General features: G+C 64.2%; 58 protein-coding genes (1 of these 58 running past the window's edge). 34 read left to right on the top strand and 24 right to left on the bottom strand.

Annotated features, from left to right (window positions below; all coding sequences use genetic code 11):
- The 10 genes from AC0L3B_RS12395 to AC0L3B_RS12350 form a co-directional block, all read right to left on the bottom strand.
- Window positions 1-174, bottom strand: the beginning of a protein-coding gene (locus AC0L3B_RS12395; protein ID WP_473380435.1) for a type II secretion system F family protein. It extends 801 nt beyond the left edge of the window; the window shows 174 of its 975 coding nt (coding positions 1-174); the start codon lies at window positions 172-174; its stop codon lies beyond the left edge, outside the window.
- Between the two features lie 9 nt (window positions 175-183).
- The gene (locus AC0L3B_RS12390) at window positions 184-1,161 is read right to left on the bottom strand and encodes a type II secretion system F family protein (protein ID WP_026232794.1); all 978 of its coding nucleotides are present in this window, start codon (window positions 1,159-1,161) and stop codon (window positions 184-186) included.
- A gap of 16 nt (window positions 1,162-1,177) precedes the next feature.
- Entirely contained in the window at window positions 1,178-2,641 is a 1,464-nt protein-coding gene (locus tag AC0L3B_RS12385) for a CpaF family protein (RefSeq protein WP_026232793.1), read from the bottom strand.
- Between the two features lie 21 nt (window positions 2,642-2,662).
- Window positions 2,663-3,931 carry a CpaE/TadZ family protein gene (locus tag AC0L3B_RS12380; RefSeq protein WP_204513279.1) on the bottom strand — a complete coding sequence of 423 codons (1,269 nt, stop codon included), beginning with the start codon at window positions 3,929-3,931 and terminating at the stop codon, window positions 2,663-2,665.
- Complete coding sequence (locus AC0L3B_RS12375; protein ID WP_018454682.1) at window positions 3,928-4,665, bottom strand: CpaD family pilus assembly protein; 738 nt, start codon at window positions 4,663-4,665, stop codon at window positions 3,928-3,930. Before AC0L3B_RS12375 ends, AC0L3B_RS12380 begins: the two co-directional genes overlap by 4 nt.
- A 17-nt stretch (window positions 4,666-4,682) precedes the next feature.
- Complete coding sequence (locus AC0L3B_RS12370; RefSeq protein WP_473380492.1) at window positions 4,683-6,158, bottom strand: type II and III secretion system protein family protein; 1,476 nt, start codon at window positions 6,156-6,158, stop codon at window positions 4,683-4,685.
- Between the two features lie 11 nt (window positions 6,159-6,169).
- A complete protein-coding gene (gene cpaB, locus AC0L3B_RS12365) occupies window positions 6,170-6,967 on the bottom strand; it encodes a Flp pilus assembly protein CpaB (RefSeq protein WP_018454680.1) in 798 nt (265 codons plus the stop codon).
- 127 nt (window positions 6,968-7,094) lie between these two features.
- A complete protein-coding gene (locus AC0L3B_RS12360; protein WP_018454679.1) occupies window positions 7,095-7,619 on the bottom strand; it encodes an A24 family peptidase in 525 nt (174 codons plus the stop codon).
- A 122-nt stretch (window positions 7,620-7,741) separates the two neighbouring features.
- Window positions 7,742-7,882, bottom strand: a complete 141-nt coding sequence (locus AC0L3B_RS12355) for a hypothetical protein (protein ID WP_162496356.1) — start codon at window positions 7,880-7,882, stop codon at window positions 7,742-7,744.
- A gap of 73 nt (window positions 7,883-7,955) precedes the next feature.
- Window positions 7,956-8,120, bottom strand: a complete 165-nt coding sequence (locus tag AC0L3B_RS12350) for a Flp family type IVb pilin (RefSeq protein ID WP_007599783.1) — start codon at window positions 8,118-8,120, stop codon at window positions 7,956-7,958.
- Window positions 8,121-8,381: 261 nt separating this feature from the next.
- On the opposite strand from AC0L3B_RS12350, the gene AC0L3B_RS12345 reads away from it, so the two are divergent.
- The 4 genes from AC0L3B_RS12345 (at window position 8,382) to AC0L3B_RS12330 (ending at window position 11,329) form a co-directional block, all read left to right on the top strand.
- A complete protein-coding gene (locus tag AC0L3B_RS12345) occupies window positions 8,382-9,209 on the top strand; it encodes a sterol desaturase family protein (RefSeq protein WP_085351734.1) in 828 nt (275 codons plus the stop codon).
- Between the two features lie 152 nt (window positions 9,210-9,361).
- Entirely contained in the window at window positions 9,362-9,856 is a 495-nt protein-coding gene (locus AC0L3B_RS12340) for a pilus assembly protein N-terminal domain-containing protein (RefSeq protein ID WP_204513280.1), read from the top strand.
- A 256-nt stretch (window positions 9,857-10,112) separates the two neighbouring features.
- The gene (locus AC0L3B_RS12335) at window positions 10,113-10,685 is read left to right on the top strand and encodes a TadE/TadG family type IV pilus assembly protein (protein WP_085351837.1); all 573 of its coding nucleotides are present in this window, start codon (window positions 10,113-10,115) and stop codon (window positions 10,683-10,685) included.
- Window positions 10,686-10,708: 23 nt separating this feature from the next.
- A complete protein-coding gene (locus AC0L3B_RS12330) occupies window positions 10,709-11,329 on the top strand; it encodes a TadE/TadG family type IV pilus assembly protein (RefSeq protein WP_240550528.1) in 621 nt (206 codons plus the stop codon).
- Between the two features lie 101 nt (window positions 11,330-11,430).
- On the opposite strand, the gene AC0L3B_RS12325 is transcribed toward AC0L3B_RS12330, so the two are convergent.
- The 3 genes from AC0L3B_RS12325 to AC0L3B_RS12315 form a co-directional block, all read right to left on the bottom strand.
- A complete protein-coding gene (locus AC0L3B_RS12325) occupies window positions 11,431-11,643 on the bottom strand; it encodes a cold-shock protein (protein ID WP_007599788.1) in 213 nt (70 codons plus the stop codon).
- A gap of 269 nt (window positions 11,644-11,912) precedes the next feature.
- Window positions 11,913-12,200, bottom strand: coding sequence for a translation initiation factor IF-1 (infA, locus tag AC0L3B_RS12320; protein ID WP_007599789.1), 288 nt, complete (start codon window positions 12,198-12,200; stop codon window positions 11,913-11,915).
- 23 nt (window positions 12,201-12,223) lie between these two features.
- The gene (locus AC0L3B_RS12315) at window positions 12,224-13,765 is read right to left on the bottom strand and encodes a DEAD/DEAH box helicase (protein WP_204513281.1); all 1,542 of its coding nucleotides are present in this window, start codon (window positions 13,763-13,765) and stop codon (window positions 12,224-12,226) included.
- 478 nt (window positions 13,766-14,243) lie between these two features.
- Here AC0L3B_RS12315 and urtA point away from each other — a divergent pair, with 478 nt between their 5' ends.
- The 15 genes from urtA to AC0L3B_RS12240 all read left to right on the top strand — a co-directional run bounded on the left by urtA (window position 14,244) and on the right by AC0L3B_RS12240 (window position 28,262).
- Window positions 14,244-15,566, top strand: coding sequence for an urea ABC transporter substrate-binding protein (gene urtA / locus AC0L3B_RS12310; RefSeq protein WP_204513282.1), 1,323 nt, complete (start codon window positions 14,244-14,246; stop codon window positions 15,564-15,566).
- A gap of 84 nt (window positions 15,567-15,650) precedes the next feature.
- A complete protein-coding gene (urtB, locus tag AC0L3B_RS12305) occupies window positions 15,651-17,258 on the top strand; it encodes an urea ABC transporter permease subunit UrtB (RefSeq protein WP_204513283.1) in 1,608 nt (535 codons plus the stop codon).
- Window positions 17,255-18,433 (top strand): urea ABC transporter permease subunit UrtC, encoded by a 1,179-nt coding sequence (gene urtC / locus AC0L3B_RS12300; RefSeq protein ID WP_204513284.1) that lies wholly within the window; start codon window positions 17,255-17,257, stop codon window positions 18,431-18,433. The genes urtB and urtC overlap by 4 nt, the downstream gene beginning before the upstream one ends.
- Window positions 18,430-19,191 carry an urea ABC transporter ATP-binding protein UrtD gene (gene urtD, locus AC0L3B_RS12295; protein ID WP_204513285.1) on the top strand — a complete coding sequence of 254 codons (762 nt, stop codon included), beginning with the start codon at window positions 18,430-18,432 and terminating at the stop codon, window positions 19,189-19,191. Before urtC ends, urtD begins: the two co-directional genes overlap by 4 nt.
- Before the next feature lie 3 nt (window positions 19,192-19,194).
- Window positions 19,195-19,890 carry an urea ABC transporter ATP-binding subunit UrtE gene (urtE, locus tag AC0L3B_RS12290; protein ID WP_007599806.1) on the top strand — a complete coding sequence of 232 codons (696 nt, stop codon included), beginning with the start codon at window positions 19,195-19,197 and terminating at the stop codon, window positions 19,888-19,890.
- Between the two features lie 30 nt (window positions 19,891-19,920).
- Window positions 19,921-20,751, top strand: coding sequence for an urease accessory protein UreD (locus AC0L3B_RS12285; protein WP_473380434.1), 831 nt, complete (start codon window positions 19,921-19,923; stop codon window positions 20,749-20,751).
- Window positions 20,752-20,775: 24 nt separating this feature from the next.
- On the top strand, window positions 20,776-21,078 hold the full coding sequence (locus AC0L3B_RS12280) for an urease subunit gamma (RefSeq protein ID WP_018454667.1): 303 nt from the start codon (window positions 20,776-20,778) through the stop codon (window positions 21,076-21,078).
- A 9-nt stretch (window positions 21,079-21,087) separates the two neighbouring features.
- A complete protein-coding gene (locus AC0L3B_RS12275; RefSeq protein ID WP_007599812.1) occupies window positions 21,088-21,393 on the top strand; it encodes an urease subunit beta in 306 nt (101 codons plus the stop codon).
- 57 nt (window positions 21,394-21,450) lie between these two features.
- The gene (locus tag AC0L3B_RS12270; RefSeq protein ID WP_473380433.1) at window positions 21,451-21,990 is read left to right on the top strand and encodes an HD domain-containing protein; all 540 of its coding nucleotides are present in this window, start codon (window positions 21,451-21,453) and stop codon (window positions 21,988-21,990) included.
- Window positions 21,991-22,027: 37 nt separating this feature from the next.
- Window positions 22,028-23,743 carry an urease subunit alpha gene (gene ureC, locus AC0L3B_RS12265; protein WP_473380432.1) on the top strand — a complete coding sequence of 572 codons (1,716 nt, stop codon included), beginning with the start codon at window positions 22,028-22,030 and terminating at the stop codon, window positions 23,741-23,743.
- 142 nt (window positions 23,744-23,885) lie between these two features.
- A complete protein-coding gene (locus tag AC0L3B_RS12260) occupies window positions 23,886-24,185 on the top strand; it encodes a putative quinol monooxygenase (protein WP_007599815.1) in 300 nt (99 codons plus the stop codon).
- Between the two features lie 14 nt (window positions 24,186-24,199).
- A complete protein-coding gene (locus AC0L3B_RS12255) occupies window positions 24,200-24,817 on the top strand; it encodes an urease accessory protein UreE (RefSeq protein WP_473380431.1) in 618 nt (205 codons plus the stop codon).
- On the top strand, window positions 24,798-25,526 hold the full coding sequence (locus tag AC0L3B_RS12250; RefSeq protein WP_446481669.1) for an urease accessory protein UreF: 729 nt from the start codon (window positions 24,798-24,800) through the stop codon (window positions 25,524-25,526). Before AC0L3B_RS12255 ends, AC0L3B_RS12250 begins: the two co-directional genes overlap by 20 nt.
- Window positions 25,527-25,683: 157 nt before the next feature.
- The gene (gene ureG / locus AC0L3B_RS12245; RefSeq protein ID WP_026232785.1) at window positions 25,684-26,307 is read left to right on the top strand and encodes an urease accessory protein UreG; all 624 of its coding nucleotides are present in this window, start codon (window positions 25,684-25,686) and stop codon (window positions 26,305-26,307) included.
- A 296-nt stretch (window positions 26,308-26,603) separates the two neighbouring features.
- Complete coding sequence (locus tag AC0L3B_RS12240) at window positions 26,604-28,262, top strand: CHASE domain-containing protein (protein WP_473380430.1); 1,659 nt, start codon at window positions 26,604-26,606, stop codon at window positions 28,260-28,262.
- 7 nt (window positions 28,263-28,269) lie between these two features.
- On the opposite strand, the gene AC0L3B_RS12235 is transcribed toward AC0L3B_RS12240, so the two are convergent.
- The 5 genes from AC0L3B_RS12235 to AC0L3B_RS12215 form a co-directional block, all read right to left on the bottom strand.
- The gene (locus AC0L3B_RS12235) at window positions 28,270-28,899 is read right to left on the bottom strand and encodes a TetR/AcrR family transcriptional regulator (RefSeq protein ID WP_473380429.1); all 630 of its coding nucleotides are present in this window, start codon (window positions 28,897-28,899) and stop codon (window positions 28,270-28,272) included.
- Window positions 28,900-28,966: 67 nt separating this feature from the next.
- On the bottom strand, window positions 28,967-30,109 hold the full coding sequence (locus tag AC0L3B_RS12230; protein ID WP_377791441.1) for an OpgC domain-containing protein: 1,143 nt from the start codon (window positions 30,107-30,109) through the stop codon (window positions 28,967-28,969).
- Between the two features lie 176 nt (window positions 30,110-30,285).
- Window positions 30,286-30,741 carry a hypothetical protein gene (locus AC0L3B_RS12225; protein ID WP_018454658.1) on the bottom strand — a complete coding sequence of 152 codons (456 nt, stop codon included), beginning with the start codon at window positions 30,739-30,741 and terminating at the stop codon, window positions 30,286-30,288.
- A 76-nt stretch (window positions 30,742-30,817) separates the two neighbouring features.
- A complete protein-coding gene (locus tag AC0L3B_RS12220) occupies window positions 30,818-31,189 on the bottom strand; it encodes an ElaB/YgaM/YqjD family protein (protein ID WP_026232783.1) in 372 nt (123 codons plus the stop codon).
- A gap of 78 nt (window positions 31,190-31,267) precedes the next feature.
- Window positions 31,268-32,380: an AI-2E family transporter gene (locus AC0L3B_RS12215; protein ID WP_473380428.1), complete on the bottom strand. Its 1,113-nt coding sequence runs from the start codon at window positions 32,378-32,380 to the stop codon at window positions 31,268-31,270.
- A 208-nt stretch (window positions 32,381-32,588) separates the two neighbouring features.
- On the opposite strand from AC0L3B_RS12215, the gene AC0L3B_RS12210 reads away from it, so the two are divergent.
- Window positions 32,589-33,407, top strand: coding sequence for a L,D-transpeptidase (locus tag AC0L3B_RS12210; RefSeq protein WP_473380427.1), 819 nt, complete (start codon window positions 32,589-32,591; stop codon window positions 33,405-33,407).
- A gap of 17 nt (window positions 33,408-33,424) precedes the next feature.
- Window positions 33,425-34,078, top strand: coding sequence for a DUF2865 domain-containing protein (locus AC0L3B_RS12205; RefSeq protein WP_473380426.1), 654 nt, complete (start codon window positions 33,425-33,427; stop codon window positions 34,076-34,078).
- A 48-nt stretch (window positions 34,079-34,126) separates the two neighbouring features.
- Here the strand turns inward: AC0L3B_RS12205 and AC0L3B_RS12200 are convergent, their stop codons facing one another.
- A complete protein-coding gene (locus AC0L3B_RS12200; RefSeq protein WP_473380425.1) occupies window positions 34,127-36,220 on the bottom strand; it encodes a methyl-accepting chemotaxis protein in 2,094 nt (697 codons plus the stop codon).
- 272 nt (window positions 36,221-36,492) lie between these two features.
- On the opposite strand from AC0L3B_RS12200, the gene AC0L3B_RS12195 reads away from it, so the two are divergent.
- Window positions 36,493-36,648 carry a Thivi_2564 family membrane protein gene (locus AC0L3B_RS12195; RefSeq protein WP_007599832.1) on the top strand — a complete coding sequence of 52 codons (156 nt, stop codon included), beginning with the start codon at window positions 36,493-36,495 and terminating at the stop codon, window positions 36,646-36,648.
- Between the two features lie 97 nt (window positions 36,649-36,745).
- On the opposite strand, the gene AC0L3B_RS12190 is transcribed toward AC0L3B_RS12195, so the two are convergent.
- The 3 genes from AC0L3B_RS12190 to cysD form a co-directional block, all read right to left on the bottom strand.
- Window positions 36,746-38,911 (bottom strand): malate synthase G, encoded by a 2,166-nt coding sequence (locus tag AC0L3B_RS12190; protein WP_085351744.1) that lies wholly within the window; start codon window positions 38,909-38,911, stop codon window positions 36,746-36,748.
- 294 nt (window positions 38,912-39,205) lie between these two features.
- Window positions 39,206-41,122, bottom strand: a complete 1,917-nt coding sequence (gene cysC / locus AC0L3B_RS12185; RefSeq protein ID WP_085351745.1) for an adenylyl-sulfate kinase — start codon at window positions 41,120-41,122, stop codon at window positions 39,206-39,208.
- A 19-nt stretch (window positions 41,123-41,141) separates the two neighbouring features.
- Window positions 41,142-41,936 carry a sulfate adenylyltransferase subunit CysD gene (cysD, locus tag AC0L3B_RS12180; RefSeq protein ID WP_026232781.1) on the bottom strand — a complete coding sequence of 265 codons (795 nt, stop codon included), beginning with the start codon at window positions 41,934-41,936 and terminating at the stop codon, window positions 41,142-41,144.
- Between the two features lie 245 nt (window positions 41,937-42,181).
- Between cysD and cysG the strand changes: the two genes are divergently transcribed.
- The 12 genes from cysG to AC0L3B_RS12120 all read left to right on the top strand — a co-directional run bounded on the left by cysG (window position 42,182) and on the right by AC0L3B_RS12120 (window position 53,399).
- On the top strand, window positions 42,182-43,606 hold the full coding sequence (gene cysG, locus AC0L3B_RS12175; protein WP_377791435.1) for a siroheme synthase CysG: 1,425 nt from the start codon (window positions 42,182-42,184) through the stop codon (window positions 43,604-43,606).
- A complete protein-coding gene (locus AC0L3B_RS12170) occupies window positions 43,603-43,920 on the top strand; it encodes a DUF2849 domain-containing protein (protein ID WP_085351747.1) in 318 nt (105 codons plus the stop codon). The genes cysG and AC0L3B_RS12170 overlap by 4 nt, the downstream gene beginning before the upstream one ends.
- Before the next feature lie 11 nt (window positions 43,921-43,931).
- Window positions 43,932-45,587: a nitrite/sulfite reductase gene (locus tag AC0L3B_RS12165; RefSeq protein WP_085351748.1), complete on the top strand. Its 1,656-nt coding sequence runs from the start codon at window positions 43,932-43,934 to the stop codon at window positions 45,585-45,587.
- On the top strand, window positions 45,574-46,089 hold the full coding sequence (locus tag AC0L3B_RS12160) for a DUF934 domain-containing protein (RefSeq protein WP_018454648.1): 516 nt from the start codon (window positions 45,574-45,576) through the stop codon (window positions 46,087-46,089). The genes AC0L3B_RS12165 and AC0L3B_RS12160 overlap by 14 nt, the downstream gene beginning before the upstream one ends.
- Complete coding sequence (locus AC0L3B_RS12155; protein ID WP_473380424.1) at window positions 46,086-46,817, top strand: phosphoadenylyl-sulfate reductase; 732 nt, start codon at window positions 46,086-46,088, stop codon at window positions 46,815-46,817. The genes AC0L3B_RS12160 and AC0L3B_RS12155 overlap by 4 nt, the downstream gene beginning before the upstream one ends.
- Before the next feature lie 108 nt (window positions 46,818-46,925).
- Window positions 46,926-47,939, top strand: a complete 1,014-nt coding sequence (locus tag AC0L3B_RS12150; RefSeq protein WP_018454646.1) for a sulfate ABC transporter substrate-binding protein — start codon at window positions 46,926-46,928, stop codon at window positions 47,937-47,939.
- 87 nt (window positions 47,940-48,026) lie between these two features.
- A complete protein-coding gene (gene cysT / locus AC0L3B_RS12145) occupies window positions 48,027-48,812 on the top strand; it encodes a sulfate ABC transporter permease subunit CysT (protein WP_231190982.1) in 786 nt (261 codons plus the stop codon).
- 10 nt (window positions 48,813-48,822) lie between these two features.
- Window positions 48,823-49,734: a sulfate ABC transporter permease subunit CysW gene (cysW, locus tag AC0L3B_RS12140; protein ID WP_473380423.1), complete on the top strand. Its 912-nt coding sequence runs from the start codon at window positions 48,823-48,825 to the stop codon at window positions 49,732-49,734.
- Entirely contained in the window at window positions 49,724-50,761 is a 1,038-nt protein-coding gene (locus tag AC0L3B_RS12135) for a sulfate/molybdate ABC transporter ATP-binding protein (RefSeq protein WP_377828351.1), read from the top strand. Before cysW ends, AC0L3B_RS12135 begins: the two co-directional genes overlap by 11 nt.
- Window positions 50,762-50,851: 90 nt before the next feature.
- Window positions 50,852-51,355 (top strand): CAP domain-containing protein, encoded by a 504-nt coding sequence (locus AC0L3B_RS12130; RefSeq protein WP_473380422.1) that lies wholly within the window; start codon window positions 50,852-50,854, stop codon window positions 51,353-51,355.
- Between the two features lie 78 nt (window positions 51,356-51,433).
- Entirely contained in the window at window positions 51,434-52,609 is a 1,176-nt protein-coding gene (locus AC0L3B_RS12125; RefSeq protein ID WP_473380421.1) for a DUF3734 domain-containing protein, read from the top strand.
- Between the two features lies 1 nt (window position 52,610).
- Window positions 52,611-53,399: a 3-hydroxybutyrate dehydrogenase gene (locus tag AC0L3B_RS12120; RefSeq protein WP_247359524.1), complete on the top strand. Its 789-nt coding sequence runs from the start codon at window positions 52,611-52,613 to the stop codon at window positions 53,397-53,399.
- 47 nt (window positions 53,400-53,446) lie between these two features.
- On the opposite strand, the gene AC0L3B_RS12115 is transcribed toward AC0L3B_RS12120, so the two are convergent.
- Together AC0L3B_RS12115 and AC0L3B_RS12110 are read right to left on the bottom strand one after the other, a co-directional pair.
- Complete coding sequence (locus AC0L3B_RS12115; protein WP_018454639.1) at window positions 53,447-54,271, bottom strand: sulfite exporter TauE/SafE family protein; 825 nt, start codon at window positions 54,269-54,271, stop codon at window positions 53,447-53,449.
- Between the two features lie 195 nt (window positions 54,272-54,466).
- Window positions 54,467-55,825 carry a flippase gene (locus AC0L3B_RS12110; RefSeq protein WP_018454638.1) on the bottom strand — a complete coding sequence of 453 codons (1,359 nt, stop codon included), beginning with the start codon at window positions 55,823-55,825 and terminating at the stop codon, window positions 54,467-54,469.
- Window positions 55,826-55,950 lie beyond the last annotated feature (125 nt).

Below are 55,950 nucleotides of genomic sequence, written 5' to 3'. Positions count from 1 at the left end.
GCGCTGCCGGATGCGCTCACGTTCGTTCGCCACCGCCTTCATGCGCTTGGAAAGGCCCTCGCCGGCGAACAGCGGCATCACCAGCGTATACACGGTGGCGCTGGCGGCAATGGCCGCCAGCAGCATCGTCATGAAGTGGACGTCGTGAAGTTTCGCAACGAGGAACTCTACCATAAGACACCATCAGAAGTCGAAATTGATCATCTTCTTCATCACCATGATGCCGATCGACATCCAGACGACGCAGCCGACCAGCATGAGCTGGCCGGTGGGATGAGTCCAAAGCATCGAGATGTATCCTGGCGTTGTGAGGTAAACGAGGAACATCACGATCGGCGGCAGCGAGCCGATGATGCCGGCCGAGGCCTTGGCTTCCATCGACATCGCCTGGATCTTCTCTTTCATCTTCTTGCGGTCGCGCAGCACCTTGGAGAGGTTGCCGAGCGCTTCGGAGAGGTTGCCGCCCGATTTCTGCTGGATCGAGATGACGATGCCGAAGAAATTGGCCTCGGGCAGCGGCATGCGATCGTAGAGTCGTGTGCAGGCCTCGCCGAGCGGCATGCCGATCGCCTGCGTCTCGATGATGGACAGAAACTCGGAGCGCAGCGGCTCTGGCGCGTCGGCGGCGACCACCTTGATCGATTCGAACAGCGGCAGGCCCGCCTTGATGCCGCGGACGATGACGTCGACGGCATCGGGCAAGGCGGCCAGGAACTTGTTTTCACGGCGCTTCTTCAGGAAGCCGAGCGCCCAGCGGGGCAGACCGAGGCCGCCGGCAAACGCGAAGCCGGCGGCACCGAGCAGGCCGCCGCCGATGAACAAGGCGACTGCGAACAGCACGCCCGCCACGACGGCGGACACGATCCAGAATTTCTGCGGCGCCCAATCGAGGCCGGCCTGCGACAGGCGGACACTGAGCGGTACGCTCTTCTCCTGCTGGCGCCGCGCCTCGAGATCCTTGAGCGAGGTTTCGACCTGCTCGCGGCGCGAGCGCTGCGTCTTCTCGGCGGCGCGGGCCGTGGGCGCCTCGGCCCGCGAGATCGAGGCGCGGCGGCTCTCGGCCTTCCGTTCCCCGGACAGCATTGGATAAAGGAAGACCCAGGCGAGGCCGCCGACGGTGGCGGTGGCAAGGAAGGCGAGGGCAAGGACTTGCATGTTCATGGCTGCGTTGACCTGCTCACGTCGTGGGCGCCACTTCCGCCGCGTCGAGCGCCGCGGCAAGGCGCTTCTCTTCGCCGTAATAGCGGGCGCGTTCCCAGAATTTCGGGCGGCCGATTCCGGTCGACCGGTGCCGGCCGATGATCTTGCCGTTGGCGTCCTCGCCGACCATGTCGTAGAGGAACACGTCCTGGGTGATGATGGTGTCGCCTTCCATGCCCATCACTTCGGTGATGTGGGTGATGCGGCGTGAACCGTCGCGCAGGCGCGCGGCCTGGACGATGACGTCGATCGAGGCGCAGATCATCTCGCGGATGGTGCGTGAAGGCAGGGAGAAGCCGCCCATCGTGATCATGGATTCGCAGCGCGATAGCGCCTCGCGCGGATTGTTGGCGTGCAGCGTGCCCATCGAGCCGTCATGGCCGGTGTTCATGGCCTGGAGCAGGTCGAACGCCTCGGGTCCGCGGACTTCGCCGACGATGATGCGCTCGGGACGCATACGCAGGCAGTTGCGCACCAGCTCGCGCATGGTGACCTGGCCCTCGCCCTCGATGTTGGGCGGGCGGGTTTCCAGTCGCACCACGTGCGGCTGCTGGAGCTGGAGTTCGGCGGCGTCCTCGCAGGTGATGACGCGCTCGTCGTGCTCGATGTAGTTGGTCAGGCAGTTGAGCAACGTGGTCTTGCCCGAGCCGGTACCGCCTGAGATCAGCACGTTGCAGCGGACGCGGCCGATGATCTGGAGGATTTCCGCGCCTTCCGGCGAGATTGCGCCGAACTTGACGAGCTGATCGAGCGTCAGCTTGTCCTTCTTGAACTTGCGGATCGTGAGCGTGGGGCCGTCGATTGACAGCGGGGGCACGATGGCGTTGACGCGGGAGCCGTCGGCCAGGCGGGCGTCGCAGATCGGCGAGGATTCGTCGACGCGCCGGCCGACCTGGCTGACGATACGCTGGCAGATGTTGAGGAGCTGCTGATTGTCGCGGAAGCGGATACCGGTGCGTTGGATCTTGCCGGCGACCTCGATGTAGACGGTGTCGGCGCCGTTGACCATAATGTCGGCGATGTCGTCGCGCGACAACAGCGGCTCCAGCGGACCGTAGCCGAGGACGTCGTTGCAGATGTCGTCGAGCAGCTCTTCCTGCTCGGCGATCGACATCACGATGTTCTTGATCGCGATGATCTCGTTGACGATGTCCCGGATTTCCTCGCGCGCGGACTCCGAATCGAGCTTGGCAAGCTGGGCGAGGTCGATGGCCTCGATCAGCGCGCCGAAGATGGTCGCCTTGACCTCGTAATAATTGTCCGAGCGGCGGGCTTCCATGGTCGGCGCAGGCTTCGCCGGGGCGAGCGGCGGCGAGGAGATTGCCGGCGGCGGCGGCACGCGCGACATGGCGGGCGCCGAAGCCTGGGCAGGCTCTGGCGACACGGCACCGGGCTTCGGGGCCCGGGCGTCGGCGTCTGTTCCGCTACGCTTACCGAACACTTAAAAACTCCATGCGGCGACCTATTTTCCCCGCAACTTGTCAATCAGGGGTGAAAGCAGGGACGACTTTTGCTTCTTCGTTTCGCTGCGGCCGGTCAGGCGCTGGGCGATCTGAAGGAACATCTCGATCGACTTATGGTTGGCCGAGATCTCCGCGATCATCTGGCCGTTATTGGCCGCCGAGCCGAAGATCTGCGGCTCGAACGGAATCGAGACGACCGGCTGGCTCTCGATCGCCTTGGCGAACTCCGCCGCGGCGATTTCGGGCCGTTTCGGCACGCCGACCTGGTTCAGGCAGTAGAGCGGCGGCCGGTCGTTGGGGCGCGCGGCCTTCAGGAGATCGAACAGGTTCTTGGTGTTGCGCAAATTGGCGAGGTCGGGCGCCGCCACGATCAGGATGTCGTCCGCTCCGATCAGGGCGCGTTTCGTCCAGCCCGACCATTGGTGCGGAACGTCGAGGACGATGCAGGGCATCGTGGAGCGCAACGTGTCGAACACGGAATCGAAGGCGTCGGCGCCGAAATCGTAGACCCGGTCGAGCGTCGCCGGCGCCGCCAGCAGACTGAGGTGGTCGGTGCATTTCGACAGAAGGCGGTCGATGAAGGCGGTGTCGACGCGATCGGGTGAGAATACGGCGTCGGCAATGCCCTGCGGTGGATCCTGGTTGTAGTCGAGTCCGGCCGTGCCGAAGGCGAGGTCGAGGTCGGCGACGACCGCGTCCATCGCGAGATCGCGGGCGATCGCCCAGGCGACATTGTGGGAGATGGTTGATGCGCCGACGCCGCCCTTGGCCCCGACCACGGCGATAATGCGGCCGACGGCCTTGGCTTCCGGCGCCGAGAACAGGTTGCAGATCGAGCGCACGACGTCGATCGCGCCGACCGGCGCGAGCACGTAGTCGCTGACGCCGCGGCGGACCAGCTCGCGGTAGAGCGTGACGTCGTTGATGCGGCCGATCACGACCACGCGGGTGCCGGCATCGCAGACGGTCGCGAGATGGTCGAGCCCGCCCAGGAGGTCGTTGCGGCCGTCGCTTTCGAGCACGATCACGTTCGGCGTGGGGGCCGAGCGGTAGGCTTCCACCGCAGCCGCCATTCCGCCCATCTGGATCTTCAGATGGGCCTTGCCGAGACGGCGATCTTCGCCGGCTGACTGCACGGCGGCGGCCGTTTCCACGGTCTCGCAGAAAGCCTGGACGGAAACGCGGGGCGCCGGCGCAATATGCTCCTCGACCGGTGGGAGCGATGCCTCGGACTGATCTTCTTGGGGCTGGCGAGCGTAGCTGATCATCTGCCGGTGTCGCTGAGTTTGGCCTTGTCGGCCTCAGGATAGGCGACCGCCGTCGGCATTCCCTTGCGATACTTCTCGAACGCGGCGGTCCGCCGCGGCGTGTAGGACGGCGTTTCGGGCCGCGGCTGCTCGAGATCCGACGGATTGTCGACCATCGCTGCGAGGTTGCGCTGATAGGCGCAGCCGTAATTGTAGTAGTCCTTGTTCTCGAACCAGCTCTTGTTCTTCATCGAAGGGCCGATATCTTCCGGCCACAGGCCGCAGGGACCCGCTACTGCGGCGATCTTGGAATAGGTGAGCCGGATCGGCGGCAGGAATCGCTTGTCGTCCGGCGTGTAAGAGCGGGCGTTGATGCCGCGCGGCGGAACGCCCGCCGCCGACAGCATTGCCTGGATTTCGCGCATGGTGTCCGCGACCGGACGCGCGTTGGGCGTGCCGGACGGTACGTCGATCCGGATCGCGCCGGTGCCTTCGTGCATCCAGGCCGACGCGACGCCCATCACGTCGGCGCGCTGGGCGGCGGTCAAGCCGCCGCGGGCATGGCCGACGAAGACGACGATGGAACGATTCTGCTCCTCGATCGCGATCGGATGGCGCTGCTTGTAGTCGTCGGGAATGGAGGCCGTGACCGCTTCGTCATGCTGGCAGCCGCCTAGGGCGAGCGCCATGCCGACGAGCGCGCCGCCGAGGTGGATGGCGCGCCTGCGAATCTGGGGTGGTCTAGTGATCTTCATGAAGTCCCCGTTCCGCCTCAGTCGGTGATGAAGCCGTAGGTGCCGCGGTAGTTCTTGGCCGGTTCGGTCCGGCCGGGCACGCCGTAGATGCGGTTGATGTTGCCGAGCAGTTCGGCCTGCGGATCAGCCGGTGCGGAGAAGCCATCATCCGGCCGCGACAGGTCCTTTTGCGCAACTGCGCGAACGATGTAGGGCGTCACGATCACGACCAGCTCGGTCGCGTTGTTGACGAAGTCGCGGCTACGGAACAGCGTGCCGAGGACCGGGAGCTGCATCAGACCTGGCAGTCCGCTGACCGCTTGCTTGGTCTGCTGCTGGATCAGGCCAGCCATCGCCATCGCGCCGCCTGAGGGAATTTCCAGCGAGGTTTCTGCGCGGCGGGTCTTGATCGAGGGCACCGTGAGCGAGTTGACCGAGGTCGAGGTCACGGCCTGGGACAGCGTGATCGCGTTTTCGTTCGAGAGCTCGGACACCTCGGTCATTACCCGCAGGCTGATCTTGCCCTCCGTGAGAACGACGGGGGTGAAGTTGAGCGAGATGCCGAACTTCTTGAAGCTGATCTGGGTGGTACAGACGTGCGTGGTGGGGTCGCACGCATAGCCCGCAGGCACCGGAAATTCACCGCCGGCAATGAACGTTGCCGATTCACCGGAGATCGCGGTCAGGTTCGGTTCGGCCAGCGTCCGGATCACGCCCGCGGTCTCCATCGCACGCAGCGTGGCCTGCACGGACGGGGCCGCGCCGAACTTCGTGGTCAGGTTATTGCCGTCGACGAGGTTGTGGCCAAGAGCCGTGAACGGATTGGAGTTGCTGAAGCTGACGACCGAGGTGCCGTAGCTGAGGTTGGCGGTGAGGTCGATTCCGAGCTGCTTGACGATGCTGCGCTGCACTTCCGCGACCGTCACCTTGAGCATGACCTGATCGCGGCCGCGGACCACGATCGAGTTCACGACCTTCTCGGGGCCGCCGGCGAGGCGCACGGCGAGGTCGTTGGCCTGCTGGGCTTCGGCCGGATTCGCGGCCGAGCCGGTCAAGATGATGCCGTCGCCTAGCCCGTCGATCTGGATGTCTGAGTTCGGCAGGACCTGCTTCAGCGCGGCCCGCACGCCGTTGAGGTCGCGCTTGACCGCGATGTCATAGGCCGCGATCTGCAGGCCGGCGGAATCGAAGAACACGATGTTGGTCTGCCCGATCGAGGCGCCAATGATGTAGGCACGCTGCGCCGAGCGGACGACCGCGTTGGCGATCTTCGGATCGGCGACAAGCACGTCCTTGATGTCGCGCGGAAGGTCGATCACGATCGACTTGCCGATGCCGAGCGAGAGGAATCGCGCGTTCATCTGACCGTCGGCCGCAGGCTGCGCCACAGGGCGATAGTCGGCGGCGACCACAGGGGCGAGCACCGGGTTGAGCGCGAGCGCGACGGCGGCCGAAAACGACAGGGCGCGGACCACCGGGGTTCGCATCGTCGCCAAATTCGCCCTGCATTTCATGTCGACAGTCCTCATCGTGCCTTCGCGGTCGAGCTTGGGATACCGTACCGAATGATCGAAATGCCCTCGCGCTTCTGTGCGGAGTCATCGAGCGTGATCTCGCTCAGCTTGACATCGACGATGCTGCGCAGCGCCAGCGACAGCGTGCCGCTCTGGCGTGCGGAGGAGAGCGTCGCAGTCTGCGCAGGATTGAGTTCGAGAGTGACGGTCTTGCCGACCACCGCGTTCTGGCCGTCCTTCTCCTTGGGAGCCTGGTCGATGGCCAGGACGCGGATATTGGCCAGGATGATCTCGGACGTGACGACATCGGGAGCGCCGCTGCTCTGGTCCGGGTTCTTGAGACGGCGCGTCAAAAGCACGTCGACGCGGTCGTTGGGCAGGATGAAGCCGCCTGCGCCGGTTTCCGGCGAGATCTCGGTCGAGATCGCCCGCATGCCGGTGGGCAGGATTGCCGCCATGAAGCCGGAGCCTTCGGCCTTGACCAGCTTCTGGTCCCGGATCGGCTCGCCCTGGATGAAGGGAGATCGTGCGATCGAGCCGGTGACCTGGGTTACCCCCTCGGGGCGCTCGTTGCGGCGGATGAAGGTGGCGCTGGCGGTCGCGGACGGCCAGGTCTGCCATTGCACGTCTTCCGGCTTGACGGTCTGGCCGAGGCCGATGTCGTTTTTCGCGACCAGGACGTCGACGGTGGGAAGCTGCGCGACCGGAGCCGGAGGCGGTGCAGAATTGTCCGAGCCGCTCGCCAGATACGCGGCGACACCGCCGGCGCAGATGGCGACCGTCAGGACGACAATGCGTGCCCTATTCATACGCTTCACTTTCCAACAAACGCCGCGACGCTGACGCCGCCGTAATCGGCAGTTGACCAGCTATTCGTCAAAGCATGGTTAATGAGGCGTATCTAAATCGCCTTAACGCCGGGTTTACCCGATGCGTTCAGCGCAATGCGAGGTGAGCGAGGTCGATCGCCTTCACCCATTCGGTCTCCGGGTAGACCATCAGCGCGCTCAGTGCGAGCGCGATGCCGTAGGGAATGCCGCTGTCCTTGGCGTGCAGCCGCGCGAGCCAGGTCTGGCCAGCGAGCCCGTAAGGCAGCGGCCACTGCCGGAACTGGAGCAGGAGCAGCGTCAGCGCCCCGCCGAACAGCGAGGCGTAGAGCAGGAAGTTCATCAGCTGTGCGAACCCGAACCAAAGCGCGACGGAGGCCGCCACCTTGGCATCGCCGCCACCGACCCAGCCCATCGCAAAACAGGTGAAGGCCACGACCAGGACGAGCGCGCCGGCGCCGACATGGCCCAGCATCTCGTAAGGTGCCATGCCACCGGCGAGAGCGAGCGCGAAAAAGCCGGCGACCAGCGCCAGCGATACGCGGTTGGAGATCGTCATCGTGAAGAGATCGCTTGCGGCGGCAAACGCCATCAGGGCCGGGAAGAGCAGAAGGCGCGCAAGGTCGAGGATCATGGGCTGCGTCTTGAGGCCTGGGTGTGCCGCGGAGCTGGCGTCGCCGGATTCTAGCCGGCAGTGCTAAACAAACCGAAAACGGCGGCGGCGGTCTTGAGGGGTAGAACCAGCCGAAGGCGTGCTCACCAGAGGGAGGCGATGCGTGCGGCGAGCGCGACGGTCGCAAGCAGCAGGGCCAGGCAGACCCAGTAAGCCGGCGAGCCGGTCTGCGCCGCCTCGGCCGCGTTCGCCGCGACCACGGCATCGGTTCTGTACTTGCTCAACGCCACTGGAACTCGCCGTCTGAAAAACAAAGGCCCCGGAAATCCGGGGCTTTTGCAGTCGTTGGTCGATCGCCTACTTCAGCGAGCTGCTGATCGAGGTGAACTTGGCGTTCAGCGTGGTGCCGAGATTGTTGACGACGGTGATGATGGCCAGCGCGATGCCGGCGGCAATCAGACCGTATTCGATGGCGGTGGCGCCGGATTCATCTTTCGCGAAACGCGCAATCAGGTTCTTCATGAACAAAACTCCATCTGGGGTGGGATCGCCTCGTTCGGCGGTGTGCTTGACGCAACGACCATGAGATCCGAGCTCTTTCGGGAGAGTTAATTCGATCGGGCAAACGCGCTTGCCGCTGGCCAGAGTGAATTTCGCCTTAAGGCAGCCAGCTGCAATTCGTTCCGGTTCCGGATGTGCAGCAAGCGCAGCACCGGCTTCACCCTCCCTTAAATTTGGGGGAGTACGCGTAGGCGGGACCAGCAATTCGCAAGAGAGGCGACAATGTCGAGCCTGCCCATGGAAATCGCCCTGATGCTTGGCGAGACCATCGCGAAGGTGATCCCCGCGACCTTCGCGCTCGCGGTGGTCTTCACCGTGCTCGAGCATGTCTGGGCCTGCAATCCCGGCGTGCCGTGGTGGCGCAAGCGGGAGATCGTCACGGACATCTGCTACTGGTTTATCGTTCCGGTGTTCGCACGTGTCATGCGGATCGGCCTTCTGATCGTCGGTGCGAGCTTCGTCTTCAACATCCATGATGCCGACGGGCTCATCGCCTTCTACGACAATGGCCACGGCCCGCTGGCGCTATTGCCGCTCTGGGTCCAGGCCATGCTGTTCCTGGTGCTGTCCGATTTCATGCTGTACTGGCTGCACCGGTTGTTCCACGGCGGTGGGTTCTGGAAGTACCACGCGATCCACCACTCCTCGGAGGAGATCAGCTGGATTTCTGCGGCCCGCTTCCATCCCGTCAATCTCGTGCTCGGTACCATCGCGGTCGACGTCGTGCTGCTGATGGCCGGCATTTCGCCGAACGCCATGGTCTGGCTCGCCCCGTTCACGACCTTCCATTCGGCCTTCGTGCACGCCAACCTGAACTGGACCTTCGGGCCGTTCAAATATGTGTTGGCGACGCCGGTGTTCCACCGTTGGCACCACACCGCGCTAGCAGAGGGCGGCGACACCAATTTTGCCGGCACGTTCCCGATCTGGGACTTGCTGTTCGGCACTTTCCGCATGCCCGAGGGGCAACTGCCGCAGGATTACGGCAAGGATGAAGCCACCATGCCGAAGGAAATCGGAGGGCAGCTTGCCTATCCGTTCCGCCGCTAGGTTCTCGAGAGCCGCGAACGCCAGTCCGTTCAAACAATAGTCCGCGAGTTTGCGGAACGTTCACGAATTGAGGGCAGGTTAGCCGGGTCGGGCACCGGCTCGGCTGTTATCTGATCGCTTCTGCCGGTTTGTGACGTCCCGGGGGTAAGAGTATGCGTAAACAACTGCTGCGCCGTCATGCGCGCGTCTGTCTTCTGGTTGCGACAGCGGTGCTGGCATCGCCGGCTGCCGTCATTGCCGAGTCCGCCGATACCATCGCCGTCAATGTCGACCAGGCCAAGCTGGTGCGGCTGCCTGGCAAGGTGGCAACCATCGTGGTCGGCAATCCCCTGATCGCCGACGTCACGCTCCAGCCCGGCGGCATGATCATCGTCACCGGAAAGGGCTATGGCGCCACCAATTTCATCGCGCTCGACCGCGGCGGCGAGATCCTGGTCGACCGCCAGGTCCAGGTCGAAGGTCCGAGCGACCGGCTCGTTACCGTCTATCGCGGGATCGAACGCGAGTCCTACAGCTGCGCGCCGCTTTGCCAGCGCCGCGTGACGCTCGGCGACAGCGACACCTACTTCAACAGCACGATGAGCCAGGCCGGTTCGTTGAGCAGCTCGGCGAGCGGCAGTGCCGGTGCGGGCGCCAAGACGAACTGACTAAGGCGAACTGAGCAAGACGAACCAAGTAAGACCAACCAGCAAGTTTGATTGGCGGATTTGGGGGCAAGGATCGTCCCCGCCCGCCGCACGCGCGCGAGTTTCTCTTTCCGTGTCCTCGTCTCCCTGGTCCGGGTCGTTCGCGGTTAACGCGCTCTTAACGGCCCGGGCCGCCGGGTGCGGATCGCCTGAAACACTTAAACAATCAGTTTCCGCTATTGAACATGGCAGATGATTGCTGCTGCTGGGGAATTTGATGCCTTCGCCTGCACCTACGAGATTCACGCTCCTCGCCACGTTGCGCCGGTTTCGTGGCAGCCGCCGCGGCTCCGCAGCCGTCGAGTTCGCGCTCGTTGCGCCGATGTTCTTTGCGTTGCTGTTCGCCATCATCGAGTCGGCGCTGATGTTCCTGGCGAGCCAGGTGCTCGAGAGTGCCTCGCAAAACTCTGCGCGCGTGTTGCTGACCGGGCAGGCGCAATCCGGCACGCTCACGGCCTGCGCGGTCTCCGGCGTCAGCACACCCTGCTCGCAAACGACGTTCAAGGCTTACGTCTGCAGCCAGATCCCGGCGCTGTTTGATTGCACCAAGCTCTACGTCGACGTCGTGAGTACAAACTCGTTCGGAGCGCTGAGCCTCACCAATTATGGTGATTCCTGCAGCTTCAATCCAACCGGCGTGCAGTACAGTGCCGGGGCCGCCAACCAGGTCGTCGTGGTGCGGCTGTTCTATCAGTGGCCGCTCTTCGTCACTGGCCTTGGCTTCAACATGGGCTGCAACAACAAGCGGCTGCTGATTGCGACCGCGGCCTTCAAGAATGAACCCTTCTGAGACAGATGGATCCGAGCGGACAGATGCAGGCGATTGCGAATATCTGGAGGAATGCCCGTAGCTCCGTGCGCGACTTCGTCGCCGACACGCGTGCGATCGCGGCGACCGAGTTCGCGGTCATCGTGCCGCTGATGCTGGTGATGTTCTTCGGGACCGTCGAATTTTCATCGGCCGTGGCGATCAATCGCAAAGTCACAATGATTGCACGGACTCTGTCCGATTTGACGTCGCAGTCGACATCGGTCGACGATGGCGACATGCAGGACACGTTCACGGCAAGCATATCGATGATCATGCCGTACGACGCTACGCTCGTGAACGGCACGGTCCTTCAGATCTATATCGACTCAAGCAAGGTCGCCAAGATTCAATGGAGCAAGTCCGCCACCATTGCCAACGGTGCGACGCAGGCCACGCTGACGGCTCCGCCCCCGACTCTGGTAGCTGGCACCACGGTCACCTCGATGATTCCGCCATCGCTCTTGATCGCGTCGACCTACCTTATCTTCAGTCAGGCGAGTTACGTCTACACGCCTTCTGTCAAATTCGTCCTGAAGACGGGCATCACGCTGAGCGATGTCTCCTACACGCGGCCGCGCCAGGTCACCTGCGTTCCTTACACGGGTGTAAAGTCGCCGTGCTGAAATACGAGAGCAGATCCTGGAATAAAAAAAGGCCGGGCATCGCGCCCGGCCTTTTCATTGATTGGTTCGCTCGAGCCGATCGGGGCCCGTAAGCGGTAGGCTCAGCCGGCGGAGCGGAGGTTGTCGGCTGCCGACTTGCCGGAACGGCGGTCGGCGACGATCTCGTAGGAGATCTTCTGACCTTCGCGCAGCGTGCCGAGGCCTGCACGCTCCACAGCGCTGATGTGAACGAACACGTCCTGGCCGCCATCGTCGGGCTGGATGAAGCCGAAGCCTTTGGTCGCGTTAAACCACTTCACGGTTCCCATGCTCATGGGGGTAGTCCCTTCTCAGATAACACAATGTCAGAGCCCGCTTGCGCGGACAGGTTAGATCGAATTTTTGGAAGGGTCGTCAGCGTGTCTGAACCGGCTGTACCGGTGGATGCTAATGTCGTCCGGCCGAAAATCGATTAAGTCATTTTATTGGAAACAGACACCCAAAACAATGCTGACGTGCACGATTTTTTGATCCGCCGTGATGGTCACGGCGGATCAGCATACGCATCGGAATTACAGGTCCGCGCTCGCGCGCTGGGCCCCCGCTAGCGGCGGCGGAACTGGCCGCCGCGCTGTCCGGGACGCGGAGGTCCGCCCATCCCGCTCGGACGTTCGTCCTTGTGGCGGAAAATCAGCCGGCCCTTTTCGAGGTCATAGGGCGACATCTCTACCGTCACGCGGTCGCCCGCCAGAGTCTTGATGCGGTTCTTCTTCATCTTGCCGGCGGTGTAGGCGACGATCTCGTGTCCGGCGTCGAGCTGCACGCGGTAGCGCGCGTCGGGGAGGATTTCGGTGACCAGTCCTTCGAACTGGATCAGCTCTTCCTTAGCCATGAATTTCTCCAGGTCGTGGACGGCTAGTGCGAATGGGGTTTGCGGTTCGGTTGGCCGTTCGGCCGACTCTCGCGGCGCAAAAAGGCAACGCCTTGTATCCCATCAGACGCCCCGGCGCTATGCGCGGAACGCTGTTCCGGACGGGCGTTTGGCGAAGAATGCGCCTTGCCTCCGGAGCGGCTGCGAGGAGCTGCCTTCGCGCCACTGCCCGGCCTTCCGTCGCCCTGCTTGGCGGCACTGTGGTGGCGCCCGTCCGCATGCCTTTCGTCAGCACGGCGACCGTCAGCGTGGCGTCCCTCACCATGCCTTGCGCCTTGCGGACGCTGGCCCGGGCGGCCCGGCCGACCCTGTCGTTGCTGCTGCGGGGGAGGGCCCGCATCGCGGCGGCCGGCGTCGGTGCGGCGATCCTCACGCGGCAGCGCCACTTTGATCAGCCGCTCGATGTCGCGGAGATAGGCGAGTTCCTCGCCGCCTGCGACCAGCGAGATCGCGGTGCCCTCGGCACCCGCGCGCGCGGTGCGGCCGATGCGGTGCACATAGGTCTCCGGCACGTTGGGCAGATCGAAATTGATGACGTGGGTGATGCCGTCGACATCGATGCCGCGGGCGGCGATATCGGTGGCGACCAGGGTACGGATCTCGCCGGTGCGGAACAGAGCGAGTGTCCGTTCGCGGTGGTTCTGCGACTTGTTGCCGTGGATGGCGCTGGCGGGGATGCCGGCCTTCTCGAGCGTCTTCACCACCTTGTCCGCGCCGTGTTTGGTGCGGGTGAAAACCAGCGCGCGGTTGACCTGCTCCTGCTTCAACAGCTGGGCGAGGAACGCCGGCTTGGCGGAGAAGTCGACCTGGATGATGCGCTGCTGGATGCGCTCCACGGTCGAGGAGACCGGGGTCACCGCGACGCGGGCGGGGTCGCGCAGCATGGCGTCGGCCAGCTCGGCGATGTCCTTCGGCATGGTGGCCGAGAAGAACAGCGTCTGCCGCTTGATCGGCAGCTTGGCGACGATTTTGCGGATGTCGTTGATGAAGCCCATGTCGAGCATGCGGTCGGCCTCGTCGAGCACGAGGAATTCGACGCTGCCAAGCTTCAGTCCGTTGCTCTGCACGAGGTCGAGCAAACGGCCGGGGGTGGCGACCAGCACCTCGACGCCCTGCATCAGCGAGCGGACCTGACGGCCCATCGGCACGCCGCCGATGGCGAGCGTCGAGGACAGGCGGATGTGACGGCCATAGGCGTTGAAACTGTCGAGGATCTGGCCGGACAGTTCGCGGGTCGGCGACAGCACCAGGACGCGGGTCGTCTTCGGCTGCGGCTTGATGCGATTCTCGAGCAGGCGGTGCAGGATCGGCAGCGCGAAGGACGCGGTCTTGCCGGTTCCGGTTTGGGCGATGCCGACGACGTCGCGGCCGGTCAGCGCGGTCGGAATTGTCTGGGCTTGGATGGGGGTGGGGGTGACGTAGTTCTCTTCGGTGAGAGCACGGGCGATGGGCTCGGCGAGGCCGAAATCCTGAAACGAAGTCAAAAGATGGGTTCTTTCCATGTCAAAAGCGGGCGCCCGGCGCATTCGGCGCGGCGCGCGCAAAAGGGTGTCGAGTGGGACACCTGCGTGTTTGGGGTGTCGGATGGCTTGATGGATGGGGCAAGCCAGACGCCCGTAAGGGCTTAAGAACACGCGGCTCGCAACGGTCTCCTGATTCGCAAGAGACCTCGACCTCATATGGAACATTGAGGCGGCGCTTTCAAGGCACGCCCCACAGAAACGGCGATCGCGGTGCAGAAATAGTTATGCCGGAAATTTAGCCAGAGTGACAAATTTGCTCAGAAAATAACCTGCCTGCCGCATTCGCATACATTCGAATTGCTCAATGTTTAGGCGACGCGGCATGTGCGATACTTCGTTTTATGTCAATTTCACCAGCAGAAACAACCGGTTGAAGGGTGTCTAATCCATGGCACGGTTCTTGCGAATCCGTTAATCGCAGGCGGCCGTTGGGGCCGTTTCGCAGCGTTTTTCACGTCTGCGTCAGGGAGATGAGACACTCATGCATAGCAAATCCACTCACGATATAGCGGCGCCATTTAGCCGCCGTGGCGTTCTCGCCGCGGCCGCCGGACTGATGCTTGGTCTGGCTTCCATTTCTGGTGCGAAAGCCGCGGACGACACCATCAAGGTCGGCGTGCTTCACTCCCTCTCCGGCACCATGGCCATCAGCGAAACCACGCTGAAGGACACCATCCTCTTCCTGATCGACGAGCAGAACAAGAAGGGCGGCGTCAACGGCAAGAAGCTCGAAGCCGTGGTCGTCGATCCCGCTTCGAACTGGCCGCTGTTCGCCGAGAAGGCGCGCGAGCTGATCACCAAGGACAAGGTCTCGGTCGTGTTCGGCTGCTGGACCTCGGTGTCGCGCAAGTCGGTGCTCCCGGTGTTCAAGGAGCTGAACAGCATCCTATTCTACCCCGTGCAGTACGAGGGCGAGGAGAGCGAGCGCAACGTGTTCTACACCGGCGCCGCGCCGAACCAGCAGGCAATCCCCGCCGTCGACTATCTGATGAAGGACGAGAAGGTGAAGCGCTGGGTGCTCGCGGGCACCGACTACGTCTATCCGCGCACCACCAACAAGATCCTGGAAGCCTATCTGAAGTCCAAGGGTGTCGCCCAGGAAGACATCATGATCAACTACACGCCGTTCGGTCATTCCGACTGGCAGACGATCGTGGCCGACATCAAGAAGTTCGGCTCGGCCGGCAAGAAGACCGCTGTGGTCTCGACCATCAACGGCGACGCCAACGTTCCTTTCTACAAGGAGCTCGGCAACCAGGGCATCAAGGCGAAGGACATCCCGGTCGTCGCATTCTCGGTGGGTGAGGAAGAACTCGCCGGCATCGACACCAAGCCGCTGCTCGGCCATCTCGCCGCCTGGAACTATTTCCAGTCGATCAAGTCGCCGGAGAACGAGAAGTTCATCAAGGCGTGGCAGACCTACACCAAGAATCCGAAGCGCGTGACCAACGATCCGATGGAAGCGCACGTGATCGGCTTCGACATGTGGATCAAGGCGGTCGAGAAGGTGAAGTCGACCGATCCGGACAAGGTGATCGATGCGCTCCCCGGCATCGAAGCCAAGAACCTGACCGGCGGCACCTCCAAGATGCTTCCGAACCATCACATCACCAAGCCGGTGTTCATTGGCGAAATCAAAGCCAACGGCCAGTTCGACGTGGTGTGGAAGACCCCGGGTCTTGTCGCGGGCGACGCCTGGTCGAAGGAGCTCGACGGCTCCAAGGACCTGGTCGGCGACTGGGTCGGCAAGAAGTGCGGTAACTTCAACACCAAAAGCAACAAGTGCCTCGGTTCGGGCTCCTGATCCGGATCTGACGCTCCATTGCACGATCGGAGAAGGCGGCGATCCCGCCGCCTTCTCCACCCTTTTCTGCCGGGGTCTTTCACAGTGCCAGCCAATTTGTCCGCCCGCCTCTGTTCGCTCCTGCTCTCGTTCTTCCTGATCGCGTTCGCACTGCCGGCCTTGGCCGGCCCGTTCGAGGATGCGGTCGCCAAATTCGCCAACGACGATTATTCCGACACGGAAGAGGCGATCGGCGTGGTCGCAAGCAGCGGCAATACGCTGGCCTTTCCGATCATCAGCGCGCTCCAGGACGGCCGGCTCATGGCCGACCCTGATAGCAAGAAGGTTTACGTCAGCGGCACCGACGGCAAGTCGATCGATGCCGCGACCGGTCAGGCCGTGGCCAGCGTGCCCGACAGTGCGAGCGCGGTCCGCCTCAACAACCGCCTTCGCCGCAGCGTCGATGCGGCGATCGGCAGCCTGACGCTGCAGTCACCCGACATCGGAGCGCGGCTCCAGGCCGCGCAATCCGTCTTCAAGTCGCATGAGGAGACGTCGCTCGAAGCGGTCGATGGCGCGCTCGCCAAGGAAACCAACCGATCCGTCAAGGCTGCGCTGGGCGACGCCCGCGCGGCGATCCTGTTGTTCAAGCCGGATGCCACCGAGCTCGAGAAGCTCGAAGCCGTTGCCACCATCAAGGCGCGCGGCGACCAGGAGGCGATGGCGCTGCTGACCGGCATGGGCGACCAGCCGGCCTCGGTGACCAAGGCTGCCGCGAGCGCAATCGGCTCGATCCAGAGTTCGCTCGCGGTCTGGTCGATGGTGCAGAATGCCTGGTACGGCCTCTCGCTCGGTTCGGTGCTGCTGCTTGCTGCGATCGGGCTTGCCATCACGTTCGGCGTGATGGGCGTCATCAACATGGCCCATGGCGAGATGGTGATGATCGGGGCCTACACCACCTTCGTGGTGCAGGAGGTGATCCGTACCCGCTATCCCGTCCTGTTCGACTATTCGCTGCTGATCGCCGTGCCGCTCGCCTTCCTGGTGGCCGGCGCGCTCGGCGTTGTGATCGAGCGCAGCATCATCCGCTTTCTCTATGGCCGTCCGCTGGAGACGCTGCTGGCGACCTGGGGCCTGTCGCTGGTGCTGCAGCAGGCCGTGCGCACCATGTTCGGCCCGACCAACCGCGAGGTCGGCAACCCCTCCTGGATGAGCGGCGCGTTTGAGATCGGCCAGATCACGGTCACCTATAACCGGCTCTGGATCCTTGTCTTCACGCTCGCGGTGTTCGTCATTCTGCTCGCGATGCTGCGCTACACGGCACTCGGGCTCGAGATGCGCGCGGTGACACAGAACCGGCGCATGGCGGCTTCGATGGGCATCGCCACTTCGCGGGTCGACGCGCTGACTTTTGGTCTCGGCTCGGGCATTGCGGGCATCGCCGGCGTGGCGCTGTCGCAGATCGACAATGTCAGCCCCAATCTCGGCCAGAGCTACATCATCGACAGCTTCATGGTCGTGGTGTTCGGTGGCGTCGGCAATCTCTGGGGCACGCTGGTCGGCGCCTTCACGCTCGGCATCGCCAACAAATTCCTGGAGCCGGTCGCCGGCGCCGTGCTCGGCAAGATCGCCATCCTCGTTCTCATCATCCTGTTCATTCAAAAACGGCCGCGCGGCCTGTTCGCGCTCAAGGGCCGCGCGGTGGAAGCATGACCCCTCACATGCTGACGCGATCGCTGGACCGCGGCGCGACCATCTTCCTTGCCATCGTCGTGGCCTGCGGCATCCTCATCCCGCTCTCCAACCTGCTGCTGCCCGCAGGTTCGTTCCTGCAAGTGCCGACCTATCTCGTCGCGCTCTGGGGCAAATATGTCTGCTACGCGATCCTGGCGCTCTCGATCGACCTGATCTGGGGCTATTGCGGCATCCTCTCGCTCGGTCACGGTGCCTTCTTCGCGCTCGGCGGCTACGCGATGGGCATGTACCTGATGCGGCAGATCGGCAGCCGCGGCGTCTACGGCAATCCGATCCTGCCGGACTTCATGGTGTTCCTGAACTATTCGAAGCTGCCCTGGTACTGGTACGGCTTCGACATGTTCTGGTTTGCCGCGCTGATGGTGCTGATCGTGCCGGGGCTGCTCGCCTTTTGCTTCGGCTGGCTCGCCTTCCGCTCGCGCGTCACTGGCGTGTATCTGTCAATCATCACCCAGGCGATGACCTATGCACTGCTGCTCGCCTTTTTCCGCAACGATTTCGGCTTCGGCGGCAACAACGGCATGACCGACTTCAAGGACATCTTGGGCTTCAACGTGCAGGCCGAGGGCACGCGTGCTGCGCTGTTCGCGCTGAGCTGCCTGGCGCTGATCGCCGGCTTTCTGATCTGCCGCGCCATCGTCTCGTCCAAGCTCGGCAAGGTGCTGATCGCCGTGCGCGATGCGGAATCGCGCACTCGCTTCCTCGGCTACCGGGTCGAATCCTACAAGCTGTTCGTGTTCACGGTGTCGGCCTGCATGGCCGGCGTCGCCGGCGCGCTCTATGTGCCGCAGGTCGGCATCATCAATCCGAGCGAATTCGCGCCGGGCAATTCGATCGAGGCGGTGATCTGGGTTGCGGTCGGCGGCCGCGGTACGCTGGTCGGCGCTGCGCTCGGCGCCGTCGTCGTCAACTACGCAAAGACGTTCTTCACCTCCGGTATGCTCGCGCCCTACTGGCTGTTCATGCTGGGTGCCATGTTCATCCTGGTGACGCTGCTGCTGCCTAAGGGCATCGTCGGCACCTTCAACGCCTGGTGGGACTCGTCGAGGGAAAGGCGCGACGCCGCGACCATTGCGAGCGCCGCGGCCGAAGACGGCGTCACCGAACCCAAAATGGCGGAGGAGGCGCGATGAACGTCATGGACACCCGCGCGACCTCCGCAATGCTGTATCTCGACGGCGTGCACGTCTCGTTCGACGGCTTCCAGGCCATCAACAACCTCTCGCTGACGCTCGAGCCCGGTGAGATGCGCGCCATCATCGGCCCGAACGGCGCCGGCAAGACCACGATGATGGACATCATCACCGGCAAGACCAAGCCCGACGAAGGCACCGTGCTGTTCGACGGAGTCACCGATCTGACGCGACTGGACGAGACCCGCATCGCCGAGCTCGGCATCGGCCGTAAATTCCAGAAGCCGACCGTGTTCGAGAGCCAGACCGTGCAGGACAATTTGCTGCTCGCGCTCAATGTCGACCACAGCGTCAAGGGTACGCTGTTCTGGCGCGGCAGCCGGGCGGAGGCCGAGCAGATCGACAAGGTGCTGGAGACGATCCGCCTCACCGATGCCCCCAACCGTCTCGCCGGCAGCCTCAGCCACGGCCAGAAGCAGTGGCTCGAGATCGGCATGCTGCTCGCCCAGGATCCGAAACTACTGCTCGTCGACGAGCCCGTCGCCGGCATGACCGACGTCGAGACGCATCTCACCGCCGAGCTGCTCAAGGAAATCAACAAGACCCACACCGTGATGGTGGTCGAGCACGACATGACATTCGTGCGCGAGCTCGGCGTCAAGGTCACTTGCTTGCACGAGGGTACCGTGCTCGCGGAAGGCACCATCGACCAGGTCTCGTCCAACGAGCGGGTCATCGAAGTTTATCTGGGGCGCTGAGCGATGCTTGAGGTCAAGGACATCAACCTGTTCTACGGCGCGGCGCAGGCACTACGGGGCGTGTCGATTGCGGCCGAGCCCGGCAAGGTCACCTGCGTGCTCGGGCGCAACGGCGTCGGCAAGACCTCGCTCTTGCGCGCCATGGTCGGGCAATACCCGATCTCCTCGGGCGCCATCGTGCTCGACGGCAACGATATCACGGGCCTGAAACCGTATGAGCGCGCGCGGAAGGGTATCGGCTTCGTGCCGCAGGGGCGCGAGATATTTCCGCTTCTGACGGTCGAGGAGAATCTCAAGACCGGCTTCGGGCCGCTCAGGCGCGAGGACAAGCACATTCCGGACGACGTGTACTCCCTGTTTCCGGTGCTGCAATCCATGCTCGGACGGCGTGGCGGCGATCTCTCCGGCGGCCAGCAGCAACAGCTCGCGATCGGGCGCGCGCTGGTGATGCGGCCGAAGCTGCTGCTGCTCGACGAGCCGACCGAGGGCATCCAGCCCTCGATCATCAAGGACATCGGCCGTGCCATCTCGTACCTGCGCAATCTCGGCAACATCGCCATCGTGCTGGTCGAACAATATCTCGACTTTGCCTGCGAACTCGGCGACAGTTTTGCGGTGATGGATCGCGGCGCGGTGAAGTTCACCTGCGACCGCTCCAATCTCGACGCGAGCGAAATCAGCCGCCAGATGGCGCTGTAGGCCATTCTGCCGCGACCGGCTGGGGGGCGGATGCGCAGCGACGTTCTAACGGCATCTTCGATGTTCGACGCCAACCGTGCCCGCGGCGCGGTGCGCTTCGACGTCCACGCGCGCGACGGTGTGACACGTCGCGGGATATTGCATGAGTCCGGCTCCCTGCGCGTGCGCTTCCCTTCGCCGGAGGACGAGGGGCTCTCCGGCGTGTTCGTCAACACGGCCGGTGGTGTCGCCGGCGGCGATCGCTTCGACATCGAGATCGCTGCCGCAGATGGTTCGAAGCTGACGCTGACGACGGCGGCCGCGGAAAAGGTCTATCGCGCGCCAGGGCAGGCGGCGGAGCTCAATATAGCGCTGAAGGTTGCCGCAGGCGCACATCTCGGCTGGCTGCCGCAGGAGACGATCCTGTTCGACCGCGCGCGCGTGCGTCGTCGCTTCGACATAGACCTCGATGCGACTGCCTCGCTCCTGCTGTGCGAGATCGTGGTGTTCGGCCGTACCGCGATGGGCGAACGGATGGAGCAGGGTGAGTTCGTCGATCGCTGGCGGCTGCGTCGCGGCGGCAAGCTAGTGTTCGCCGAGACCGTCAGGCTCGACGGCAATATTGGCGCAAAGCTTGCGCGATCGGCGGTGGCCAAGGGCGGCGCTGCGATTGGCACGGCGCTGATCGTGCCCGGCGACGAGGCCCTGATCGAGCGCATCCGCGAGGCCTCGAAATCCTTCGCCAGCGAGGTCGGGATATCCGCCTGGAATGGCTTTGCAATGGCGCGGTTCTGTGCCCAAGATGCGGCGCGTCTGCGCGCAGACATGATGACCGTGCTGGCGCGCACCGGCGCGGCGCTGCCGCGGCTCTGGTTGAATTGACGAAGTGAACGGAAGAGATTTCGTATGAACCTGTCTCCTCGCGAAAAGGACAAGCTTCTGATCTCGATGGCGGCGATCGTGGCCCGCCGCCGGCTGGATCGCGGCGTCAAGCTCAACCATCCGGAGGCGATCGCGCTCATCTCCGATTTCATCCTCGAAGGCGCGCGGGATGGCCGCACCGTCGCCGAGTTGATGCAATCGGGTGCGCAGGTTCTCACCCGCGACCAGGTGATGCCGGGCATTCCCGAGATGATCCACGACATCCAGGTCGAGGCGACGTTTCCGGACGGGACCAAGCTCGTCACTGTGCACGAGCCGATCAGGTAGGAGCGAAGCATGATCCCCGGCGAACTCTTCATCCAGGACGGCGAGATCGAGCTCAACGCCGGCCGCAAGACGGTGACGTTGACGGTCGCCAACACCGGCGACCGCCCGATCCAGGTCGGCTCGCACTACCATTTCTTCGAGACCAACCCGGCCCTGAAGTTCGACCGCAAGAAGGCCCGCGGCATGCGCCTCGACATCGCCGCCGGCACCGCGGTCCGCTTCGAGCCCGGCCAGACCCGCGACGTCCAGCTCGTCGCGGTGGCCGGCAAGAAGACCATCTACGGCTTCCGCGGCGACGTGATGGGGAAGCTGTGAATTCCACAGGAACGAGCGTGGCGCGGCACGGTTGAGGCGAAAACGGAGGACTTTGCCATGCTGTCACCTGTCCGCCTCGTCTCCGAAGCCGCCGAACTCGCCGCGCGCCGTCACAACGGCATGGCGCGCAAGGGCCGCGGTCATGAGCCTTACATCAACCACCTCGCCGAGGTAGCGAACCTGCTTGCGACCGCGACCGACGGCGCCGACGCCGAACTGGTTGCAGCCGGCTGGCTGCATGATGCGATCGAGGACACCGACACCACGCGCGAGGAGCTCGCGCAAAAATTCTCCGACCGTGTCGCGTCGCTTGTCGACGAGTGCACCGACGATATGAGCCTGTCGAAGCCGGAGCGGCGGCGGCGTCAGGTGCTCGACGCACCGAAAAAATCGGCTGGCGCCAGGCTGATCAAGATCGCCGACAAGATCAGCAATATCGGCGCGCGCCTACATTCGGATCCGACGGCCGAGGAACGTGACGATCTCGTCGATTATACCGACTGGGCCGAACAGGTTGTCGCTGGTTGCCGCGGCGGTAACTCTTGGCTCGATACGACCTTCGACGACATGGTGCTCACAGCGAGAACCTCTCTGTGAGCACCGATCCAGAATTCAAACGCAAACGGGGCTTGTGATGTCCGTCAAAATAAAGCGTTCCGTCTATGCCGACATGTTCGGCCCGACCACCGGCGACAAGGTGCGGCTGGCCGACACGGATCTCATCATCGAGGTCGAGAAGGACTTCACCAGCTACGGCGAGGAAGTGAAGTTCGGCGGCGGCAAGGTGATCCGCGACGGCATGGGCCAGTCGCAGGTCACCAACAAGCAGGGCGCGGCCGACACAGTCATCACCAATGCGCTGATCGTCGATCACTGCGGCATCGTGAAGGCCGACGTCGCGATCAAGGACGGCATGATCGCCGGCATCGGCAAGGCCGGCAATCCCGACATCCAGCCCGGTGTCACCATCATCATCGGCCCCGGCACGGACGTGATCGCGGGTGAAGGCAAGATCCTCACCGCGGGCGGCTTCGACAGCCACATCCATTTCATCTGTCCGCAGCAGATCGAGCACGCGCTGATGTCGGGCGTCACCTCGATGCTAGGGGGCGGCACCGGCCCCTCGCACGGCACGTTCGCCACCACCTGCACGCCGGGGCCGTGGCACATGGGGCGGATGATCCAATCGTTCGACGCATTCCCGGTCAATCTCGGCGTCTCCGGCAAGGGCAACGCCTCGCGGCCCGCCGCGCTGGTCGAGATGATCAAGGCCGGCGCCTGTGCGCTGAAGCTGCACGAAGACTGGGGCACCACGCCTGCCGCGATCGACAATTGCCTGTCGGTCGCCGACGACTACGACATCCAGGTGATGATCCACACCGACACGCTCAACGAATCCGGCTTCGTCGAGGATACGATCAAGGCGTTCAAAGGCCGCACCATCCACGCCTTCCACACCGAGGGCGCCGGCGGCGGTCACGCCCCCGATATCATCAAGGTCGCAGGGCTGAAGAACGTGCTGCCGTCCTCGACCAACCCGACGCGGCCCTTCACGCGCAACACCATCGACGAGCATCTGGACATGCTGATGGTGTGCCACCACCTCGATCCCTCGATCGCGGAAGACCTGGCGTTCGCCGAAAGCCGCATTCGCAAGGAGACCATCGCGGCCGAGGACATCCTGCATGATCTCGGCGCGCTCTCGATGATCTCCTCGGACTCCCAGGCCATGGGCCGCCTCGGCGAGGTCATCATCCGGACCTGGCAGACCGCCGACAAGATGAAGAAGCAGCGCGGTTCGCTGCCGCAGGACAAAGGCAAGGACAACGACAATTTCCGCGTCAAGCGCTACATCGCCAAATACACGATCAATCCCGCGATCGCCCATGGCGTTTCGAAGCTGATCGGCTCGGTGGAGAAGGGCAAGCTCGCCGATCTCGTGCTGTGGTCGCCGGCCTTCTTCGGCGTCAAGCCGGATTGCGTCGTCAAGGGCGGCATGATCGTCGCCGCTCCCATGGGCGATCCCAACGCCTCGATCCCGACCCCGCAACCGGTGCATTATCAGCCAATGTTCGGCGCCTTCGGCAAGGCGCGCACCGCGTCCTCGGTGGTGTTCACCTCGAAGGCCGCCATCACCGGCGGCCTCGCGCGTAAGCTCGGCATCGACAAGAAGCTCTATGCGGTCCAGAACACCCGCGGAAAAATCTCGAAGAAAAGCATGATCCACAACGACGCCACGCCCAATATCGAGGTCGATCCTGAGACCTATGAGGTCCGCGCCGACGGCGAGCTTTTGACCTGCGCCCCCGCCGAGGTGCTGCCGATGGCGCAGCGATATTTCATGTACTGAAATAGCGCCTCAACGCATGTCCCAGGACCATGTCCTGGTCGCATATCCGGGAGCGGCTTTTCCGGGTTTTGCGTTCGATCCCGCCTGGTCTAAGGTCCCGCCCGGTATCTGAAGCCCAGAAGAAAAGCCGGGAGGATTTCTCGTGATCTACGTCGTCGCCACCTTGACCATCAAGCCTGAAACGCGCGCCGAATTCATTGCAGCCGCCACCGCCTGCATCAAGGAGACGCGGAAAGAGCCCGGCAATATCGCCTATGATCTGCATGAGAGCGTCACCGATCCCGCCAAGATGGTGTTCGTCGAGCAGTGGGAGAATGCCGAGGCGCTGGTGCCGCATCGCGCCATGGAGCACATGAAGACGTTCGGCCGCGTCGCGGTGAAGTGTTTTACGGCGCCGCCGAAGATCGAAGTGATCACGCCCGAGAAGGTCGAGACACGGTAACGGGGTAAACGCGCATGATCCGGGCGACGCAGGTCAGGGGACAACACCGCTTCGCGGAAGCGCCGGCGGATGCGGTCGTGCTCGATTTCGACGATCGACACCGCCGCCGCATGGCAATGACGGGGACGCGGGGACTCGAGTTCCTGCTCGACCTGGAGAATGCCGTCGCACTGCGCGGCGGCGATGCGCTGGTGTTGGAGGACGGCCGGCTGGTCGAGGTGGTCGCTGCGCCCGAGCCGCTGCTCGAGATCCGCGGCCACGATCCGCACCACCTTATTCGTGTCGGCTGGCATCTCGGCAATCGCCATCTGCCGACGCAGATCATGGCCAAGAGCCTGCGCATCCGCCGCGACCACGTCATCGAAGCCATGGTGAAGGGCCTCGGCGCGCGCGTGATCGAGATCGAGGCGCCGTTCGATCCCGAAGGCGGCGCCTATGCGGATGCCGGACATGCGCATGGACACGACGACCACGCGCATCACGATCACGGCCACGATGATCATCACGGTCATGATCACCATCATGATCATGCCGCACATGGCGACGGTCACGATCACCATCACCACCACGACGAGCATTGCGATCACCCCGACCATCACCACGGCCACAAGCATGCTCATGACCACAAATGAGCCGGTCGCGGCCCGCGACCTCGCGGAGTGCGAGGCGGCGGCGCTGTACCGGTTGATGACCTGGCTGTCGCCGGCGTTTCCCGTCGGGGGCTTTTCCTACTCCAGCGGCATCGAATGGGCGGTCGAGGCCGGTGACATCAACGACACCGCGTCGCTGGCGGATTGGCTCGATGCGATGCTTCGCGACGGCTCTGGCTTCTGCGATGCGACGTTTCTGGTCCACGCCTATCGCGCCACTGAAGCGGGCGAGGGCGACACCTTGGGCGATATCGCCGAGCTCGCCGCGGCCTTCGTGCCGTCGCGCGAGCGGCAGCTGGAGACGACATCGCAGGGCCGTGCCTTCATCGACATCGCCCGCGCCGCGTGGGATGCAGACGGGCTGGACGGCATGGTTGCGGCATGCCGTACGCCACTGGTCTATCCCGTTGCCGTTGGCGTGGTCGCTGCGATGCACGGCGTGCCGCTGGCGCCGACGTTGCACGCCTTCCTGCATGCGCTGGTCTCGAACTGGATTTCCGCGGCCAGCCGGCTCATTCCGCTCGGCCAGACCGACAGCCAGCGCGTGCTGGTGAGGCTGGAAGCCGCGGTTGCCGCGACGGCGAATCGTGCGCTGAATGCGACATTGGACGATGTCGGCGGCGCGACGTTTCGCGCCGACCTCGCCAGCCTGCGGCACGAGACGCAATATACGCGGCTGTTCAGATCTTGAGCGGGTTCGTCGCTTTCACTGTCGTCCTGGCGAAAGCCAGGACCCATAACCACGAGTGCGCGTGGCTATGCACAGATGTGGCTGCAGCGTGCCGTGACAATCGGGTTCAGTGGTAACGGGTCCTGGCTTTCGCCAGAGCGACGAAAGGAAAGAAGCAATGGCTACATCTCACGGCCCCTTGCGTGTCGGCATCGGCGGTCCGGTCGGATCGGGCAAGACCGCGCTGATGGACCTGCTCTGCAAGACCATGCGCGAGCGCTACGACATCGCCGCGATCACCAACGACATCTACACTAAATGGGATGCGGAATTCCTGGTACGCTCGGGCTCGCTGACGCCGGATCGCATTGCCGGGGTCGAGACCGGCGGCTGCCCGCACACCGCGATCCGCGAGGACGCCTCGATGAATCTCGCCGCAGTGGCGGATATGCGCGCCAAGTTTCCCGGGCTCGATCTCGTGCTGATCGAATCCGGCGGTGATAACCTCGCTGCCACTTTTTCCCCGGAGCTCGCCGATCTCACCATTTACGTCATCGACGTGGCGGCCGGCGACAAGATCCCGTCCAAGGGCGGCCCCGGCATCACCCGGTCCGACCTCCTTGTCATCAACAAGATCGACTTGGCGCCCCATGTCGGCGCCTCCCTGGAAAAGATGGAGACGGACGCCAGGCGGATGCGCGGCGAGCGACCGTTCGTCATGACCAACCTGAAGAAGAGCCAGGGGCTGGACCGCATCATCGGCTTCATTGAGGCCAAAGGCGGCTTGAAACGGGCCGGCTGACCGGCGCGACGACCTAACGCAGGCGTTTCCCCCCGTTAACACCGTGGGCAGAGCCGTGTCCGCGGAACAAATTTCGGTCACGGCAATTGATTACCTCCGGTGCCCGGAGCAAAGCCAACTCGGCCGGACCATCGGCGGGCCGATTAAGCTTCTCAGGCGACCAAGTTGCGTACCGATGCCTCCTCCTTCATTATCTGGGCGATTGGGGTTCACCCTGTTTCGGCACGTGCCCGTTCGAGCGGCGTCCATATGCTCCGTATTTATTGCCGACCTCCTGCTTTCGCCTGAGTAGTCGCGTGGTCCGGCTGGGTTTCATCATCGGCTTCATTGCTCTTCTCGGAGCCTTGCTCTCCGGGCTTGCGGCTTATCGCGTCCACGACCAGGAGCTGGCGCTGGACCGGATCGCGCTGGCGCGCGCGATCGATGTCCATGCGAGCCTGGTCCAGGACCGGCTCACCGAGCGCGAACTGCTCGCGCGGGTTGCCTCCGGCCTGTTCCGGGCGCCGTCGGTGCTCAAGCCCAACATGCTCGAGCCGCTGCGCTCGGCCATCTACGCCTTCAAGACCGATTTCGTGGTGGCGGGCTGGGTCGCCCGCCTGAAGCCGAACGAGCTTGCCGCAGCACAAGCCGCGATCGCGAGCGCCGGCTTCCCCAATCCGCGAATCCGCAGCTATGACGACAAGCCGATCGATCCGGCAGGTGTCACCCAGCCGATCGATGTGCTGATGGATCTCGAGCCGCGCAGCAACGAGACTAAGGGGCTGCCCGGCCGCAGCTACGACCAGGATCAGGTGCGCGGCGCCATGCTGGCGCGCGCCAGAGTGGAGAAGAGGTCGGTTGCCTCAGAACCGGTTGCCCTCCTGCGTGGCGACGGGTCGATCGGCATCATTGTGGCGGCTCCCGTCATCCCCGAGGGCGCGACGGAGCCGGCGGGCTTCATCACATTTTCCTATGAGCTCTCTTCCCTGATGCTGACCAACGACGACATGTCGTTGTTCGCGGTTGCGCTGAAGGATCCGCGCCGGGAGGGTGGCGAGTTGGTCGCCAACGATCAAGGCGTGGTCTCGGCCCGCCCGACGGCGGCCGATGGGCCGGCGCCGTCGGCGACGCGCACGGTGAGCTTCGGTGGTCGCGACTGGCAGCTCGGCTATTACGCCAAGACCAATTCGGCGCGCCGCGCCGAGCAGACTGCGATCATCGTGGCGGCGATCGGCCTTGCGATCACCGCGATGGTGTGCGGCCTGTTCGGCTATGTCGCCTACAACAATTTGCGGCTCAGCCGGGAAATCCAGGTCAGAATCGGCTTCGAGCGCCGGCTGACGGCTGTCATCGACGAGCTCAACCATCGGGTCAAAAACATCCTGGCGGTGATCCAGTCGATCGTGACCCGCACGCTGCGCCATGGCTCCGACATCGATGTCGCGCGCGAGCTCCTGATCGGCCGCATCCACGCCATGTCCAACGTCGTCTCGCTGCTCAGCGAGAGCCAGTGGCAGGGTGTCAAGCTGAAGGGCCTGTTCGAGGCGCGCGCCATCCCGCATGCCGACCGCATTGCCGTCACCGGTCCTGATATCGCAGTCAGCGCGCGCGCGGCGCAGAGTCTGTCGCTGCTGTTCTTCGAGCTCGCCTCGCACTCCGACGAGGGCCTGTCGCTGGTCGGCAAGCATCCGCACATCACTGCCAATTGGACGGTGACGAACGAGGGGTCCGGCGAGGTCTTCTATTTCCGCTGGGAGGAGTTCAACACCAGCGAAGCGACGCGCCGCCCCGATTCCGACTTCGGCCTGATCCTGCTCGACCGCGTCGCGCCCGAGGCGCTCGGCGGCACCGCCAAGCGCTATTTCACCGACGTCTCCTATGTCTACGAGCTGACCGCGCCGATGGAGACGGTCGAGGACATGACCGAGCGCGACCGCACCGACAAGCTGTCAGCACCGATCCGGCCTGCGCGGTAATTCGAGGCTAGCTCTTCGGCCGCAGCACGAGGTCAACCAGGGTCCGCGCGTAGGCCGGCGTGATCGGCGCGATGCCGAAGACGTAGCGGTAGAACAGGCTGCCATAGATCGCGTCGTAGAGATCCTGGGGCGGTGCTTCCGCCAGAATGCTGCCGTCGTTCTGGCCCGCGGCGATCATCTCGATCAGCGCGTCGCGGCGGAATTGCAGGTAGCGGGCGTAGAACAGCTCCGCCGAGCCGGTCTTGGAGATGCATTCGGAGATGACGGCGAGCTGGACCTTGCCGAACTCGCCCTGGAGGGCTTCGGCATAGGCGGCGGCATGGCGGCGTGTGCGCGCGGCGGGGCTGCCCGAGCTTGCAGGCGGCAGCGGCAGCATCTGCGCGGCATGGTGAAGAAAGGCGTCGATCAGCAAGGCTTCGCGCGACGGCCACCATTTGTAGATCGTCATCTTGGAGACGCTGGAGTGGCGCGCGATCGCGTCAATGGTGGTGGCGGCAAGGCCGGTCGTGGCCATCAGCGCATAGGCGCTTTGGAGAATGGCGTTGGTGGTCTCGATCGACCTTGGCCGGCCGCGCCGGGGCGTGCCGTCGGCTCCCTCATCCCCGCCATTCGCCATCACCACGCCCGGCCTCCCCATGCAATCCGCTGCCGCTCCGCATAGCCCAGCCGTAATGGCCGGCCTAGGGGAATCGGAAGGTGCCGGGTTAGGCCTGTTGCCGCAAGGCCGCGGGCAGGTCCTGCCGCTTCGACCAGGCGATGTAATATGCGACCGCGGCCATCGCCGCGAAGCCGGCCAGGCTCACGGCAATCTGCATCACCACCAAATTGGCGCCAGTGATCAGGATGAGATGGCCGGCAAAGGACAGGAACACGCCGACGCAGAACACCGCGAGCCATTCCTCGCCGCATCTGATCACCGCCTGAAGCGGCTTCAGTCGCAGGCCGGGATGATCGGCCGGGACGAGATATGTCGCGAGGAAAGCGAGCGCGAGGAAGTGGACCACGCGATAGGGGGCGAGGTCTTCCTTGTCGGTCGGCGTGATGGTGTTGAGCACGATATCCGGCAAATAGGCCGCTAGCGTCGGCGAATGTCGCATCAGCGTGATTGCCATCGCGAATACGAGATACGCGCCTGCGAGCACGCGCAGCCAGGACAGGCCATGCAGCGCGCGGCCCGACGTGCCGGTCACGGCAAACCAGCCGCCCAGCACCATCAGCATCTGCCAGCAGAACGGGTTGAAGGTCCACTCCTGGTCCGGATAAACCCGGAAATTCCAGCCGAACCAGCGCGCCGCAACGTACAGCGCGACCGACGCCGCCAGCGTCAGGTTCGGACGCCGCAACAGCCCCCACAGCGCGAGTGGAAGGAGGGCCATCAGCGGGATCATCAGCTGAAGAAGATCGAGGTTCAGCGGCTCTTCCTGAAGCACCAGTCCGCGTATCAGGATCCGCAGCGGATGCTCGATGATCCCCGAGATGTTGTATTCGTTGATGATCTCGGGCGCCATCGATTGCGAGGCGACATAGGCGATGGCGTCGATGTAGATCACGAACAGGACGACATAGGCGGCGTAGAGCCGCCACATGCGCTGGAAGATGCGCGTCGCCGCGACGACGTAGCCGCGCTCCAGGGCGATCTTGCCGTGAATGATGGCCATGCCATAGCCGGCCACGAACACGAACAAGTCTGCGGCGCCGCTGAAGCCGAAATTGCGCAGCGTCAGCAAATTGACGACGTTGTTCGGGATGTGGTCGACGAAAACCGACCAGTTGGCGATACCGAGCGTCAAATAGAGCCGGGGGTCGTGTTGAAATGCGGCGAGGTTCGCCTGGACGGACGGTTTCATCGAAAAAATGGCTTTTGGAATCAGGGGCGCTGCTTTTAGCGGCAACCGCCTGCCTATCCGAGTAGCGTTTGCGTGATGGCGCAGGCAAACGGCGCGAAATTGGCGCGGGGCCGCCGGTGCCGATTGGATAGACGCGTTCGCGGGACCCGTGACGAAATTTTCCAACCCGGTAGCTGCTACTCGGCAGGCTCAGCCGAGGCCTCGTCGGGTACGCCAGCGCGGCTCGCCATGAGTCCGAGGGCGACGCCGCCGATCGCCAGGATCGGCAACAGCCGCTTGATCCCGATGGCGCGAACGATCTGGAGACCGGTGGCGAGCAGCATGGGGTCCGCGAGCATGCTCGAGGCCGCCGATTTCGTGGCGCGCTCGGCCGCGATATGAGCTTGCTTGCGCAGCTGCCGTTTGTAGACCCAATAGCTCACCGCCGCGGTCAGGGTCAGCAGAAAGAAAATGCCCGCACCGGCGAGGCAGGCCTGCACCGGACCATATTTGTTGAGCACCGAAATGAATGCCGCCGCGCACAGGAAGCACGTGGTGATGAAGAGTGCGAACGCCGCGCCTGCTGCCAGCGAGGTCAGCCGCACAGTGGTGCCGGTGGATGCGCTGATCCCGTCGATGATGCGCTGAAACATGGTCTTGCTCCTCAGATCCCCACAAGCCGGCACCGGCGGCGCCGCTGCGCCACCGTCTCGATACCCGTTCGCGATCTCAGCGACGCCAGACCGCGCCGATCAGGAAGCCGATGCCGAGCGCAAGCCCGACGGTCGCGAGCGGCCGCTGCGTGATCGCGTCCTCCAGCGTCTCCTCGATCGAGCCGTAGGCCTCCTGTGCCGCGCCCATCATCGCGCTGCCGCGTTCCGACATGTCGTCGATCGCGGAATCCACGTTCTCGCGCGCTTGGCTATAGCCGCGGCGGGCTTGCTTGCTGGAGGAGTTGGCAAAAGTATTGAGCGCGTCGGTGATCTGATCAGTGAGGGCGGCGATATCGCTTTTCACGGCTGCTACATCCTTCTCGAGGCGTTCTCTGGTGGCTTTGTCGGTCCAGTCTCTCATCCCGGCTTCGGCATTGGTGGTGGACATCAGGGGCTCCGAGCTGTTGACGGTTGAGACAGCCGGGAAACGTTTCGTCGTGGTGTAAGTTCCGTTCACGGAAACCGGTCAGTCCTGCGGGAGCTGCGGCGAATCCTCAGGCAACAGATGCTCCTTCAGGATCAGGGCGACGATCAGCAGCGGTGACGACAGGAACGCGCCCATCGGGCCCCACAGCCAGGTCCAGAACGCCAGCGCCAGCAGCACCGCCAGCGCATTGAGCGCCAGCCGCCGGCCGATGATGGTCGGCGTGACGAAATGTCCCTCCAGGAAGGTGATGCCGCCAAAGGCGAGCGCCGCCATCAGGCCGCCGCTGACGGTCGGGAAGGTAACCAGTCCCACCACGACCAGAATGGCGAACATGGCCACCGGTCCAATGATCGGAATGAAATTGAGGGTGGCCGCGAGCGCGCCGAGGCCAGCCGGATTGGGCATTCCGGTGAGGGCGCAGACGATTCCGGCGGCGACACCGACGCCGACATTGATCAGGGTCACAGTCAAAAGGTAGTTGCCGAGATGGACCTCGATCTCGTTGAGGATGCGAAGCGTGCGCAGCCGTGCGTCATGATCGCTGAAGGTCATGATCATTGCCCGTCGCAGGTCGCGCCAGCTGGCGATGAACAGGATCAAGGTGACGAAGAACAGCAGGAATTCGGTAAAGGTCGGTGACAGGAATTCAATCGTCGGCTGCACCCACTCGAATTTCGGCATCTGGAAGCTTGGCAATCCCTCCGAGCCGCCGAGCATCGTCTGCAGCTCTCGCCACAGCGCCAGCGGCCGGTCGAACACGTGGACCTTGTCTTTCAACTGCGCGCCGAGTTCGGGCAGGCGCGAGCTCCATTCCATCGCCGGCGAGGCGATCAGCGCGACGATGAAGCCGACCACGGCGGTCACCGCGAACACGATCAAGGCGGCGGCGAGCGCGCGCGGCACTTTCCGCTTCTCCAGGAAGGTCGCTGCCGGCGAGAGCATCGTGCCGGTGACGAACGCCATCACGACAGGCAGAAAGAACGCCTTTCCGATATAGAGCACCGCGACGATCGCGATGAGGAGCAGTCCGGCGAGCGAGAAGGCGACGAGTTCGGTGCGGCGGATCACCGGCGGGAGTTCGCCGTGGCTCTCGGGAAGCGGAGTGCCTTCGCCATTGCCGGGAGTCATACGTTCACTGGGAAGGACGCGCACAATACCTCTCCGGCACGGAGACTTCGGCCCTCGCGCCCATGACCAGAGGAGAACGTCCTCGCGCCCTGCGGGTTCCATCGCGGCTTCGTGAGAAGCGCTCGCTTGACTGTGACGTCGCTGCTGCATCCCGCCGCGGAACTGTAGCGGTTGGGCCGCGTTGAACAAACCAGCGCATCACCCTGATGCAGGCATCCACACGGGGCAGCACATGACGAGGTTCTCTGCAGTCCGACGCCGCTTATCGCCGCGCCGCATCACCGCTTTTGCCTTCGCAACCGCTTTGCTGGGAGTGCCGTTCGGCGCCGCAAGCTCACAGACGCTGGGCTACACCTATCCGCAAGATCAGGCTTACCCGCAGGACCAGGGCTATTCGCAGGGTTATGCGAGCCCAAGCTATGCGAACCAGGGCTATGCCAACCAAGGCTATGCAAGCCAGAACGCGCAGGCGCCCGACGAGGATGCCGCGCTGCCAGATCGCCTGCGCAGGCAGATCGTCAGCTTCGACCGCAGCGAGCCAGCCGGTACCATCGTCATCGATACCAACAATACTTATCTTTACTACGTGCTCGGCCAGGGCCGCGCGATCCGTTATGGCGTCGGCGTCGGGCGCGAGGGCTTCACCTGGTCGGGCGTGCAGAGCGTCAGCCGCAAGGCGGAATGGCCGGACTGGCATCCGCCGGCTGAGATGATCGCGCGCCAACCCTATCTGCCCCGCTTCGTCGCTGGCGGCCCCGGCAATCCGCTCGGCGCGCGTGCGATGTATCTGGGTTCGAGCGAATACCGCATCCATGGCACCAACGATCCCGCCACGATCGGCAAGTTCGTCTCGTCCGGCTGCATCCGCATGACCAACGAGGACGTCACCGACCTGTTTGGCCGCGTCAATGTCGGCGCCAAGGTGGTCGTGCTGCCGAAGAACGCGCCGCTGATGGCGAAAGGCAGTGATTCCGTGCGCAAGCGCCCGGCCGTGACGGCGCTGCCCTCGGGCCGGCAGGCGCTGAACATTTCGAATTCGGCCGTGAACTAAGCGTCGAGTGAGGTCACATGAAGAGACGTTCGATCGGCAAACTCGCCGGTGGCGCGGCGGCAGTCGTCGCCGTTGCCTCCTTCGGCCTCGCGCTGACGCCATCCGCCCATGCGGAGGACTTTTTCTCGGCGCTGTTCGGCGGCTTCCGCGGACGGCCGGCGCCCGAGATTCGCATGCCGTTCCAGACCGATGACACGCCGCGCTACGACCCGCCGCGCCAGCGGGCCTCCTACGGTGGCGGCACGGCCTATTGCGTGCGCGGCTGCGACGGACGTTATTTCCCGGCGCAGGGAAACGATTCCGAGAGCAAGGCGCAATCCTGCAAGAGCTTCTGCCCGGCCTCGGAGACCTCGCTGGTCTATGGCGGCAGCATCGACGACGCGACGACGGACAAGGGGAAATCCTATTCCGACCTGCCTAACGCGTTCCGCTATCGCAATGAGATTGTCGCAGGCTGCACCTGCAACGGGAAGGATCCGGTCGGGCTCGCTCAGGTCAAGGTCGACGACGATCCCACCTTGCGCAAGGGCGACATCGTTGCGGGCGCGGACGGCCTGGTGGTCGCGAGCCGCAATGCCAACGACCGCCGCGGCGTCGCGATGAATTTCTCGCCGCTGCCCGATTCGGTGCGCGCAAGATTCCGCCAGGTGCCGGTGGTGGCGAAGGAATAGGCCTCAACGTCGTCCTGGCATTCGCCAGGACGACACCGAGAGTGTGGGCTATGCCGCGCGGATCTTGCCGAGGAAGTCGCTGACCTCGTGGCCGAGCTGGCGGCTCTGGCTCTCCAGCATCTCGGAGGCGTGTTTCACGTTGTCGGCGGCAGCGGCAGCAGCGTCTGCATCGGATTTGACGCCGGTGATGTTGTCCGAGACGTTCTTGGTGCCCTGCGCCGCAAACTGGGTGCTGCGGGTGATCTCTTGCGTGGCCGCTCCCTGCTCCTGCACGGCGGCGGCGATTGCGGTCGCGACCTCGTTCACTTCGCCGATGATGCCGCCGATGGTCTGGATGGCGCTGATGGCGTCGGCCGCCACCTTCTGGATGTCGGCGATCTGCTCGGAGATCTCCTCGGTCGCCTTCGCCGTCTGGCTCGCCAGCGACTTCACCTCGGAGGCGACCACGGCAAAGCCGCGACCGGCCTCGCCGGCGCGGGCCGCCTCGATCGTGGCGTTAAGCGCGAGCAAATTAGTCTGCTGCGCAATAGTGTTGATCAGGCCGACGACCTCGCCGATGCGGCCGGCCGACTTTTGAAGTCCCTGCACCGTGCCGTCGGTCTCGCGCGCCTGGGTCACGGCGCGGCTGGCGATGCCCGCGGCATGCGCGGCCTGCTGACTGATGTCGTTGATCGAGGCGCTGAGCTCTTCGGCGGCGGCGGCGACGCTGTCGACGCTCATGGAGGCGTCATTGGAGGCCTTGCCGGCGACCTGCACGCGGTCGTTGGTCTGCCGCGACACCGTGGAGAGATCACCCGAGGTCTTGCGCATCTCGCCAGAGGCTTCGCTCAATTCGCCGAGCGTTTTGCGCACCGCGCCCTCGAACTCGCCGACATAGGTCTCGACCGCGCGCTGGCGCGCGGAGGCGCCCGCATTGCGTTCGCGCTCCTGCGCCTCGATCGTGAGCTTGTCGTTGGCCTGCTGCTTGAAGGTCTCCAGCGCGCCGGCAAGCGCGCCGATCTCGTCGTTGCGGTCGAGATAGCCGCTATCGACGGCAAGGTCGCCGCCGGCGACCTTCAGCATGGCGTCCCGGATGGTGTTGAGCGGAGTGATGACGCGGCGGCTGACCAGCATGATCGCGCCGACGGCAAGCCCCACGGCGAGCGCCAGCAGCGTAAGCTGCACGATCAGTGCGCGCTGTGCGGCGCCGCGCTGCTCCTGCGTGTGGATCTTGGCAGCATCGAGCGCACCTTCTGCCACTGTGACGGCGCTCGCCATGCGGCCGACCGTGAGCGGGCTCCATTGGTTCGCCGTCATCTCGGGCTTCTCACCCTTGACCAGCGCGTCGGCGAGACGGTCGCGCAAGGCCAGATATTGCGGCTCGAAATACGAGGTCTTGGCGGAGGCCATCGCGGAGGCGAGCCCCGCCGGCAACTGCATGCCGGACGTCGACAGCTCCAGCGCCTTCCACATCGCGCTCGTGCCGCCGACATGTTGGGTATAGGCGTAGCGGCCCTCCGTCGTGATCTTGCCGGCGGCCAGCCCGGTCGAGACGATCAGCGATGCTTCGCCTGCGGTGTTGCGGAGCAGCCAGGCGTTCTGCTTGATCGACAGCAGCTGGTCGATCGCGGCGTCCAGGTGATTGACCGTGGCGGCCAACGTGTTCGAGAGCTTGTCGAGCGTGTCGAGCAGGCCCTGCGTTGTCTCCATATATTCCTTGGGCAGACCGGCGCGGCGTTGGTCCTTCGGCTTGGCTACATCCTCCCAGAACTGCTTCTGCTCCTCGATCAGCAGCTTGTAGAGGCGCGCAAGCTCCGGTACCAGCGTGCCTGATTGCGGAAAGTCCATGGCCGGCAGCAGCTCGATCGCGCGCGCCATGGCGGGCATTTGGGCATCGCGCAGCGCGCGCAGATATTTCTCGATCTCGCCGTCCATCGGCTCGGTCGCATTCAGGAGGCGGACCGTGGTCGAGCGGTCGGTGCGCAGATTGTGCATCGCCTTGAACAGATCGGCGGACGTGTCGGCGATCTGCGAGATGCGGTTGGCGGTCTTCAGGCGATCCCAGGACTCGTAGGCGGTGAGCGAGAGCGCGATCGCCACGCAGATCGACGTGATCGCGATCACCGCCTTCAGCAGCGCGGATACGGTCAGACGATTCAGCATCGAAGTCCCCAATTCCCAATACAAAGTTCGTAAAGGCGCCCCGGCAACAGCAGAAAAAGGGGCCCGTCAGACAAGGCAATCGCATGCCGTTTGCGGCTCAGGGCCCAAACGGTTTCCGCATCTGAAAGGAAAAGGGTAAAGTTTTCAGCAGGCCGGCTGATCGTAGAAGTACGTATTTACTAGAAGTTGCAAAGGGTTGCGTCGATGGAACCAAGCCACGAGCTGCGCGTTAGGAGACTGTCAGCAATTTTGCCTAAAGGGGGGTCCTAGCGATGCTGGTTGGCGTACTCGTCACCTTTCTCGTCGTCATTCTCGTACTTTACCTCATCAACATGCTGCCGATGGACGGCCGCGCCAAGCAGATCGCGCGCGTCGTCGTCATCATCATCGGCATCGTCTCGCTGCTGAAATATCTGGCAGTGTTTTAGCCGGGCGCTTAGCTAGCGCAACGAAAAAGCCCCGGCGCGAGCCGGGGCTTTTGGTGTTCTAGTCGGGTCGGCAGGCCGCCTTGTCAGCCAGGCGTTGTCAGCCAAGTACTTTGGCCTCGCGGCGGCGGGCGGTGAGGATGTATTCGGTGTAGCCGTTCGGCTGCTCGCGTCCCTTGAAGATGAGGTCGCTGGCCGCCTTGAAGGCTGTGCCGTCGAAGGCGGGCGCCATCGGCTTGTAGATGGGATCGCCCGCATTCTGCTTGTCGACGACCACCGCCATGCGCTTGAGCGATTCCATCACCTGCGCCTCGGTGATCACGCCCTGATGCAGCCAGTTGGCGAGGTGCTGGCTGGAGATGCGCAAGGTGGCACGGTCTTCCATCAGGCCGACGTCGTGGATGTCAGGCACCTTCGAGCAGCCGACGCCCTGGTCGATCCAGCGCACGACATAGCCCAGAATGCCCTGGCAGTTGTTGTCGATCTCCTGCTTGACGTCGTCGGGCGCCCAGTTCGACTTCGACACGGGGATGGTGAGGATGTCTTCGAGCTTTGCCCGTGGGCCGCCCTTGGCGAGCTCCTGCTGGCGCGCGGTGACGTTGACCTGGTGGTAGTGCAGCGCGTGCAGCGTCGCGGCGGTCGGCGAGGGCACCCAGGCGGTGGTAGCACCGGCCTGCGGATGGGCGAGCTTCTGCGCCAGCATGTCCGCCATCTTGTCCGGCGCGGCCCACATGCCCTTGCCGATCTGGGCATGGCCGGGCAGGCCACAGGTCAGGCCCATATCGACGTTCCAGTCCTCATAGGACTTGATCCAGGGCTGCGCCTTCATCTCGTTCTTGCGGATCATCGGACCCGCCTCCATCGAGGTGTGGATCTCGTCGCCGGTGCGGTCGAGGAAGCCGGTGTTGATGAACATGATGCGCTTGGAGGCGCGCTGAATGCAGGCCTTGAGGTTGACGGTGGTGCGCCGCTCCTCGTCCATGATGCCGACCTTGAGCGTGTTCTCGGGCAGCGACAGCATCTTCTCGACGCGGTCGAAGATCTCGCAGGTCAGCGACACCTCGTCGGGGCCGTGCATCTTCGGCTTGACGATATAGGCCGAGCCGGTGCGGCTGTTCTTGACCTTGGAGTTGCCTTTCAGATCATGGACAGCAAGAAGCCCGGAGACGGCGGCGTCGAGCAAGCCTTCCGGAATCTCCTCGCCCTTGTCGTCCAGCACCGCGTCGGTGAACATGTGGTGACCGCAATTGCGCATCAGCAGCAGGCTGCGGCCGTGCAATTTCACTTCGCCTTTGCCGTCAGGCATCTTGTAGCTGCGGTCGGCATTGAGCGAGCGCGTCAGCGTTTTGCCGCCCTTCTCGAAATCGGCCGACAGCGTGCCGTTCATCAGGCCGAGCGTGTTGCGATAGACCAGCACCTTGTCCTCGGCATCGACGGCAGCGACCGAGTCTTCCATGTCGAGAATGGTTGAGACCGCGGACTCCATGACCATGTCCGCGACGCCGGCCGGATCGTCCTTGCCGATCGCGCTGGTGCGGTCGATTTTCACCTCGACATGCAGGCCGTTGTTGGCGAGCAGCACCGCGCTTGGTGCGGCTGCATCGCCCTGGAAGCCTGCGAATTGCGCGGCGTTCTTCAGCGCGGTGGCGTTGCCGCTCTTCAGCTTCACCGCGAGCTGGCCCGCGACCACGCTATAGGCGGTGACGTCGGTGTGACTGCCGGTCGCCAGCGGCACGGCGGCATCGAGGAAGGCTTTCGCTTTTGCGATCACCTTGTCGCCGCGCGCCTTGTTGTAGCCCTTGCCGCTCTCGGATGGATCGTGCGGGATCGCGTCGGTGCCGTAGAAGGCGTCATAGAGCGAGCCCCAGCGCGCATTCGCCGCGTTCAGCGCATAGCGTGCGTTGGTCAGCGGCACGACGAGCTGCGGGCCGCAGATCTTGCCGATCTCCTCGTCCACATTGGCGGTCTCGACCTTCTGCGTCGCCGGCTCCGGGAGGAGATAGCCGATCTCCTTCAGGAAGGCGGTATAGGCGTTGAGGTCGAACGCCTTGCCCTTGTTGGCCCGGTGCCAGTCGTCGATCTTGGCCTGCAACGTGTCGCGCACCGCCAGCAGCGCGCGGTTCTTCGGCCCCAGCTCCTTGATGATGGCGGCGAGCCCGGCCCAGAACGCATCCGGCGCGATCCCCGTTTTCGGGGCCGCTTCCTTGGCGATGAAATCGAACAGGACGGGAGCGATCTTCAGTCCGTGGGCGTCGACGCGTTTCATGATGGGCTTTCTTGTTGGAAATGGCTGTTTTTGGCTGCTTTTGACCCGACAGCAGCAAAATGCGCTCCAAGGAGCGGCTTTCGGGGTCTTATTAGCCCCAAAATCGGGGCCGTGAGAAGGCCCCCAAAAGTTGTCAAAATGTCAAGGCGAGGTGGGCGGCCCACGCACGGTGTCATTCCCCGCGAAGGCGGGGAAATCCAGTACGCCGCGGCCTCTCGCCTGAATCACTGCTGTCGGTGGAATGCTGGGTCGCCCGGTCAAGCCGGGCGACGACAGCGGAGCAGCAGCCCGGCTTCAAATATTCGCGGCGAGGTCCACGAGTTCGTCGAACAGCACGCCGGTCGTCTTGAGCATCTGTTCGATCTCGTCCGCCGCCTCGGCGACCGTCCGCGTCGAGGTGTCGATCACGAGCTCGGCGGCCTCGGGCCGCTCGTAGTCGGTGCCGATACCGGTGAACGACGCGAGCGTGCCGGCGCGGGCCTTCTTGTAGTGGCCCTTGGGGTCGCGCTCCTCGCAAATTTCCGCCGGCGTCGCGACGTAGATCTCGCGGAACGACGTGTCGGCGATGCGGCGCGCGGTGGCGCGGTCCTCGCGGGCGGGCGAGACGGCGGCGACAATGGCGATGTGGCCGTTACGGGCGAGATGCGTCGCGACTTCGGCGAGGCGGCGGATGTTCTCGCTGCGATCGGCGGCCGAGAAGCCGAGATCGCTGTTGAGCCCGGCACGCAGCGTGTCGCCGTCGAGCAGGATCGGTGAGCCGCCATTGCTGAACAACCGCCGCTCCAGCGCCTTGGCTAGAGTCGACTTGCCGGAGGCGGGGAGGCCGGTGAGCCAGACCACGGCGCCGTTGTGACGATAGCGCGCGGAGCGTTCGTCGGGCCGCAGCGCGGATTCCACCGGCACGATGTCGACGGGCAGGGCACGCTGCCCGGCATCGACCGACAGCACGAGACCGCCGCCGGCGATGCGCCCGGACACCTCGATCACGAGACGGCCGGTGCGGGGATTTTCCGTGTAGGGATCGGTGGCAATCGGATTCGAAAGGGAAATGTCGATCTCGCCGACATGGTTGCGGCCGATTGCCTTGTTCTCGACGCTCGACAGCTCACCGGGATCGACCGCCTTCTCGATGGCGACGACGGTGGCGCGGCTTTCCTTCGGTCCGCAGCGAACCAGGAGCTGGTCGCCCTTGGCCAGCGGCTTGTCGTGCAGCCAGAAGATCCGCGCGCGCAGCCGTCGTGTCTCGCGCGGGGCGCTGTTCGTATGCGCGATAATGTCGCCGCGCTCGAGGAACAGCTCGCGGTCGAGCGTGATGCCGACCGAGCGGCCCGCACCCTGGCGGCCTGCGACCGGCGTCACCGGCCAGCTCTCGACCGTCTTGATTCTGGCGATCTTGCCGGCGGGCATGATCACGATTTCGTCGCCGGCGATGAGGCTGCCGGATTCGATCCGGCCCGCCACGATGCGGCGGTCGTCGAACTTGTAGATCGCCTGCACCGGCAGCCGCAGCGCCAGCGCCTCCAGCGGCCGCGCCGGTTCGAGCCTGTCAAGCGCCTCGACCACGGTCGGACCCTTGTACCAGCCGATGCGGTCGGTGCGCTCAGCGACGCCGTCGCCGTCGCGGGCGGAAATCGGGATCACGGCCGTGGGCTTCACACCGAGGCCTTGCAGATGCGCCGAGATCTCGTCGCTGATCTCCTTGAAGCGCGCTGCGGAGAAGTCGACGCGGTCCATCTTGTTGACGACGACCGCGACCTGCTTCACGCCGAGCAGATGCAGGAGATAGCCGTGCCGCCTCGTCTGGTCGCGCACGCCTTCGAGCGCGTCGATGATCAGCACCGCGCCGTCGGCCTGCGAGGCGCCGGTGATCATGTTGCGCAGGAATTCGGCGTGGCCGGGCGCGTCGATCAGTACGATGTCGCGCGAATTGGTGCGGAAGCGGATCTGCGTGGTGTCGATGGTGATGCCCTGGTCGCGCTCGGTCTGGAGCGCGTCGAGCAGGAACGACCATTCGAACGGCATGCCGCGCCGCGCGCTGACGGCCTTGAGCATGTCGAGCTTGCCGTCGGGCAGGCTGCCGGTCTCGTGCAGCAGGCGGCCGACCAGCGTCGACTTGCCGTGGTCGACATGGCCGACGATGACGATGCGGACCTGCGGACGCGTGGTGCCGTTCGGGGTCGCGGGGGATGCGGGGGTGACGATCATGTTCATACGACGCTCGCGTCCTTGATCAGAGATAGCCGGCGACGCGCAGGCGCTCGAAAGCGTCCTCGGTCTCGTGGTCGAGCGCGCGGCCGGAACGTTCCGGCACCTTGGTCTGCTCGAGTTCGATCAGGATCTCGTCGATAGTCGACGCGTTTGAGGCGACCGGATTGGTGATGTCCTGATCGCCCAGCGAGCGATAGCGCTTGCCGTTTTGCGACAGATACAGCGGGATGATCGGGATGTTCTCGCGCTTGGTGTAGGCCCAGATGTCGGACTCGGTCCAATGCAGGATCGGATGGATGCGCAAATGCGCGCCCTGCGGCGGCGACGCATTGAAATGATCCCAGAACTCCGGCGGCTGGTCGCGCACGTCCCAATTACCCTCCAAGCCGCGCGGCGAGAACACGCGCTCCTTGGCGCGCGTCGCCTCCTCATCGCGGCGAATGCCGGCGATCAGACCGTCGAAACCGTATTTGGCGAGCGCCATCTTGAGGCCCTCGGTCTTGCGCGCGGCGGAACGGGCGGCGGGCGGCAGCGTTGGGTCGACGGCATCAATCGGCGGGCAGGGCTCGACGCGCAGATCGAGATCCCATTCCTTGCCGTAGTGATCGCGGAAGCGATACATCTCCGGAAACTTCTTGCCGGTGTCGACATGGAGGGCCGGGAACGGCAGACGGCCGAAGAATGCCTTGCGCGCCAGCCAGATCATGACATTGGAGTCCTTGCCGAGCGACCACAGCAGGGCGATCTTCTTGAGGCGGCCGAAGGCTTCGCGGAAGATGTAGATGCTCTGGGCCTCGAGCTGGTCGAGATGGTCCATGCTCGGGGCAAGGTCAGAAGAAAATTCTTGCGCGGGCACGCGCTCGGCGAGAGCGGGGCTGCTCAGCCCGCCAGCAGTGGAATTGTCCTTGAGAAGATGCATCTCTGCCACTTTGCGTTTGGAGGCGAAAATTCTATAGTTGCGGTGCAAGAGAGAAGAAAAAATTTTCTCTTTGCGCGCCTGAAACGACACATATATAGAAAATAATTCCAGTCAACCCCGCATGTGGGGTAAGCGAGTATCGTATGCGGTTCTTGCCCGTGTTCCTCGATCTCAAGGCCGGTCCGGTGGTCCTCATCGGTGCGGGTGAGCTTTTGCGCGCCAAGCTGCGCGTGCTGGCCGCTGCCGGTGCGCGCATTCGCGTGCATGCGATCGATGGCAATCACGACCTGGGTCTGAGCTCCGAGGACGCGGCGCGTATCGACATCTCGGCCACCGATCCGCTGACCGCCGATCTCTCGGGAATCATCGCGGTGGTTTGCGCCGGCGCTGGCGATGTCGGCGTGGCGATGTCGGTCCGCGCCAAGGCGCTCGGCCTGCCGGTCAATGTCATGGACGATCTCGAGCATTCGAGCTTCATCTTTCCGGCGATCGTCGATCGCGGCGATGTCGTGGTCGCCGTCGGCACTGGCGGCACGTCGCCGGTGGTGGCGCGGCGCGTGCGCGAGAAGATCGAGGCGCTGCTGCCGGCGCGCATCGGCGAGCTCGCCGAGTTCATCGGCGGCTTCCGCAAATCCATCAACGAACGTATTGCCGAGTTTCCGTTGCGTCGCCGCTTCTGGGAGCGCGTCATCGACGGCCCGATCGGTGCCGCCGTATTGGCCGGCCGCAAAGGCGAGGCGGACGCAGCGCTCAAGGCGATTTCAGATCCATCCGCGTTCGCGCGGGCCGACAAGCCGGAAGGATCCGTCGCGCTGGTCGGCGCCGGGCCTGGCGATCCGGATTTGCTCACCATCAAGGCGTTGCGCGCGCTCCAGGATGCCGACATCGTCTTCCATGACGAGCTGGTCTCGCCTGAAATTCTCGACCGCATCCGCCGTGACACCACGCGCGTGCCGGTCGGCCGCCGCGTCGGCAAGCCCGGCATCGGGCAGGACGCCATCAACAAGCGCATGATCGAGGCCGCGCAATCCGGCCAGCGTGTGGTGCGGCTGAAGGGCGGCGATCCCTTCGTGTTCGGCCGCGGCGGCGAAGAAGTCGAAGCACTTCGTGCCGCCGGCGTTGCCTATTCGATCGTTCCCGGCATCACCGCAGGTCTCGGCGGCGCCGCCGATTTCGAGGTGCCGCTCACCTATCGTCACGAAGCAACGCGCATCACCTTCCTCACCGCGCACAAGGCGCGCGACGCAGAAGTCGTGGACTGGTCGACGCTGACCGACGCCAGGATGACCGTCGTGGTCTACATGGGCATGACGGCTGCGCCGGCCATACGCGCCGGCCTCTTGGCCGCCGGCCGTTCGCCGGAGACGCCGGTCGGCGTATTCGCCCGCGTCACGCGTCCCGATGCGCAAGGCGAGATCGGCACGCTGCGCGATCTGCCCGAACTGGTCCGCCGGACCAACGGCGGTCCCGCCATTCTCATCATCGGCGATGTGGTCCGGCATGCCGGCTCGCTTCGCCGCCAAACCCCAAAGCAAATCATCTCTGACCTATTGGATGCAGCCGAATGACCTCCCCGCTTGAACAGAAGAAGATCAAGATCGCCGGCCCCTCGGTCGTGACCGCCAACCGCACCTGGGACGGCATCGTGGTTTACCGCACCGCCGACAAGAGCTGGTCCGCGGACCTGTCGGAAGCCGCGATCGTGCGCAACTCCGACGAGGCGAAGGCGTTGCTTGCGGAATCCGTTGCCGATGACGTCGGCGCGATCGGCCCCTATATCGCGCCGGTACAGGTCGGTGCAGACGGCAAGGTCGAACCCGGAAATCTGCGCGAACAGATCCGCCGCACCGGCGTGACCATCGGACAGCCGGTTCAGGTTTAAGGCGCTTTCTTATGTATGCTTACGATGAAATCGACCGCACGCTCGTGAACGAGCGCGTCTCGGAATTCCGCGACCAGGTGAAGCGCCGCCTCTCCGGCGAGCTCACCGAGGACGAGTTCAAGATCCTGCGGCTGCAGAACGGCGTCTATCTGCAACTGCACGCCTACATGTTCCGCGTCGCGATCCCCTACGGGACGCTGGCGTCGAACCAGCTGCGGGCGCTCGCCCACGTCGCGCGCAAATACGACCGTGGCTATGGCCATTTCACGACGCGGCAGAACATCCAGTTCAACTGGATCAAGCTCGCCGAATTGCCGGATGCGCTGGCCGATCTCGCCGAGGTCGGCATCCATGCGATGCAGACCTCCGGCAACAACATGCGCAACGTCACCTCGGATCAGTGGGCCGGCGTCGCGCCCGGCGAGATCGAGGATCCCCGCATCTGGTCGGAGCTGATCCGCCAGCACACCACGTTGCATCCGGAATTCTCGTTCCTGCCGCGCAAGTTCAAGATCGCGATCAGCGCGTCGGACCACGACCGGGCCGCGATCAAGATCCACGACATCGGGCTGAAGCTGATCAAGAACGAGAAGGGCGAGACCGGCTTTGAGGTGCTGGTCGGTGGCGGGCTCGGACGCACGCCGTTCATCGGCAAGACCATCAAGCATTTCGTCCACGGCCGCGACATTCTCAGCTACATCGAGGCGATTCTGCGCGTCTACAACCAGTACGGCCGCCGCGACAACATCTACAAGGCGCGCATCAAGATCCTGGTGCACGAGCTCGGCATCGAGAAGTTCTCGCGCGAGGTCGAGGAGGAGTGGCAGCACATCCGCAACTCCTCGCTCCAGATCGACGACGAGGTGGTCGAGGACATCCGCTCGCGCTTCACCTATCCTGCCTACGAGAAGCTGCCGCACATGCCGGACGAGCTGCGCCAGGCCGCGGCCGATCCCGATTTCGAGGCATGGCGCAAGAACTCGGTGGCCCCGCACAAGGCCCAGGGCTATTCCATCGTCACGATCTCGCTGAAGCCGATCGGCGCGCCTCCGGGCGATGCCACCGCCGAGCAGATGGATGCGCTCGCCGATCTCGCCGACGAATACTCCTTCGGTGAGATCCGCGTCGGCCACGAGCAGAACCTCGCTCTGCCGCATGTCGCCAAGCGTGACTTGCCGGCGCTGTGGAAGGCGCTCGACAAGCTCGGGCTGGCGACGCCGAACGTCAATCTGATCACTGACATCATCGCCTGCCCGGGTCTCGACTATTGCTCGCTGGCCAATGCGCGCTCGATCCCGATCGCGCAGGAACTGACGCGGCGCTTCGCCAATCATGAGCTGGCCAATCTGATCGGCCGGTTGCACATCAACATCTCCGGCTGCATCAACGCCTGCGGCCATCACCATGTCGGTCATATCGGCATTCTCGGCGTCGAGAAGAACGGCGAGGAGGTCTACCAGATCACCATCGGCGGGCGCGCCGACGAGAGTGCCGCACTCGGCAATCTGATCGGCCCCGGCGTCAAGTTCGACGAGGTCGCCGACGTCGTCGAGGACATCGTGGAAGCCTATCTGGCGCTGCGCGAGCGGCCCGAAGAGCTGTTCATGGACACCGTAAAACGCCTCGGCGTCGAACCCTTCAAGGAGCGCGTTTATGCCACTCGTTAACGGCGGAAAGATCGCCGACGACAGCTTCGTCAAGCTCGCCGTCGACACGCCGCTGCCCGAGGGCGGCGACATTCTGGTGCCGGCCGAGCGTTTCGTCGGCGAGGCGGATGCGTTGCTCAAGCGGACCGGCAAGGTCGGTGTGATCTGGCCGAACAATCGCGACATCGCCGAGCTGGTGCCCTATCTCGGCAAGATTGCCGTCGTCGCGCTGGTGTTCCCAACCTTCCGCGACGGACGCGCCTACAGCCAGGCGCGGCTGCTGCGCGAGCGTTACAATTACCGCGGCGAGTTGCGTGCGACGGGCCAGATCCTGCGGGACCAGTTCGTGTTCATGCTGCGCGCTGGCTTCGATTCCTTCGACGTCAAGAAGCAGGCCGACGCGGAAGCGTTCATGCAGACCGCGAAGCGCTATTCGGTCTTCTACCAGCCCACCGGCGATGGCCGCATCACGGCGCTGCACCGGCGCATGCAGCTGCGTCATTCCGAGGGTGTCGGCACGTGAACGCAATCGCGTCTCCAATTTCGGCAATCTCCGCCTCGGCGCTGCCCTCGGCGGAGGACCTCGATCGCGCCTTGCGCGATGCCTCGCCCGCCGAAATCATCGCCGCTGCGCTGAAGACGGTCGGGCGCGACAAGCTTGCGCTGGTGTCGTCCTTCGGTACGGAATCGGCGACGCTGCTCAAGGTGATGGCGGATGTCGATCCGGCGATCCCGGTGATGTTCCTCGACACCGGCTGGCTGTTCGAGGAGACGCTGGCCTATCGTGATACGCTGATCGCGACGCTGGGCCTGAAGGACGTCCGCTCGATCAAGCCTGCCGAGGAGACGCTGTCGCGCGAAGATCCCGACCGCGACCTCTGGTTTTCCGATCCCGACGCTTGCTGCCGTATCCGCAAGGTCGAGCCGCTGGCGCGGGCGCTGAAACCGTTCGATGCATGGCTCAACGGCCGCAAGCGCTTCCAGGGCAACTCGCGCGCCGACATCCCGGTGGTCGAGGACGACGGTACGCGGTTGAAGTTCAATCCCTTCGCCAATGTCTCGCGTGAGGAACTCGAGGCGATTTTCGCCCGCGCCAAATTGCCGCGTCATCCCCTGGTCGCGTCGGGATTTCTATCGGTTGGGTGTATGCCTTGCACGAGCAGAACGGCCGAAGGCGAGGATGAGCGTGCCGGTCGCTGGCGTGGCCGGGCCAAGACGGAATGCGGCATCCACACGATGAAGACTTCGTAGCAAAGTTACGCTGCCCGGCTACGAACAAGAAAATCCGGTTCCGTTGACTTAAGCGCGTTTCGCCCCGAGTTATGCCTGCCATCGATGACGCCGACGTCATTGATGTGAATGGAGATGGACATGATGCGTCGTATCGTTCCGCTCGCGGCAGGACTGCTCGTGACAGGCTTGTTGGCAAGCGCGGCTCTTGCCGCTGACATCACTCTGCTGAACGTCTCGTACGATCCGACGCGCGAGCTCTATGTCGAGTTCAACAAGGCGTTCGCGAGTGCCTATCAGAAGGAAACCGGCAAGAGCGTCGAGATCAAGCAGTCGCATGGGGGCAGCGGTTCGCAGGCGCGCGCCGTGATCGACGGATTGCAGGCCGACGTGGTGACGCTTGCGCTCGCCTACGACATCGACGCCATCGCGGGCAAAGGCCTCACGACGGCCGACTGGCAGAAACGGTTGCCGCAAAACTCGTCGCCCTATACCTCGACCATTGTGTTCCTGGTCCGCAAGGGCAATCCCAAGGCCATCAAGGACTGGGACGATCTGCTCAAGCTCGGCGTCGCCGTGATCACGCCGAACCCGAAGACGTCAGGCGGCGCGCGCTGGAATTATCTGGCCGCCTGGGGCTTTGCGCAGAAGAAATACGGCTCGGCGGACAAGGCCAAGGATTTCATCGGAAAGCTCTATCAGCAGGTGCCGGTGCTCGACACCGGTGCGCGCGGCGCGACCGTGACCTTCGTCGAGCGCGGCGTCGGCGACGTGCTGCTCGCCTGGGAAAACGAGGCGTACCTGGCGCTCAAGGAATTCGGTCCGGAGAAATTCGAGATCGTGGCGCCGCCGCTCTCGATCTTGGCGGAACCGCCGGTGACGATCGTCGATAAGGTTGCCGATAAAAAAGGCACCCGTAGTGTCGCCGATGCCTACCTGCAATATTGGTACACCAAGGAAGGTCAGGAAATCGCGGCGCGCAACTTCTATCGTCCGCGCGATCCCGAGATCGCCAAAAAACATGAAAACTCCTTCGCGAAGGTCGAGCTGTTCACGATCGACGAACTTTTCGGCGGCTGGACCAAGGCGCAGAGGGAACATTTTGCCGACGGCGGCGTCTTCGATCAGATCTACAAGAACTGATCGGGCGCTGTCGGCGGGGCTTAAACAGGGGGCCTGGTGAGCGCAATCGCAGCACGACGCCGGACATTGCCGGGCTTCGGTCTCACCATGGGGCTGACGCTATCCTGGCTGTCGATCATCATCCTGATTCCGCTCGCCGGCCTGTTCCTGAAATCGCTCGAGCTGAGTCCCGAGCAGTTTTGGAACATCCTCTCCAGCCGCCGCACCCTGAATGCGTTGCGCGTGTCCTTCGGACTCGCCTTCGCAGCCGCCTGCGTCAATCTGGTGATGGGCAGCATCATCGTCTGGGCGCTGGTGCGCTACCGCTTCCCCGGTCGGCGGCTGTTCGATGCCATCGTCGACGTGCCGTTCGCGCTACCTACGGCGGTTGCCGGCGTCGCGCTGACCGCGTTGTTCGCCGAGAAGGGCTGGCTCGGCGCGCCGCTTGCGGCGGCCGGCATCAAGGTGGCGTTCACGCCGGTCGGCATCTTCGTCGCCATGATCTTCATCGGTATCCCGTTCGTGGTGCGCACGGTGCAGCCGGTGCTCCAGGATCTCGACCCAGAGATCGAGGAGGCCGCGGGCAGCCTTGGCGCGAGCCGCTGGCAGACCATCATTCGCGTGATCCTGCCCTCGCTCGGTCCGGCGCTGCTCACCGGACTCGCGCTCGCCTTCGCGCGTGCGGTCGGCGAATACGGCTCGGTGATCTTCATCGCCGGCAATCTGCCCAACGTCTCCGAGATCGCGCCGCTGCTGATCGTGATCCGGCTCTCCGAATTCCGCTATGCCGATGCGACCGCCATCGCGGTGGTCATGCTGGTCGTGTCCTTCGTCATTATCTTCGCGGTCAACCGGCTCCAGCGCTGGGCGCAGAGCCGGATTCCGGTGCGGTGAGGACGGCACCATGACGATGCAGATCGCAGATTCCGTCCCACTCCCGGCCTCCGACGCAAAGGCACGCGCGCATGCGGCGGCCGCGCGGAACAAGCTGCGCACCGAACCGCGCGCGGTCCGCATCGGCATCATCGCGCTGGCGATGACCTTTCTCTCAGTCTTCGTCGTGCTGCCGCTGGTCGTGGTGTTCGCGCAGGCCTTCTCGAAGGGAATTGGCGCTTATCTCGCCGCGCTGGCCGACCCGGAGGCGCTGTCCGCGATCAAGCTGACACTGGTGGTGGCGGCGATCTCGGTTGGCCTCAACCTCGTGTTCGGTCTCGTCGCGGCCTGGGCCATCACGAAGTTCGAGTTCAGGGGCAAGACCTTCCTGATCACGCTGATCGATTTGCCGTTCTCGGTCAGCCCGGTGATCTCGGGCCTCGTCTTCGTGCTGCTGTTTGGCGCGCAGGGCTATTTCGGCGGCTGGCTGCGCGATCACGACATCCAGATCCTGTTCGCGGTGCCGGGCATCGCGCTTGCGACCACCTTCGTGACCTTCCCCTTCGTGGCGCGGGCGTTGATCCCGCTGATGCAGGAGCAGGGCACGCAGGAGGAGGAGGCCGCGATCTCGCTCGGCGCCTCGGGCCTGCAGACCTTTTTCCGCGTCACGCTGCCCAATATCAAATGGGGCGTGCTGTACGGCGTCCTGCTCTGCAACGCGCGCGCGATGGGCGAGTTTGGCGCGGTCTCCGTCGTTTCCGGCCATATCCGCGGCGAGACCAACACGATGCCGCTCCTGGTCGAGATTCTCTACAATGAATATCAGTTCGTCGCGGCGTTCGCGATCGCCTCGCTGCTGGCGATGCTGGCGCTGATCACGCTGGTCGCGAAAACCGTTCTCGAAAATCATCTCGACGAAGGACATGACGCAAGTGAGCATTGAAGTCAGGAATCTCGTCAAGAAGTTCGGCAGCTTCGCAGCCCTCGACGGCGTCGATCTCAAGGTCAATGACGGCGAGCTGCTCGCACTGCTCGGTCCATCAGGTTCCGGCAAGACCACGCTGCTGCGGATCATTGCCGGGCTCGACTGGCCCGATTCCGGTGAGGTGTCTTTCAACGGCGAGGATGCGTTGGCGCAGGGCGCGCGCGAGCGGCACGTCGGATTCGTATTCCAGCACTACGCGCTGTTCCGCCACATGACGGTGTTCGAGAACGTCGCCTTTGGCCTCCGCGTGCAGCCGCGCGCGATCCGCAAGGACGAAGCGACCATCCGTGCGCGCGTCAGGGAGCTGCTCGATCTCGTGCAGCTGGACTGGCTCGCCGACCGCTATCCGAGCCAGCTCTCCGGCGGCCAGCGCCAGCGCATCGCGCTGGCCCGCGCGCTCGCGATCGAGCCGCGTATCCTGCTGCTCGACGAGCCCTTCGGCGCGCTTGATGCCAAGGTGCGCAAGGAGCTGCGTAAATGGCTGCGCTCGCTGCACCACGAGATCAACGTCACCTCGATCTTCGTCACCCATGACCAGGAGGAGGCGCTCGAAGTCGCCAACCGCGTCGTGGTGATGGACAAGGGCAAAATCGAGCAGATCGGCTCGCCCGATGACGTCTATGAGAGCCCGGCGACCGCCTTCGTCCACAGCTTCATCGGCGAATCCATCGAGCTTCCGGTCCTGATCGCCGACGGCGTCATCAGGCTTGGCGACCGGCCGCTTCAGCTCGCGGCAGATGGGCTTGCGCCTGGCGCGTCAAGACTGTTCGTGCGGCGGCACGACATGCTCGTTGGCCCGCCCGGCAGCGGTGCCTTCGAGGGCGCCGTGCAGCACGTCCGGAATTTCGGTCCCGTGCAGCGGGCCGAGGTGGCATTATCAGGTGGAGAGACCATCGAGATCGACGCTCCGCGGGACAGGGAACTGCGCGCCGGCGACACGATCGGCCTGGAGCCCCGCCGCTACCGGATATTTGGGGGCGCCTGAGCGGGGTCAACCGGTCAATTTTTCCTCAATATTCACCTTTCAGCCACGGTTGGTATGCAACAACGGCGCCTGATTTGGGGGCTCCTGTTCATGCGCGTCGCGGCCGCGATATCAATCCTTTTGCTGCTTGCCGGCTGCGCCGGCAACGAAGCACCGGTCCAGCAGCCCTCAATGTATGCCGATATGGCTGTCCCGGGCGCAAAGCTCGACGCGCAGGCCGCAGCGATCATGATCTCGCAATACCGCCAGAACAACGGGCTCGGCACCGTCGTGATCGACCCCGAACTGATGCGGCTTGCCGAATCCCAATCGCAGGCGATGGCGGCGGCCAACAAGATGGACCATGACGTCCGCGCGCCGCTGGCCAAGCGCCTCAGCGCCGGCGGCTATCCGGCGACCGTTGCGGTCGAGAACGTCTCGGCCGGCTATCATACGCTGGCGGAAGCGTTTTCCGGCTGGCGCGACTCGCCCCCGCACCGCGCCAACATGCTCAAGAGCGGTGTCACAAAATTAGGCATCGCGGCGGGCTATGCTTCCGGCACCAAATACAAGGTGTTCTGGACCATGATCCTGGCCTCGACGGACGCCCGATAAGCCAGACTTGATCCCGGGATACATTGACGCCGCGGCAGACTGTCGCCACGGTCGCTCGCCATCTGCTAGTGTTCCCGCATGACCGATCATAGTCCAGAAGTCGCAACAATCCCCGCAAACGCGCAACGTGTCCTGGTCCTCCAGGGCGGCGGCGCGCTCGGCTCCTATCAGGCCGGCGCCTATCAATCGCTCTGCCATGCCGGCTTCGAGCCGGAATGGGTCGCCGGCATCTCGATCGGCGCGATCAACGCCGCGATCATCGCCGGCAATGAAGGGCAGACGCGCGTCAAGCGGCTCAAGGAATTCTGGGAGATGGTCTCCGCGCCGGTGCCGTGGAGGCCGATCGGCAAGAGCGAGCACAGCCGCGAACTGTTCAACTCGACCAGCGCCGCATTGATCGCGACCTTCGGCGTGCCCGGCTTCTTCACGCCGCGCATCCCCCCGGCGCCGCTCTGGCCGCCCGGCAGCCCGCAGGCCGAGAGCTATTACGACACCGCCCCGCTGAAGAAGACGCTGGAGCGTCTGGTCGATTTCGACCGCATCAACGATCTGAAGACGCGGCTGTCGGTCGGTGCAGTCGGCGTTACCTCCGGCAACTTCAAATATTTCGACAATTTCGAGTTCAGGAAGCTCGGCAAGAAAATCGGACCCGAGCACATCATGGCCTCCGGCGCGCTGCCGCCCGGCTTTCCGTCCATCGTGATCGACGGCGAGCATTATTGGGACGGCGGCATTGCCTCCAACACGCCGCTCGACTACGTGCTGGACGCCGAGACCGACCGCGATCTCCTGATCTTCCAGATCGACCTGTTCAGCGCCCGCGGCGATCTGCCGACCTCGCTACTCGAGGCGACCGAGCGCGAGAAGGACATCCGCTTCTCGAGCCGCACGCGGATGAACACCGACAAGAACAAGCAGGTGCACAACGCCCGCAGGGCCGTGCGCGACCTGATTTCCAAATTGCCCGATTATCTCAAGAACGACCCTTCCGCGGAATTCCTTGCCAAGGTATCGCGCGAAAGCACCGTGACTGTGGTGCACCTGATCTACCGCAGCAAGAACTACGAATCCTCGTCCAAGGATTACGATTTCTCGCATGTCGCCATGGTCGAGCATTGGGAAGCCGGCGTGCGTGACGTGCATCTGTCGATGCGCCACAAGGATTGGCTCGAGCGGCCGCAATCCGGCGAGACCATGGTGACCTACGATCTCACGGGGGACGTCACTGCGCCCCCGCCAAGAAGGAGCGAATAATATGGGTAGTCTGTCAGGCAAGAACGCCGTCGTGACCGGGTCGACCAGCGGCATCGGACTTGCCTATGCGCGCGCCTTCGCCGCCGCCGGCGCCAATGTCGTCATCAACGGGTTTGGCTCGCCGGAGGACATCGAGAAGGAGCGCGCCAAGATCGAGTCCGATTTCGGCGTGAAGGCGGTCTATTCGCCGGCCGACATGACCAAGCCGGCCGAGATCGCCGGGATGATCGCGCTCGGCGAGAAGAGCTTTGGTTCGGTCGATATTCTCGTCAACAATGCGGGCATCCAGTTCGTCTCGCCGATCGAGGAATTCCCGCCGGAGAAATGGGATCAGATCATCGCGATCAACCTGTCCTCGGCGTTCCATGCCATTCGCGCCGCCGTCCCGGGCATGAAGAAGAAGGGCTGGGGCCGCATCATCAATACCGCTTCCGCGCATTCGCTGGTCGCCTCGCCCTTCAAGTCGGCCTATGTCTCGGCCAAGCACGGCATCGCCGGCCTGACCAAGACCGTGGCGCTCGAGGTCGCGACCAGCAAGATCACCTGCAACTGCATCAGCCCCGGCTATGTCTGGACGCCGCTGGTGGAGAAGCAGATCCCCGACACCATGAAGGCCCGTAACCTCACGCGCGACCAGGTCATCAACGACGTGCTGCTCGACGCGCAGCCGACCAAGGAGTTCGTCACCTCCGAGCAGGTCGCAGCCCTCGCGCTGTTCCTGTGCGGCGACGATGCCGCGCAGATCACCGGCACGAATCTGTCGATCGACGGCGGCTGGACCGCGGAGTAGACCGCGATCGCTGGCGAATGGCGGAAGCCGAGCTCCGCCATTTTCGTTCAGTGCGTCCAGGCCAGCGCCGTCTCGAATGCCGAGGACAGGTGCAGCTCCGCGAACATGATCTTGCCGGCGACCACGAACAGCACGCTGGCGAGTGTGAGGCGCAGCACCGTCTCGGGCACGCGCGTCGCGCTAAAGCTGCCGACGACGATGCCGGGCAGCGAGCCCAACAGCAGCACGCCCATCAGCGCCCAATCCACGTCGCCAAGCGCCCAGTGCCCCATTCCGGCGATCAGCGTCAGCGGGACCGCATGGGCGATGTCGGACCCGACGATGGTCGCCACCGGCAGGCGCGGATAGAGCAGCAGCAGAACGGTGACGCCGACCGCGCCGGCGCCGACCGATGAAATCGAGACCAGCACACCGAGCACGATCCCGGTGACGACCGTCGCGATCGCCGTGGCGCGGTCATCGACCTGCTCCAGGCGCCGGCGATAGCGCTCCATGATCGATCTGCGGAAGATCAGCGAGGTCGCTGTCAGCAGCAGCGCGAAGCAGAGCACGAGGTTGACGAGATTGCGCTCGGAATCGCTCTTGAGGTCGAGCTTCCAGAGCACCAGCAGCGTCAGCGCGCTCGCCGGAAGGCTGCCGCAGGCGAGCCGCAGCACCGCCGGCCAGTGCACGCTGCGCGACCAGCCATGCACCACGCTGCCGCCGGTCTTGGTGGCGGCAGCATAGAGCAGGTCGGTGCCGACCGCGGTCGATGGATGAATCCCGAACAGGAGGATCAGCAGCGGCGTCATCAGCGAACCGCCGCCGACGCCGGTCATCCCGACCAGCAGGCCGACGCCGAAACCAGAGGCGACGTAGAGTGGATCGATCATGTCCAGGGAATCTTAGGTTTATCTCGTCAGTTGGGCAATACGACGTAGAATAAACTTTCCCTGCGGTGCAACCGCTTGGGCCAAATAAGAAAAATCGTGCTGTGCCCTTGGCAATAAATAGGTGTTTCGCGTTGTTCCCGGGCATGCTTCGAAGCAGCCGTTCCCCGAGAGCAGCACGCGAAGGCAGTCGGAAGTCTATTTCCCAAACGCCAGCACGTGCAGGCCGAGCCGCTGTCGCACGATCCAGAACAGCAGCACCGTCTCGAAACTGAGCGAGATCGAGGTCGCGGCCGCCGCGCCATGGCCGCCGAAGCGCGGCACCAACGCGATGCAGAGCACCAGGTTCATCGCAAAGGCCAGCGCATAGGCCAGCGCGCAGATCTTCTGCTGGCCGAGCATGTTGAGCAGCCGTTCGACCGGGCCGATCGCGGCACGGACCACGAGGCCAATCGCGGCGACGAACATGATGTCGTAGCCGATCACGAATTGCGGCCCGAACAGCCAGAGCAGGGGCTTGCCGAGCGCGAGCAGCACGATGGTCGCCGCCAGCGACGGCCAGAACGTCCAGTTGATGGCATGCGCCACGTAAGCCGACAGCCGCGCCTTGTCGCCAGCCGCGTTGTATTCGGCGAAGCGATGCGCGGTCGTCGCCGACATCGCGTAGTGGATGAAGGAGACCAGCGCCAGCGTCTTCACCACGGCGAAATAGACGCCGACCTCGTCGGAGGGGCGGAATTGCTGAAGCACCAGCACGTCGGTATAGGACAGCAGCAAATAGAAGCTTTCGACCAGCAGGATCGGCAGCGACACGGCGAGCCAGCCGCCGACGTCGTAGGCCTTGGGGCCCGCCTCGATGTGATCGGCGAGCTTGCGGTTCAGCACCACCATCTGCCCGGTCATCGCGATCCACACCGCGCCTGCGCTCGCGATCATCGCGGCAACCGCGCCGAGATGATAGCCGAGCAGGAAGGCGCAAGCCGTGATGCCGATGATTAGTGTCTGGCGGATGATGAATTGCGGCATCAGGCCGAGTTGCATCCAGTCATGCGAACGGGCGATGCCGTCCTGGGTGTTGGCGACGACGAAAGCGGGCAGCGTCATGCAGCCGATGTAGAGCGGCAGCACTTCGGCGGGATCGATCCAGGGCGAGAGCAATTTGACGATGCCCGCGAGGCCGAGCGAGACCAGCGTGGAGGCGCAAAAGGTCAGCCAGCGGCTGCCCGAGAGAAAGCCGCGCAGCAGCGCATGCTCGCCACGGCTGCGGTATTCCGGAATGATCTTTTGCGCGGAGGCCGAGATGCCAAAGTCCATCATGCTGCCGAGCAGCAGCACCCAGGTCCAGACATAGACATAGACGCCGTAGTCCGACGTCCCCATCCAGCGCGCGAGCAGGACCTGCGAGAAATATGCAAGGCCGGCGCTGATCACGCGGATGAGGAAGATGGTGCCTGCCAGCCGCCGCGTCAGCGACGCTTCGCTCGACCCGCCCGTCAATTTGTCGCGCAGCCGCGCGATGAGGCCGGCAGGTCCGGTCGTTGCGGGTTCTGCATCCATCACGGCCAATTCGAAGGATCCCCGAGGCGCACACGAATGCTGCGGCAGACTTGCCGCAGTAGCCCTGGGGATTAGCAACCATTCGTTAAGATTCGGTTGGATCAAAGATGTCGTCCGGGCGAACG

It is taken from the genome of Bradyrhizobium sp. Kon56 (assembly GCF_055807635.1).
This window is presented reverse-complemented; position numbering and strand designations above follow the sequence as displayed.

Bases quoted from the DNA above. Each gene is read 5' to 3' on its own strand.
- AC0L3B_RS12370 (WP_473380492.1), bottom strand. From the start codon at position 6,158: ATGAAATGCAGGGCGAATTTGGCGACGATGCGAACCCCGGTGGTCCGC.
- AC0L3B_RS12380 (WP_204513279.1), bottom strand. From the start codon at position 3,931: ATGATCAGCTACGCTCGCCAGCCCCAAGAAGATCAGTCCGAGGCATCG.
- AC0L3B_RS12255 (WP_473380431.1), top strand. From the start codon at position 24,200: ATGATCCGGGCGACGCAGGTCAGGGGACAACACCGCTTCGCGGAAGCG.
- AC0L3B_RS12335 (WP_085351837.1), top strand. From the start codon at position 10,113: ATGCCTTCGCCTGCACCTACGAGATTCACGCTCCTCGCCACGTTGCGC.
- AC0L3B_RS12360 (WP_018454679.1), bottom strand. From the start codon at position 7,619: ATGATCCTCGACCTTGCGCGCCTTCTGCTCTTCCCGGCCCTGATGGCG.
- AC0L3B_RS12160 (WP_018454648.1), top strand. From the start codon at position 45,574: ATGCCACTCGTTAACGGCGGAAAGATCGCCGACGACAGCTTCGTCAAG.
- AC0L3B_RS12125 (WP_473380421.1), top strand. From the start codon at position 51,434: ATGACCGATCATAGTCCAGAAGTCGCAACAATCCCCGCAAACGCGCAA.
- cysG (WP_377791435.1), top strand. From the start codon at position 42,182: ATGCGGTTCTTGCCCGTGTTCCTCGATCTCAAGGCCGGTCCGGTGGTC.
- AC0L3B_RS12345 (WP_085351734.1), top strand. From the start codon at position 8,382: ATGTCGAGCCTGCCCATGGAAATCGCCCTGATGCTTGGCGAGACCATC.
- AC0L3B_RS12200 (WP_473380425.1), bottom strand. From the start codon at position 36,220: ATGCTGAATCGTCTGACCGTATCCGCGCTGCTGAAGGCGGTGATCGCG.
- AC0L3B_RS12315 (WP_204513281.1), bottom strand. From the start codon at position 13,765: ATGCGCCGGGCGCCCGCTTTTGACATGGAAAGAACCCATCTTTTGACT.
- AC0L3B_RS12285 (WP_473380434.1), top strand. From the start codon at position 19,921: ATGCGCAGCGACGTTCTAACGGCATCTTCGATGTTCGACGCCAACCGT.
- AC0L3B_RS12195 (WP_007599832.1), top strand. From the start codon at position 36,493: ATGCTGGTTGGCGTACTCGTCACCTTTCTCGTCGTCATTCTCGTACTT.
- AC0L3B_RS12170 (WP_085351747.1), top strand. From the start codon at position 43,603: ATGACCTCCCCGCTTGAACAGAAGAAGATCAAGATCGCCGGCCCCTCG.
- AC0L3B_RS12235 (WP_473380429.1), bottom strand. From the start codon at position 28,899: ATGGGGAGGCCGGGCGTGGTGATGGCGAATGGCGGGGATGAGGGAGCC.
- infA (WP_007599789.1), bottom strand. From the start codon at position 12,200: ATGGCTAAGGAAGAGCTGATCCAGTTCGAAGGACTGGTCACCGAAATC.
- AC0L3B_RS12115 (WP_018454639.1), bottom strand. From the start codon at position 54,271: ATGATCGATCCACTCTACGTCGCCTCTGGTTTCGGCGTCGGCCTGCTG.
- AC0L3B_RS12350 (WP_007599783.1), bottom strand. From the start codon at position 8,120: ATGAAGAACCTGATTGCGCGTTTCGCGAAAGATGAATCCGGCGCCACC.
- AC0L3B_RS12340 (WP_204513280.1), top strand. From the start codon at position 9,362: ATGCGTAAACAACTGCTGCGCCGTCATGCGCGCGTCTGTCTTCTGGTT.
- AC0L3B_RS12270 (WP_473380433.1), top strand. From the start codon at position 21,451: ATGCTGTCACCTGTCCGCCTCGTCTCCGAAGCCGCCGAACTCGCCGCG.
- AC0L3B_RS12250 (WP_446481669.1), top strand. From the start codon at position 24,798: ATGCTCATGACCACAAATGAGCCGGTCGCGGCCCGCGACCTCGCGGAG.
- cysW (WP_473380423.1), top strand. From the start codon at position 48,823: ATGACGATGCAGATCGCAGATTCCGTCCCACTCCCGGCCTCCGACGCA.
- urtA (WP_204513282.1), top strand. From the start codon at position 14,244: ATGCATAGCAAATCCACTCACGATATAGCGGCGCCATTTAGCCGCCGT.
- AC0L3B_RS12150 (WP_018454646.1), top strand. From the start codon at position 46,926: ATGGAGATGGACATGATGCGTCGTATCGTTCCGCTCGCGGCAGGACTG.
- AC0L3B_RS12205 (WP_473380426.1), top strand. From the start codon at position 33,425: ATGAAGAGACGTTCGATCGGCAAACTCGCCGGTGGCGCGGCGGCAGTC.
- AC0L3B_RS12330 (WP_240550528.1), top strand. From the start codon at position 10,709: ATGCAGGCGATTGCGAATATCTGGAGGAATGCCCGTAGCTCCGTGCGC.
- ureG (WP_026232785.1), top strand. From the start codon at position 25,684: ATGGCTACATCTCACGGCCCCTTGCGTGTCGGCATCGGCGGTCCGGTC.
- cysT (WP_231190982.1), top strand. From the start codon at position 48,027: ATGGGGCTGACGCTATCCTGGCTGTCGATCATCATCCTGATTCCGCTC.
- AC0L3B_RS12230 (WP_377791441.1), bottom strand. From the start codon at position 30,109: ATGAAACCGTCCGTCCAGGCGAACCTCGCCGCATTTCAACACGACCCC.
- AC0L3B_RS12220 (WP_026232783.1), bottom strand. From the start codon at position 31,189: ATGTCCACCACCAATGCCGAAGCCGGGATGAGAGACTGGACCGACAAA.
- urtE (WP_007599806.1), top strand. From the start codon at position 19,195: ATGCTTGAGGTCAAGGACATCAACCTGTTCTACGGCGCGGCGCAGGCA.
- urtD (WP_204513285.1), top strand. From the start codon at position 18,430: ATGAACGTCATGGACACCCGCGCGACCTCCGCAATGCTGTATCTCGAC.
- AC0L3B_RS12130 (WP_473380422.1), top strand. From the start codon at position 50,852: ATGCGCGTCGCGGCCGCGATATCAATCCTTTTGCTGCTTGCCGGCTGC.
- AC0L3B_RS12225 (WP_018454658.1), bottom strand. From the start codon at position 30,741: ATGTTTCAGCGCATCATCGACGGGATCAGCGCATCCACCGGCACCACT.
- urtC (WP_204513284.1), top strand. From the start codon at position 17,255: ATGACCCCTCACATGCTGACGCGATCGCTGGACCGCGGCGCGACCATC.
- cysD (WP_026232781.1), bottom strand. From the start codon at position 41,936: ATGGACCATCTCGACCAGCTCGAGGCCCAGAGCATCTACATCTTCCGC.
- AC0L3B_RS12210 (WP_473380427.1), top strand. From the start codon at position 32,589: ATGACGAGGTTCTCTGCAGTCCGACGCCGCTTATCGCCGCGCCGCATC.
- AC0L3B_RS12190 (WP_085351744.1), bottom strand. From the start codon at position 38,911: ATGAAACGCGTCGACGCCCACGGACTGAAGATCGCTCCCGTCCTGTTC.
- ureC (WP_473380432.1), top strand. From the start codon at position 22,028: ATGTCCGTCAAAATAAAGCGTTCCGTCTATGCCGACATGTTCGGCCCG.
- AC0L3B_RS12390 (WP_026232794.1), bottom strand. From the start codon at position 1,161: ATGAACATGCAAGTCCTTGCCCTCGCCTTCCTTGCCACCGCCACCGTC.
- cpaB (WP_018454680.1), bottom strand. From the start codon at position 6,967: ATGAATAGGGCACGCATTGTCGTCCTGACGGTCGCCATCTGCGCCGGC.
- AC0L3B_RS12375 (WP_018454682.1), bottom strand. From the start codon at position 4,665: ATGAAGATCACTAGACCACCCCAGATTCGCAGGCGCGCCATCCACCTC.
- AC0L3B_RS12120 (WP_247359524.1), top strand. From the start codon at position 52,611: ATGGGTAGTCTGTCAGGCAAGAACGCCGTCGTGACCGGGTCGACCAGC.
- cysC (WP_085351745.1), bottom strand. From the start codon at position 41,122: ATGAACATGATCGTCACCCCCGCATCCCCCGCGACCCCGAACGGCACC.
- AC0L3B_RS12275 (WP_007599812.1), top strand. From the start codon at position 21,088: ATGATCCCCGGCGAACTCTTCATCCAGGACGGCGAGATCGAGCTCAAC.
- AC0L3B_RS12325 (WP_007599788.1), bottom strand. From the start codon at position 11,643: ATGAGCATGGGAACCGTGAAGTGGTTTAACGCGACCAAAGGCTTCGGC.
- AC0L3B_RS12280 (WP_018454667.1), top strand. From the start codon at position 20,776: ATGAACCTGTCTCCTCGCGAAAAGGACAAGCTTCTGATCTCGATGGCG.
- AC0L3B_RS12165 (WP_085351748.1), top strand. From the start codon at position 43,932: ATGTATGCTTACGATGAAATCGACCGCACGCTCGTGAACGAGCGCGTC.
- AC0L3B_RS12110 (WP_018454638.1), bottom strand. From the start codon at position 55,825: ATGGATGCAGAACCCGCAACGACCGGACCTGCCGGCCTCATCGCGCGG.